This window comes from Paenibacillus sp. J22R232 (assembly GCF_056269165.1).
The window spans coordinates 1-57,671 of record NZ_JBWDNK010000022.1 but is presented as its reverse complement, the minus strand read 5'-3'; the positions used below and the strand labels follow the sequence as shown (position 1 = coordinate 57,671).

Sequence of the window (57,671 nt, the reverse complement as noted above, 5' to 3'; positions counted from 1 at the left end):
GCCGTTCTGGAACAGGCTTACCATCTGAGCGATTAAGACGGTCAGCTTCTTCGGATCATTGCCGAGCGCCTCCATGGCCGCCTTCACGCGCGGAATGTAGCCATGGTGATCGGCTCCCCATATATTGATCATTTGATCGAATCCACGGCCGTACTTGTCCCGGTGATAAGCAATATCCGGCGTCAAATACGTATATGAGCCGTCATTTTTTACGAGCACGCGGTTTTTGTCGTCGCCGAAGGTCATTGTCGAAAGCCAGGTTGCGCCTTCTTCCTCATAAACATGCCCTGTCGCTTTCAATGCTTCAAGGCCTTGCTCGACTTGACCGCTTTCGTAAAGCGCGGTTTCGCTGTACCATACGTCGAAGCCTACGCGGAATCTTCCTAGATCCCGTTTGATCTTGTCGAGTTCACGCTCGAGCCCGAATTGACGGAAGAATGCATACCGCTCTTGATCAGCCAGCTCCAACAGCTTGTCGCCTTCTTGCTCAACCAGCAGCTTCGCAAAACCAATAATATCTTCGCCGTAATATCCGTCCTCCGGCATCTCCGCAGTTTGTCCCAGTGCTTGGCGATAACGCGCCTCAATGGAAATCGCAAGGTTCTCGACCTGTTTTCCGGCGTCGTTGATATAGTATTCCCGCGTCACATCGTAGCCTGCGTAATCCAGTACATTGCATAGCGCGTCGCCTACAGCTGCACCGCGCGCGTGGCCGAGGTGCAGGCTGCCTGTTGGGTTCGCGCTCACGAATTCAACCTGCACGCGTTTGCCGTTGCCAACCAACGTCCGGCCGTAGTTTTCGCCTGCTTCAATAGCCTCAGCTACTACGGGATAAAGGTAGCTGTTATCCATGCGGAAGTTGATAAAGCCCGGTCCTGCAATCTCTGCGGACTGAATGGATGCTTCCTTCGTATTCAAATGCTCGATAATCGCTTCTGCGATTTGGCGAGGATTTTTCTTCGCAAGCTTCGTTAGCTGCATAGCCGCGTTTGTCGCCAAATCCCCATGCGTTTTGTCCTTCGGCACTTCGATAACGAACGCGGGAAGCTCTTCCCGCGACGCAAGCCCTGCCGCTACCGCCGCATCCGCGATAGCTGCCTTAACCTGCTCGTACATGTTTTCCAATACATTTGCGCTCATTTATTTTTATCCTCCTGTATATGGAGCCTGATATGGAAACGGCCCGACTTTTGTTCTCCTACGTGCATCTCGTACTCCCACTCCAGCGTAAAAGGCAGCCGATCCGGCAGCGATTCATCGTTCCTGCCCGGATTGTCAGGCTCCTTCAGCGATAGCTGCAGCGTATCCGTTTCAAGCGTAAACGAGGTCATCGAAGAATGGTATTTCCCCGTTCTTCGGAGACCGGGCACGAACAGCTGCTCCGACTCAATCACGCCGCGCCTCGTAATAGACAGCTCCCCTTGCCGATATTTCACAAGAGTTCGCACCTCGCCGGCGTTCGGATCTCCTTCGACGGCTGGCTCGATGTAACGGATATAGATGGAGCGTTCCTTTCGGAACCAGTCGCCTCCATAAACGTGGATGTGCGAGCTTCCATCCTGTATGCTCTCTAATGTAATTCGCACTTTCCTGTTCTCTGCCATTATCTTGCTCCTGTTATCAGTCTAATCTTATGTAACTACTATATACAGGTAGACTCTTAATTTCAACGCTAGAACACGGTTAAGTTGCGGCATATGGAACAATTGCCCGCCACGCTTCTACCCGATCCTCCAGCGTTCGCATCTTTGGAGTAGGAATCGGACTGGAGGAAGGAAGCTTCAATAGCGAGATTTGCTTGAAGCTCTCATGCCCCCGGTAAAACTTATGAAAGGTGTCATAGGCCTTCGCTCCGTTAAAAGCAAAACAGCGCAGCTCTGGATAATCAGCAATGAGCTCCGGCAATTTCTGCGGCACTTCCGCGCGTATATTTACGTCCAAGCTGCCTTCACGCTCGCAGGACTCAATGACGTCCCAGAGCGCCAAGCGATGCTCCTTTAGAAAAGCAAGACGGTTTTCATACACGGGGTCCATGTCCGAATCGTTGAACAATCGATATATAATCCGCCACATAAAGTTTTGAGGATGCCCGTAAAACTGCTGGTGCTCAAGTGATTTCACGCTTGGTGCCGTCCCTAAGATAAGCACGCGCGCACGTTCATCAATAACGGGCGGGAACGAATAAATGCGCATAATAATCCCCCTTTACGTTCAATTCCACTATGATTCCTGCGATAAAAGCTCATTTAATCCCTGCCTAGTTTACACATTGGGATCTTTCCTTAATCGCATGGGGCCACAATAGGCCGGCGAGCTTTTTCCATATGATATAAAAGCAGCTGTCTTTCTCCGGCATTTCGCCTTCTTCGACATCCGCTGTGGGCCAACGGCCTCCACGGTTAGGCTGGCTTTGCCGCGATTCGATTCTCACGCAACAAGCTTGTGTTCCTCAATTAATTATAACACGCCTGCTCCAGCCGCTCTTTAAGCTCAATCGTTGAGAGAAACACACGGAATGCTTATTCAATGGTTTCGGAGGGAAATGCGTATCTTGTCGAACGAATCAAGGAAGCGCAAAAAACCGCGCGGCTGCTGCCGGCGGTTTAAGATCTTGATCGCTTTTAAGAGGTGAGGTACATAAATTGAAGCTTCTCCCGGTCTGCCGGGGTGAGACCCAGCCCCTGCTCCCAGTACTGCTCGAAGCCGCCATAGCGCGCATCGATCTCATCAAAGGATGCCTGCAAATACGCCGGCCTTGCTTCCATGAGCGCTTGCGCCACTTCAGGCGAGAGCCTGCTCATCATCGGCGCATGGGCCTGGCTGGCGCCCTGCATTTGCTCTTTGAAGCGATCCGCGAACATATTCGTCAGTGCATAGTCATTCAGCACCGTGCTGCGCGGAACGCCTACCGCTTGCAAGATGACAGCAGACACAAAGCCTGTTCTGTCCTTGCCTGCCGCGCAATGGAACAAGGCTGGGGCACCGCCGCCCTCGATCAGCTTTTGCAGAATGGAAGCCGTAATCGCCGTGTTGCTCACCATATGGCGGTTCATATCAACCAGCATCGATACCGTTATGTCAGTCATTGCCGCCATCAGATCCGGATTGGCAGTCGGCATGAAAGACAAGTTTTCATTCCGTTCCGAACCAATTTGCGGGCTCGGGCTAAGCGTGACCTCCGCGGCCGTACGCAAATCACAAATCCATTGAATGCCCAGCTCCCGCAGATAGGGCAGGTCGCTTTGCGACAAGCGCGACAAGTCAGCCGAACGGAACAGCGAGCCCCATTTCACTCTTCTTCCATCCTCCGTTACGTATCCCCCCATATCGCGGAAGTTCAGAGCTCCCTCCAGCGGCAATACGCGGTCCGCAACGGCTATGATGATGCTCTCGCTGAACTTGACATAATAATAGCCTCTCGCATTCGGCTGCGGATCCTGGAACGTCCACTGGCTTCCCTGCGTGACGATCGCAATGAGATGGGATTCTGATTCATTAAATGCAGGAGCCGCGCTTCTGTAAATAGCAACCTTCTCCAGCTTGACCGGCGGATGCCATGAAATATGAATTTGGTTTTGTCCGATACGCTCCATTTTTAATTCGATCGATTGCGCGGTGATTTCCGTCTGTTGAAGATTCATCCTAGCTCTCTCCCTGTCATTGAGAACGTGCCGCGTTAGGCACGCTTTCTCATTTTTAATTTTAGCCGGTTAGACACAATCTCTACGCTGAACACCATTAGGAATATAACGAGGCCAACAAATAACGCTTGGTCAAAATGATAGCTTCGCATCGCATGCGACAGTTCAAATCCGATACCGCCCGCACCTACCGCGCCTAATATCGTCGATTCGGCAAGATCCCCCTCGAAGCGCATGACGCACCAAGCAAGCAACGCCGATAAGGCACAAGGCAGCACCCCTTGCAGCACGATTTGCAGCCAGCTCGCCCCTGTCGCGCGCATGGCCTCAATAACGCCATCGTCTACCTCCTCAAGCGACTGGGCGAACACTTTAATCAATCCGCCGACCGCATGCACCATGATCGCAAGCACCCCGGGCAGAGGCCCCATGCCGACCGCAACAATAAAGATCAGTGCCCATATTAGCGTCGGAATGGCTCTAAGCAGAGACGCGAAGCTGCGAATCAGCCAGCTGATCATTTGGTTAGGCGCGATGTTGTCCACAGCCAGAAAAGCGAGAAAAAAAGCAATGACAATGCCGATAACGGTGCCTAGTATCGCGACTTGAATCGATTCCACGGCAGCCAGCAGCACATGCTTCCATTGCGAAGCATCAGGCGGAAACATAAGGCCCACTGTCTTCGCGAACTTCCCGATTCCCGGCAGCAAGCGGCTGTAATCGAGCTGAAGCTGAACCAGGCTGAAGACAAAAAACAATGCAGCGAATATACCGTACAGTTTGAGCGTCCGATTTCTTTTTGATCGAACACGCATGCTTCGCGCCGGACTTGCCTCCTGCTTGGACAATTCATCCGTCCGTATAACAGTAGCCATTAAATGATCCGCTCCCTAATCCGATTCGTCATAAATTCCGTCGCGAGGACAATGGCAAGAACTAGAAGCACGGCCATGCTTACCTCTTTGTATTGGAACAGCTTCAGCCCCGACTGAATCGTAAAGCCTAATCCGCCACCGCCTACCATGCCTACAATCGTGGACGCCCTAACGTTAATTTCCAGGTTATAGAGCGACCAACCAACAAAGCTTGGCAGAAACTGCGGAAGCACCGCTTGCGTCATTACCTGCGCATAGCTGGCGCCCGTTGCCCGCAGCGCTTCTACCTGTCCCATATCAATTTCCTCTAGCGACTCCGCAAAGCAGCGCACAAGCATCCCAATTGACACGATAATAAGCGATAGTGTGCCGACCAGCTTGCCGAGGCCAAAGGAAGCAACGAGCAGAATCGTCCAAATAATAACCGGGATATTGCGAAACAAAGCCGAGGATGCACGGAGCCCGATTTGCAGAATGGGATGCGGTGACGTCGTCGCTGCGGCAAAAATCGACAGAAAACCGGCTACGACAGCGCCAATGACCATGGCTACGAAGCTCATATAAATGGTATCTAGCGCCGGCTCAATCAACCCAGGGAATGAAGCTGCTTCGGGAGGCATTAAGTCGACGAACAAAAATCTTGCGCCATCGCCAATGCCGCCCCAGAGCGCGCCAGGCGTGAAGTCCGTGCCCACTGCAGACCATACGGTCAGCGCAGCCAAGAACAAGGCCAAGACGATGAGCTGATTCCGTTTGCTGCGCTTTACCATCTGAAGCTGCTCTGCTTTCATGCTTATGCCGTCTCCTTCTGCTGCCTATTCATAGAATCCTCGTGCGCTGCGCTAGCTTTTTTATTCTGGTTATATATGAGATCAATCATATCGTCGGTCAACTGCTCCGGCGTGCCGTCAAACACCTTTGTCCCTTTGTAGATGCCGATAATGCGAGTTGCGTATTTTTTGGCCATATCGACCTGATGCAGATTGCATACGCAAGCGATGCCGTCTTCTTTGCAAAAGGTGTACAAGCTGTTCATGACGATGTCCGACGACGCCGGGTCCAGGCTTGCTATCGGTTCATCTGCCAAAATCAGCTTTGGCTTCTGCGCGAGCGCTCTAGCGATCCCGACCCGCTGCTGCTGTCCGCCGCTAAGCTCGTCAGCCCGCTTATGCACTTGCTCGCCCAGTCCTACCCGCTCCAATAGACGGGTCGCTTCCCTCACATCCGACTTGGCGTACATACCGAGCGCCCCCCGCCAGCTGCTCATATAGCCGAGCCTGCCATGAAGGACATTGGTGAGAACGGACACGCGCTCAACTAAGTTGAAACCTTGGAAAATCATGCCCATTTCCCGGCGGATGCGCTGCAAACTACGATTGCCTGCTCCAATTGTTTCTTTTCCTTGGAACAGCACCTTGCCCGAGGAGGGCTGTACCATCTGGTTCAAGCATCTGAGCAGCGTACTCTTGCCCGCTCCGCTCGGTCCAATCACGACGATGAATTCGCCTGCCTCCACCTGCATATCAATACCGCTTAAGGCAGCCGTTCCGTCGGCGTACACCTTTTTCAAGTTCTCAACCTGAAGCAATGCCATGTCACTTATCCTCCTTCATCCTCGCTCGATCTCTATTTCAGCATTTCCTCTGGCGACATCTCAAGCAGCTTCGCTACCTCGCGAACGCCATCGAATTCCGAATCGTCCGCTGGGAAGAAGCCGGCTACTCCCATCGCTTTGAAATACTCCGGATGCTCTTTGCTATAGCCAAGCGCGAACTCGCGCATTTTCTCAACCAGATCCTCCGGCAAGCCCTCGCGGTAAGATAAGGCTCCGCCACCCGCAACCGGGTCCGATTCCGCAATAACGCGTACGTCATCTTCCTTAATCAAACCGGCATCCGCAATCATTTTGATACACTGGCTGCATGTGGCTGCTCCATCGGCATCGCCATTTGCAATGGCAAGGAGCGATTTGTCATGTCCGCCCGAGAACGATACGCTGCTGAAGTAGGTTTCGATCTCGTCTTTGGTGATGCCCAGTTTCTTCATTAGTGTCGCACGCGGATACAAATGTCCGGTAGTGGAAGCCGGATCAGCGAACAAGAAGCTTTTGCCCTTCAAGTCTTCAACCGTCTGGGCTGGGGAATCCTTCGGCACGACGATGACGCTGGTGCCTTCGGTACCCGGACCGTTGTTCATCGCGGCGAGCAGCTTGGCACCGCTTCTCTCAACCGCAATGATGTAACCGAACGGGCCAAACGTCGTAACGTCTATTTTTTTGGAGCGCATCGCTTCAATCATCATATTGTAGTCCTCGCCCTCGAACGTCTCTACCTTGATGCCGAGATACTCGCCAAGATCCTTGGCGAATTGATCCGCATTGCGGGAGGATTCGCCATCCTCCATTGGAAGACTTCCAATTCGCAGCACTTCCGGCCATTTCGCTAGAGCTGATGCTTCTTCCGCGTTCGTTTTCCCATCCGCACTTACGCTGCCGTTATCCGTGTTATTCGATTTCTGCCCGCACCCTGCAAGCACCAACATTAACGCTGTTATCACAAGAGCCATGTGTACACCTGTTTTCTTTAGCACCGTATAGCCTCCTATTTTCTATTAAACATTCATCTGGTACACAACTAGAATACAAGTTGAGTGTCAATGCAATGTTCGCGTAGTTTTGAGATATTGTTAAATTCGAAATCATATTGCGGTGGGGAAAGCAGGACTGTTAAGATGGGGTTAACCAAATGAAAAGCAATTATGAACGTGAAAGGAAATAACGCCATGACATCGCAATCGCTCATGAATACGGCATACACGACACTGCGCGAGAGAATCGTAGGCGGAAGCCTGATGCCAGGAACGCTATTATCGGAAAACGAACTGGCAGAGGAACTGCAGATGAGCCGAACACCCATCCGGAACGCCATTACCCATTTGGAATCGGAGGGCTTTGTCGTCTCGCTCAAAAACCGCGGCGTGCTGGTAAAGGAAATCAGCGGCAAAGAAATGCTTGATATGTATGAAGCGATGATGTCCCTGCTCGTCTACGCCATTGACGTTAAGACGGAAAGAAACAGCAGCATAGACATGGCGAAGCTGGAGGATTGCTTAGAGCATCAATTCAAAGCGGAGCAAGAAGATGATTATTTCACGTATATCCAAAACAACTTTATGTTCAATCGCATCATCGTATCCTCTATAAATAACCATGCGATGATTGCCATTATGGACATGTACGTAGATAAATTGGCTATGGCCTCCTTTATCAATTACAAATTGACCCCTCATATTAAGCATTATTCGGCCAATAAGCTGAACAAATCGATCTACGACGCCTTGAAGGCGGGGAACGATGCAGAAGCCAAGCTTATGGCGAAGAGTGCATATGTATACGCGCGCAGCCGCATGTTCGACAACGGACGTTTCTAACGACCGCAGCAACCCAAGCGTAAACGGCTGAAGCCGTCCTCTGGCGGCTAAGCTTACGTTTCGCGTAGAAATATAGAGAAAGTTGGCGAAAAGATATACTTTCCTATATTTTAAAAAAAGGCTTCGCCTCCATGCGGAATGTTTACCGCAGGCGGCGAAGCCTTTTTTGAGTATATGGTGTGAAGCGAACGGTTATTTCAAAAAGCCAAGCAGCATCTCGCGGATAACCTTAGCCGCTACGATCTGCGTTTGCTCCGTCGGATCATAGGCAGGCGCTACCTCAACGAGGTCGAAACCGACAATGTTCACGCCGGAACGGGCAATCGCATGTACCGATTCGATCAGCTCTTTCGACGTAATGCCGCCTGCTTCTGCCGTACCTGTACCAGGCGCTGCAGAAGGATCAAGCACATCGATATCGATTGTCAGGTAAACGGGACGGCCATCCAGCTCTGGAAGCACCTTTTTCAAAGGCTCCAACACCTCGAATGGATGGAAATTAATGTTCTCGCGCGCATATTGCCATTCCTCGCGGGAGCCTGAACGGATACCGAACTGGTAAATGTTCTGGCCGCCCATTAGGCCTGCTGCTTTGCGAAGCGGCGTAGAGTGTGACAATGGCTCGCCTTCGTACGATTCGCGCAAATCCGCGTGAGCGTCGAAATGGATGATCGCAAGATCAGGATACTTCTTGTATACCTCTTGGAAAATCGGCCAAGAAACGAGGTGCTCGCCGCCGAGTCCAACCGGGATTTTGCCATCGTCCAAGACGCCGCGTACGAATTCACCGATAATTTCAAGGCTTCGTGCCGCGTTGCCGAAAGGAAGCAGCAGATCGCCGGCGTCGAAATATTCAATGTCCTCCAGGCTGCGGTCTAGGTAAGGGCTGTACTCTTCAAGTCCAATGGACACTTCGCGAATGCGCGGAGGGCCAAAACGCGAGCCTGGGCGGAAGCTGACCGTGAAATCCATCGGCATGCCATAGATAACCGCTTTGGAGGCTTCATAGTTGTCCGAGCTCAGAATGAAGACATTGCCGGAATATTTTTGATCCAATTTCATGAGGGCTTGTCCTCTCTTTCGTATAGCGTAGCCGCTGGTTACTTAATCAGGTCTTCAACGAATTTCGGCAGCACGAATGCTGCTTTGTGAAGGCGCGGCGTGTAGTATTTGGTGTCGATTTCCGGAATTGCCGTCTCGTCAACAGCTGTCGGATCGTATTTCTTGCTTCCCATCGTGAACGTCCAAAGGCCGCTTGGGTAGGTTGGAATATTAGCGCCGTATACGCGAACGATCGGGAATACTTCCTTTACGTCTTTGTTTACGCTTTGGATCAGGTCAGCCTTGAACCAAGGGTTGTCCGTTTGCGCAACGAAAATGCCGTCTTCCTTCAACGATTCGTAGATGCCTTGGTAGAAGCCTTTCGTAAACAGGTTGGCAGCAGGGCCGACTGGCTCCGTGGAATCAACCATGATGACGTCATACGTATTTTTATGGTCATGAATATGCATAAAGCCGTCGTTCACAAGCACTTCAACGCGCGGGTTGTCGAGCTCGCCAGCGATGGATGGCAAGTATTTTTTGGAGTACTCGATTACTTTACCGTCGATGTCGACCAGAACAGCCTTCTTCACCTTCGGGTGCTTCATTACTTCACGAATGACGCCGCCATCGCCGCCGCCTACAACAAGCACGTTCTCCGGGTTCGGGTGCGTGAAAAGAACAGGATGCGCAACCATCTCGTGGTATACGAACTCATCCTTAACTGTAGTCATAACCATGCCGTCAAGCACGAGCATCGTTCCGAACTCTTCCGTTTCGATCATATCCAGCTGTTGAAAATCCGTTTGTTCATTTACATAAGTTTTCGTAATCTTCGCCGTAATGCCGAAGCTATCTGTTTGTTTTTCCGTATACCACAATTCCATGTCGTAAAATCCCTTCTTTCCCTCAATCGTTCAACCTGTATTATATGCAAATTATTCATTCACTACAAGTATTCCTTGGTGCGCTTTTTATTAAGGTTTTCCGAACGTTTCAAATGGTTGTTGGATTAGTAATTGCGGTATGCCCTGCCGTTAAAACGCTGCCGCATGGCAAAAAAACGTTCCCCGCTTAGATGGGGGAACGTTCATGATGTGCACATATGCCTTGCTTAATGGTCATTTCCAACTAGGCTATTGCAACCCAGATAACATGATCCTAGAATAGACGGGCGTATTGATTTGAACGTTGGCCGTTGTTAGCTGCTCTTCCAGCCAAGCTTCATAAGAGGAGTTGGCAAACGGTTGATCGGGTACCAACCCGGCAGCATTCCCAGCTTCTCCTCCATGCTCTTTTAGCTTGGTCACCATATTCGCCATTGTATAGGCAAAATAGACTTTCTCGCTGTACTGCTTAGGTCCATATATGATTTGGCCTTTAGCCAAGCGGCTCTTACGCTGGCTGTTCTCCGCCTCCATGCCGGCAAGGAAAGCGTCGTAGCTAATATTCTCGACGATGCCGGCTTCCTTAGCAACGATCTGCTGTACCTTGATCTCGGTGAACCGATCCAGCGCAAGCTTCCGCAAAGCCTCCATTGGCGTGTGCCCGTGCTGAGCCTCATACCAGAAAGAATCCGAACTGACGTCCCCTGAGGGCGTCGCCCATTCGGCAGCGACTGTGCTGCGCAGCTCCAGCATGCGCGGCATCCACTCTTCAATGGTAATCGGCTCGCTATTGATCCAGGCGACAACTGAAGCGGAGGCTTCCGTCGGAATCTCCATATCGGACGCGGACAGAGTTGTTGTCGCAGCTGCGGCGTTCCCCTTCGTATCTGCTCCCGCATGCTTCGCTGCAGGCTCAGTAGAGCAAGCAGCTAAAAGAAGCGGCAAGATCAACAATAAGAGCAAATACGACAACAAGGCCGAACTGCCGGGATGGCTATACAGTTTGGACAAGTCGGCTTGCGATGCGTCTGCAGCCGGGAGATTGCCCATTCCTGCAGCGAGTCGTTTGCCCGCTTCAGCAATCTTCCTCGGACCGCGTTTGTGAAGATCTTGGCACGAACTTTCCATCAACCGCATGATCCATGTCCCTCCTCTTTGCACTAATCGGCTTGCGAACTAGTTATTGTAGCACGCGTACGTTATCGTAAGATGCCGGCGTGGAATGGCTGCGCAGTCCAATCTTGCCTGTCTGCAGCTCTGACGGATTGCCCGCCCATGTGAGTACCGGCGCACCATTCACGTAGCCCGTTACATTTCCGCCGCTTACCGAAGCCTTCAGCCGAATGAACTGGCCGGCGCTAATCGGCGAGGAGGCACTGGTCAGAAACTGCAGCGTGCCTGCTGTCTTCTTATAAAGATCAACAGTATTGCTCGTATCGTTCAATCGAAGCATATAGAAGTTGTTCGCATCTAGATAGCGGAACAAGATGCCAGCATTGCCGCCCAAGGAATTGATTTTGATATCGGCTTCTACGCTGTAATTACTCCAGGAAATATCGCCTGCGCTCGCAATAAACTCTCCCGATGCTGCAGTCTGTACAAAGGAGAGCGTCCCATCGCTCTGCACGGCCCAGCTGCCGCCGCTTGTCGTCCAGCCGTTCGCGTTCCCGTCTTCGAAGGTGTCCGAGAACAACGTGACGGGAGCCGTTACCGAACCCGCATATTCATGCACGCCGATGTCCGGAGCGCCGTTGTACAACGGATTGCCGAAGAAATCCCGCCCTCCGTTGCTTGTGATAGATCGGCCTTTGTTGATGGCGGGAGACGCCGAGGCTAGCTTGTAGGCATCGGCGGTTGCGATGCTTGATGCGGCCCCTCCGTTGACGAATAGCGGATTGCCAATCACTTTATTGCTATCGTTGGCGCTGCCGGTATTGGCCCCATAGAACAAGTTGCTATCATATTGCACATGCGGGCTGACTTCATAGTTGCCGCTGCCCATATTATAGAAGATGTTGTTGCTGTAATAAGCCATGCCCGAATTGCTGCCCTCAGTCAACAGATTGTACGTACCGTTAGTCCGATAGATGACGTTGTTATATACGTACAGGCTCCCGCCGTTGTCGATCAAATCGAAGGTACCGAACGCATCACCGTCGTTCTGGCTGATATTATAGCGGAAGATGTTGCCGTCTGTATTGTTCATGACAAGCAGCGTGCCGCCTTCATTGTGATGACTGAAATTATATTGATAAATGCTGTTGTACACATCGATATCGAAGTCCCAAGCCTGTCCATCGCCGTTGATGACTCTTGTATTGAACGCTTCATTGTTCTGGAACACGGCCCCCGTCGTCGCATAAGCCCACTGCGCCGCCACGACGTAGATCGGATCCAAATAGCTGACGATAGCCGTGTTGATATCGCAGCTAACTCCGATTTCGTTCGTCGTATTGTATTCGATCAGCGGGGAAATCGCTGCACGCACGAGAATGCCGTCCCTGTGAATGCGCTCAACGTAATTGTCACGAATGACTACGTTCGTAAAGGCGTTGTACTTATGCGTCCAGGAAGCATTCGCGAAGGCATCCGTCATGATCTGAATGCCCGTATCTGCCACGTTCATCACGGTGTTATTCTCAATCAGCACATCATCCCAGGTGCTCTCCGCCATCCAATTGCTTCCCCGCGCATAAAAGTTGATGCCGCCGGTTCTGCGGTTCGTACCGAATATATCGTGAATATCATTGTTGCGGATATAGATATGTCGGAATGCTCCGGCTCCCGTACCTTCCCCGAGCACCAGGATGCCGCTTCGTTTGCGGTCGGTCGCATGCTGCCCGCTCGTAATTTCCAGATTGTTGACTTCCCAGTAGGAGACGTTTTTGAGCCGGACGCCGAACCCGTCGCCACCCACCTCCGTATCGCCAAAGTTAATCAACGGCTTGGGGCCCGTACCGTAGCTGTCTACCACAATAGGATTGCCGCTCGTCCCCGAGCCTTGCAGGTCCAAATACTGATCGTTCCAGATCGAACCCGCTTTGAGTAGGATTCGGTCTCCCGGACTGAACACGGTGCCGTTCACCTTCGGCAGCGTACGCCAGGCATTCAAGCTGCTTGTTCCTGAATTGGCATCATTCCCTGCGGCTGCATCCACGTAATAAGTCGTACCGGCGGCTTCCACCGATAGCGTAAGAATAGGTCCCCCTGGCGCAACGGCTGAGAGAGAGAGGACCACGAGCATCAACGATATTTTAAATAATAGCGCTTTCATAAATTCGCCTCCTAAAGTCAGATGATTTTGACCAAGTAGATAGATTCGTCAAGAACCCAGGATGCTTTGCAGCATCCCTGGATCTCCTTAATCTCCCTTACTGCCCTTTGAATTCGCTCGGGCTTTTGCCGCTATACTTTTTGAATACTTTAGAGAAGTACGCACGGTCCGAAAATCCGATCGTATACGCGACATTCTCAACCGTTTCATGCTCCTTCTTCAGCATGGCTATGGCGAGATTGATCTTGTATTGGTTGACGTAATCCGTGAAATTCACGCCTGCCAGCCGTTTGAAAAACCGGGAAAAGTAGCTTGTATTCAAATGCAAATGCGCGGCCATATCGAAGGAGGTGACCATTCGGTCGGCATGCGCCTCCAAATACGAATCTATGGCCTGCAAGCGAATATCCTTCTCGCTTCCCGCTGGAGGTCCTTCGAACTGCTGCCCGAGAAGATTACGCAGCTCGCGTTTCGTTAACCGCGCCGCTTCGTCTGCTGTAAACGCATGGCTCAGAAGGACGTAGAAGCCGTCTTCGACTTCGGCATTTGTCTCGAAGGCGGATTTGCGAACCATATCTGCCATTCGTTCCTTCACCGAACGCGGGGACAGCTGTTCAGCCGCAGCCTGCTGGGTCAAGCCATTGATCGCCAGATCGAACAAGGACATATTGCCCTCTGAGAAGCCTAGCGACAACAGTGAGCTCTCCTTGTCTCCCCTTCCTTCGGAAGGCTGCCGGAAACGGACTGGCGTCTCGGGTACTTCCGCAAATAGCGCCGGGACGTAGAAACCACTGTCGCAGCGACTCATTAAAGAATGGTACGAAGCGCCAATCTGATGAAAGGGGCAAGCTTCCTTGCTGTATATGCCGCGCAGATGCACCTTCAAATACTGATCTGCCTTCTCTCCAACCTTCGTCAGAAAAGCTCGGAGTGAATCGTTCAAACCGGTTGTCCCCTCGACGTTCGAGATCATGTATAAATCCAATCCTCCGCTAGGCAATGCCGTTATGGCTGCTCCCTCCGATAACTCAGCAGCGATATTGGCTACAGCGAAATGAATAAGCGGCAGATCCTGGTGCCGATAGCGCTCCAGGGCACTTGCTGCGTCGATATGCAGCACGGCATGCTGAAAATACGGAAGCTTCCAGGAGATGCCAAGCCGTTCCCCGAACAGCAGCAGCTCCTTCTCGCTGCTGCCTGCCAGCAATTGCTTGAGAAAGCTTTGCTTCAATGCTTCCTTATGACGGGTCATATCCTGCTGCAGCGTATACCGATCCAACAATTCGCGGCGGCTTCTGATGCGGCGCATCGCTTTGTCCAGACTAGTCGCGAGCTGTTCAGCCGACAGCTCATCCTTGATGATGTAATCATCCGCATCCAGTTGAAAAGCTCGTTTCGAATACTGGAAATCCTCGTAACAGGTCAGAAATAACAATCGCACTTCCGGATTAATGACCCTGAAAGCTTCGGCCAGCTCAAGCCCATCCATGCCCGGCATGCCAATGTCAGTCACCACGATATCGGGCTCCGTGAGTCTGAACAGCTCCAGCGCTTGCTCGCTCGCGGATGCTGAGGCAACGAGCACCAGACCCAGCTTCGACTCGGCCAGCAGCCGGCCGACGTATTCCAGCATTGGAACGTCATCGTCAATGAGCATGATCTTCATCATGGTGCTCCGCCTCCTTTCTGTTCTGCACGGGGATCTGCAGGGTAAAGCTCATTCCTCCGGTCTTGCCTTCTGCAGCCGTCAAGCGCGCACGGTGTCCGTAAAGCACCCGCAACCGCCGTGCGGTGTTGACCAATCCTACGCTTTTCTCCTGCGTTGGCATATTGGACTCCGCGTCCAGCAGTCTTTGATTCAGACTCGTGATTGCCTCTTCCGGCATCCCTCGCCCGTTATCGCGAATCTCAATTTCCGCCATTCGGCCTTCAATACGGGCAAATAACGAAATAACCGGCCATTCGGGACGAGAAGAGAAGCCATGAATGATCGCATTCTCCACAATCGGCTGCAGCAGGAGACGCGGCAGGGATAGATGCGACAGGCTTTCATCCAGCGTGACAACGAAGCGAATGTCGAGCCGGTTGCGAATCTGCATCACCTGGATATAGCTATCCAGTATTTTGACTTCCTCGGCAAGTTCCAGCGGCGCATCTACCCTCACGTATGCGCGCAGCAGCTTCATTAGCGAATCGAGCATCCCGCCATGGGCTTCGTCGCCAGCCATCAGAAGGTTAACCTTGATCGAGTTAAGCGTATTGAGCAGAAAATGGGGCCGAATCTGTGCCGCCAGCGCCTGCAGCTCCAGCAGCCGCTTCTCTTCTTGTTCGTTCTCCATTCGCCGCAGCAGTTCATCCATCTCATCTAGAATCTGATTAAACGCTCCGGACAAGACAGCGACCTCGTCCTTGCCTTTCACGGGAATGCGTACGGACCGGTTGCCGCCGACATACTGTTTCACGCTCGATCTCAGCAGACTGATCGGCTTGTTAATCTGTCCGGCCCAGAGCATGGAGAGAATTAGAAAGCATAGGAAAAACAAGCCAACGAGCGAGATGGAGACTAAAAACTCCTTATTGATCTGCCCGACCACGGAGCTCTGCGGCATGTGGCTCTCGAGCTGCCAGCCTACTCTCGAGAGAACCGTCTTGCTTGTCAGCATGCTGCCTGATGATACCGAATTACTGCCATCATGCCTTGCAATCGGCGTGCCCGCCCGATCGGACAGCGTGATGGAAACCGCCGGATTGCCCGTATCGAGCAGACCGCGGAAGTAGTCTGCGGGGATGCCGATAAACAAAGTAGCCAGCCGCTCGCGATCAAGCGGATCGACAATGAAACGCGCCGCATAATACGTATCCGGCAAGGCTCCGTCCTCACCATCCGCGAACCAATGAAGCTCAGTCGTCTTCTTGGCGTCAAGCTTGCCTAGCTCCTCCTGAAGCCGGGATGGCAGCATAGTAAAGACGGGCCTGCTTTGGCTGGACATGATGACGCGGTCAAGATTGTTGGCGAGAAGAATCTCAACATTGACGTCAAGCGACTGAATGGAGAGGATGCTCGCCATCGCTTTCAGCTTCGCTTGATGCGCATACGTCTCGTAACTCGCAAAGCTCGCCGCGTCCTTCAGGCCGCGCAAACCTTCAAGCACATCGGAATCGTAGGATTGAGCGAAATAGATCGACGCAAAGGAAATGCCGTCGATCGTTTTCTCCATTTGATTGGCAATAACATTCAGCGTCTCCTGATTGGAGAGGGTAATCTTGTCGCTTACATTGCGCCCTACGGAAGAGTAGGACCAGAAGGTGACCGCTATGAACGGCAGCAGGATAAAGATAATGAAAGAGAACTGCAGTCTGCGATAGAAAGAAAATCGACTCATCCAATCCAAGCTGACATCCATCCTCGCGCTGTTTTTTGTTTATTCTCCATTATATCTTACCGCTGCCGCTGCTCGGCCAACTTTTATTTTTGGTTCGCTTGCACGACCTTCTCGACTTCGGCGGCCATTTCCTTCTGGACATCCTCGAAGCTGCGCTCATCCAGCATGAAGCTGGCAAAGCCGTTCTCGACGATCTTCTTAAGCTCGCTTCCATAAGGGACGCTGAAGCTGTCAGGCATCTTGTTTCGCGGATCGAACAACGTCTTCGCCAAGGAGTCGATATCGATTAAATCCTTGTTTTCGCTGAAGAAGGTATTGAGCAGTGCAGTGCCGTCCACGTTTTTGAGGTTCGGAATTTCCTGCGTATATTTGTAAGACTCCATCGTCATCCAGCGCATAAAGTCAAAGGCTGCATCTTTGTTTTCCGACTTAGCGCCCATTGCAAGGCCTCCGCTGGATATATTCGTCATGCCCACATCCGCAGCGCCCACCGAACGCGGCAGCGGCGCGTACACCATTTGGAAGTCATGCGGGAACTTCTCTAGGTTCAGACCGGCCCGAACCGCGTAACTGGGAACGGCCAGCATGCTTGCGTTACCGGCAAAAAATTGCTGCAGCACATGATAATTAGCGGCCAATACGTCGGCATAAGGCTCAACGCTCTTGTCTTCCTTCTCCATTGCACGACGCAGATTAAAGAAGTAATTAAACGAAGGGTCATCGAATACCGGCTTCAGATCGTCGCTCAGCTGCGGATTGGAGCGCTCGGTATAAGCGATAATATTCGGATACTCACCCCAAGTATGGAAATAGGTTCCGTAGTGGTCCTTAGTGGTCAGCTTCTTGGCATAAGTCCGGAAGTCATCCCAGGTCCAGCCCATCTCAGGCAGCGTAAGCCCCGCTTCTTCAAGGTGTTCGCGGTTGAAGACCGTGAACCATTGCGTAACGCTGTTCATCAGGCCGTAGACCTTCTGATCCATTTTGAGAACTTTAAAGTATTCATCCTCGGCCTTAATGCCTTCTGCTTCCAAATAGCTGTCAAGCGGTTCGACCACGCCGCGCGAGGCGCGCTCCATAAGCGTTTCTTCGTTGCCCGTCATAAAGACGTCTATGACCTCGCCGCCTGCGATCAGCACGTCGAGCTTGCTCAAAAATTCTACGCTGTCGCTGTTCTGCACGAGCGACACGTATTCAACCTCCACCTTGTCCTGCGATTTGTTATAAGCCTCGACTGCTTGGAATGTCGGTTCCTCCGGCTTGTTGGCTTTAAAGGTGTAAAATTTGATCTTGGACTTCGCTGACGGCTCAGCCGTTTCGGCCGCCGCTGTCGACGTACCCGCATTAGCGGATGGGCTGGCCGACTGTTCATTGCCATTGTTCCCGCCGCAGGCTACAAGCGTTACCATAATCATCAAACTGATAAGCAAAGCGGATGCTCTCTTCAAATTGAATCCCCCTATTAGATGGTCACTGCAGGCTCATTATATAATGGCCGGAATTGAAGTACCGTGTATCTTATTGCATGTTGTGCGTGGATATTTTTGACTTCATGCTCGCGCCTCGCTCGCAGGCCATCACGCAGCAAGGAGCCGAGTTCGCCCTTTACTCGTCAGCCCTTGACGCCGCCGATGGCAATCCCGTTGATGACTTGCTTCTGCAGCAGCAGGAATAGCGCCAGCAGGGGAACGATCGCAGACAAGGAAGCCATCATCATGACTGAGATTCGGGTGCCGAACTCCTCCTTGAAAAATTGCATCCCGAGCGGGATCGTGAACAGGTCGTTCGAATACAGGAAGATAAGCGGACCTTGGTAGTCGTTCCATGTCCAGATGAACTTAATGATGCCCACGGTCGCCAGAATAGGCTGGCTTAGCGGAAGGACGACACTCCAGAAGACGCGAAAGAATCCAGCGCCATCCAGCTCTGCGGCCTCTAGCATATCGCTATGGATGCTGAGCATGAACTGACGCAGCAGGAACGTGAAGTAACTGGAGAACAGTCCGAGCAAGATGAGCGAGGTATGTGTGTCGTACAGCCCCATCTCTTTAATCATAATATAGCGCGGAACGAGGGTCGCCTGCTCGGGTATCATCATAAATGCCATCATCAGACTAAACAGCAAGCCTTTTCCCTTGAAATTCAGCTTGGCGAGCGCATAGCCAGCCATCGCACAGACCAGAATCGTGCCGAGGGTAGACAAGATGCTGATCTTCAAGGAATTCATGTAAAACAGGCTAAAAGACACATCGCCCATCCAGACCGCCTTGAAGTTCTGGACAAAGTTCCAATGTTCCGGAATCCATTGAATCGGAAACGTCCAGACGTCCTTTTCCGTCTTGGCGGCAGCTGACAGCATCCAGAACAGCGGCAATAGAAAAAAGACGGAGAGCGCGGCAAAGAGCAGCGTTAACAATAGATTGCTTACTTGTATTTTTTTCATCACAGCGGGCCTCCATTAAGTCTCAGTAGGGTCAAGCGTGGACCTTCCGGCTTTGCGTTATCCAAGTAATCGAAGTGACGAGGAGAATAAGAAGGAACAGCACCCACGACATCGCTGAGGCATAACCCATCCTGAAATTTTTGAAGCCTTCCTCGTAAATTTGATAAACGATGACCGTGCTGGAGTGAACGGGACCGCCATTCGTCAGGAATTTAATCATGTCGAACACCTTGAAGGAAGAGATCGTACTCGTAATCGCCAGAAAGAAAGTTGTCGGCGCAAGCAGCGGCAGCGTGATCAATCTGAACTGCTGAGTGCCGTTCGCCCCGTCGATCCTCGCGGCCTCGTACAGCTCATCCGGTATATTGGTCATGCCTGCCAAGAAGATAATGATCTGATAGCCGATCAGCTGCCAAATATAAATAACCATGATCGCAATCAGCGAGAAGCTCGTATCGACCAGCCAGCGCGGCGGGTCTGATAGGCCAAGCTGTATAAGAAGCTGGTTCAGCGGACCCTTCGACGGGTGGTACAGCGCCGACCAAACGGCTGCGATCGCGACTGTGGAACAGATATAAGGCACGAAAAAGGCAACTTTGAAATAGCTCTTGGCATACAGCTTCTTATGAATCAATGCGGCCATAACAACGCCCAGCAGCATCGTTATCGGCACTGTACCGAGCGCGAACAGCAAATTATTCTTCAGGGCACGAAGGAATAGATTATCTCTGAACAGCTCAACAAAATTGTCTAGACCAATATAATGAATGGCGGACAGACCGCCGACGAGATTCCATTCGGTCAGGCTGAGGAACAGGCTGAATCCGAGTGGAAATACGGCCAGCAAAAGCATGCCAATCGCCTCGGGGGCAATGAAAAGCCAGCCGGCAAGCGTCTCACGGCGCTTGCGGTTCCAATATACCTTTTGGGGTACGGATGCCGCTTTTCGAAGCTCGGCTCGTTCGTTTATCATGGAATACTCCCTTCCTATCGTTAAGTACAAACAAAGACATTCATGTTAGCATTTGTGCACCAGCTCAAATTTCTGCTTATGCGATCGTAGACGGGGCTTCTTCAGCCGGAAACGCCGGCAGATAAGCGCCTTCTTCGCGCAGGCGATTTCTTAGGAGCTGTACGTCAACGGCATGAACGTCTCCTTTGTTGCCCGAGGCTGCCAGCGCTGCTGCGAGACCCGCCGCCTCGCCCATCGCGAGGCATACCGGCATGACACGCACGCTGCCGAGCACCTTGCGCTCGCAAGAGATAGAGCGACCGGCTACAAGCACATTGCGCAATCCGCGTGGCGTGAGGCAACGGTAGGGAATGCCATGCGATTCGCCCGGTCCGTAGAGCTCAATGCTGAGCGAATTGCCACTCTTCTGTTCCTTCTCTGTCCCATGCACGTCAATGAAATAGCTATTGCGGCAGATCTCATCCTCGAAGCTTCTGCGCTCGACGTAATCTTCTACCGTGAGAATATAGTCGCCGGTAATGCGGCGTGATTCGCGCGTGCCCATTAACGTTCCCGTACTCATAATATAGGCGTTGCCAAACCCAGCCGGATGCTCCGCAGCCAGCATGTCCCGATAAGCCGCAGCCATGCGGCGGCCTTGAATCAACGCCCGGGACACCGATCTGGAGTCCGTGTTGTCAACGCCCCAGAGATGGCCGGCGTTGAATCCAACCGCGCGTGGCGCGACGAGATTGTTGCACAAATGGGTATCTGGAATGAGCGGATAATTCCCTGATCTGACGGCTTCGTGAATCGGGCTCCGCGGATTGACCGCGTAGAGCATTGGCCCGTTCAAATAGGCATATTCGTCTACATTGCCAAGGATGAAGCAGTGTGTGGCTGGCTGAAGCTCGCCTGTCACCTCGTCTCCCTTGTGATACTCGGCGCCTGCCCACGCCGCAACATCGCCGTCGCCTGTGCAATCGATGTAAACCGCAGCGCGGTATGCCTGCAATCCCCCCTTGTTCAACACGACCAGCGCCGTAATATTGCCATCCGCATCCGTCTCTACTTGCGCGAGCGAAGTCAGGAACAGCACATCTGCACCGGCCCCAGTGACGAGATCGTCATATACAACCTTGAGCTTCTCGGGATCGATTGGAACCCAGTCCATCGCATCCGGCCTGACATGGGGCATCTGAGCCTTCAAGGTCTCGAACACACGCGCCGCGAGACCCCGGTAAACCATCTTTTCTTTGTCCGAGAACGGACACCAGGCAGGAACAAGACCGGAAGTGCCCATGCCGCCGAGACTGCCAGTGCCTTCAATCAGCAGCGTGCGCGCGCCTTCGCGTGCAGCGGCTGCCGCAGCAGTGCAGCCTGCCGGTCCGCCCCCAACGACGATTACGTCATAGAAATCATCTAGCGGTATCTCTGTTTGTTTCATTAAATAGTTCTCCATGTGTACCATCCTCTTTTCGAACTGCGTATTGCCGTTCCCCTGAACCATTCCGTTTTGTATCTTGCTTCATATGTATTGTAGCAACCCGGTTCGTTCAAGACGGTATAGGTTTCATACGCGTTTTCGTGTATTATTTTGACCTTGCCCATGGCATGTCTCTCCTAATTTCCAACATCATCTAACAAATATTTGCGTGAATACGCGCGGCGTATGAATAGGGAGCTCCCCCTTTTTCCATACTAAGGAAAAGCGAAGCATTGCATTGAAGGGAGTCCGCTCCATGACCAAATCATCCAAACGGCAGCGCAAGACATGGCGTCGGCCTGCATTTCCCATGCTATCCGAAAGATTCCTTCCCCAAATCCTGCATATGAGAAAATGGCTTCGATGGTCGGTTGCCGCAGTCTGCCTGCTTATCCTCCTTATGGCTGGCACGCTGATTTACCTTCGCACGCAATCGCTGCCGGTTACTGCCATTAGCCAAACCTCGCAAATTGTTGATCTGCAAGGCAACGTCATCGATACTTTCCATGCGGGCGAAAACCGTCGTTCCGTTCAGCTCTCGGACATTAACCACTATGTCCTTGACGCGACGCTCGCCATTGAGGATAAGCGTTTCTATGAGCATCGGGGTTTCGATATGAAGGGCATGGCGCGTGCGGTTGTCGTCAATGTCCAAAGCCTCTCTAAACGGCAAGGGGCCAGCACGCTCACCCAGCAGCTTGCGCGCAACCTGTATTTGACGCACGAGAGAACGTGGCAGCGCAAAATGAAAGAGGCCATGTATACGGTACAGCTCGAAATGAGCTACTCCAAGGATGAGATTCTTGGCATGTATTTGAATCAAATTTATTACGGGCACGGCTCTTATGGCATTGAAGCAGCGTCCATGATGTACTTCAACAAGCATGCCTCCGAGCTATCGCTGGCGGAAAGCGCCATGCTGGCCGGAATTCCGAAAGGGCCCAAATATTATTCTCCTTATTTGAATATGAAAAACGCCAAGGATCGCCAGCTGACCATTCTGCAAGCGATGCTCGAGGGCGGATCCATTACATCCGAGCAAGCGGATGCCGCTTATGCCGAGGTTCTGGCTTTTCAGCCGCTTGGAACGGGCTCCCATGAAGGGTTTGCACCGTATTTCCGCGATTACATCCGATATATTGCCGTCGACAAGCTTGGTATCAATGAGCAGCTGCTGAACGAAGGCGGCATTACGATCTATACGACGCTGGATCCCGGGGCACAGTCAACCGCCGAGGAGGTTATCGCCAAGGGTATTCCCGAGAGCTCCGAGCAGCAGGCTGCGCTCATCGCGATCGATCCTCGGAACGGATACATTAAAGCCATGGTTGGCGGCAGAGACTACAAGCAGAACCAATATAACCGCGTATTCGCCAAAACAAGGCAGCCCGGCTCTTCCTTTAAGCCTTTTCTTTACCTGACAGCCCTGCAAAGCGGCTATATGTCGCCAATTACCAAATATAAAAGCGAGCCGACGATTTTCACTTACGATGAAGGCCGAAAAACCTATGAGCCGCGCAACTACGGCGATAAATATGTCAATGAGCTGATTGATATGCGCAAGGCGCTGGCAAGCTCCGACAACATTTATGCCGTCAATACGATTATGACCGTAGGTGCTGACAAGGTCATTGAAACGGCAAGAAAGCTCGGCATTGACAGCCCCATGCAGCCCGTGCCTTCCCTTGCATTAGGTACGTTCCCTGTCAGCCCCTTCGAGATGGCCTCAGCCTTTGGGACATTTGCCAGCGGCGGCCTGCGGATTGAGCCTACTGCGATTATTCGGATCGAGGACCGCAAAGGACAGGTATTATATGAAGCGAAATCGCAGACCGAGCAAGCCATCACGCCTGCCGAGGCTTATGTCATGACCAGCTTGCTCGAGAGCGTGTTTGACGAGGGAGGTACCGCGCATCGCGTATCTTCTATTATTAAGCGCCCAGTCGCAGGCAAGACAGGTACTACGTCTACGGATGCGTGGCTGGTTGGCTATACGCCTGAGCTTGCTACAGCCGTATGGGTCGGTTACGACAAGGATCGCAAGCTTACCGTTGCAGAGGCGTACCGCGCAGCACCGATCTTCGCCAAATTTACGGAGCAGGCGCTAGCCAGCGTCCCGCCGAAAATCTTTCCGATCCCTGACGGTGTCGTGAATTTATTCATCGAGCCCGCAAGCGGCAAGCTTGCCATCGGCGACTGTCCGAATAAGCGGCTGGAGAGCTTTTTAGCCGGAACGGAGCCTACCGAGGTTTGCGGTAAGCCCGCCTCGGCAAACGGGAGCGGCGGCGATGGAGACGGCGGCAAAGGAGCCGGAGGACATTCCTGGTGGACTGATTTGAAACGGTGGTGGACAGACTAATGAAGCAGAAGCCTTTTGTCCGATGGCTAGGTTTCTGCCTGCTGCCGATCATGCCGCCTGCCGTGACCTTAACACAATTTTGTCCGATTTATGATCAAAAAGTGAATTTTCTTTGAACAAAAGCATAGTGTTGTGGTATAGTAAACATAAGAAAACACTTACAATTGACCGGGAGTGTTCAATATGACAACAAAAACAGCAACTATTAGCCAAGTTCAACATTCAAAATCAGATGTCAAGCGTCTTGTCAAGGCAATGACCGCCATTGCATGGGTCGTTCTAGCTGTTGGCGTTCTGCTTAGCCTCGTTAATCTAAACCATTTCAGCGATCGGAATGTTGGGCTCATGGTCGGCATCGGGTTCCTAATCGGCAGCGTTCATATTTATGTAATTGGTACAGCGATCGGACTCGTTCATGCTCGCCTAAACCAAGAACAATCGTCGAATCATTCGGACATGGAGTAACATTAAGAAACAATTGAAGATGGCTTCATTAAATAGACAGCTCCGCTCGGCTAATGCCAAGCGGAGCTGTCTATTTATATGAAAGGGCAGGACAAGCTTATCCATTACTTTCCTTATCCCCAACTTTTATGTCCGGCATGAGACAAATCCCCGCCTTTTGGGTAATGATAGGTAAGAGAATACTTGGATTGGAACGCCCTAAATCTAACAGTTGTCTAAGCCGTGAACTTTGTATTACAGAATAAAGACGAATTATTGACGTAATTGTTAACCCCGCAGTTATTGGCTTGAAGATCTGTTATTGTAGTCGTAAGCAGTAATTTTGAGGAGTTGAACTGATGATGAGACCGTTTCTTCGTGTGCTGACACCCGTATTTATTATGCTAATGGCCGTATTGCTTTCCGGCTGCGGCGAGCAGTTTATTGTGCTCGATCCCAAGGGGCCAATCGGCGAGTCTCAAAAAGATTTGATTTATTTCTCAACCATATTATGCGCGGTCATCATTGTGCCCGTACTCATCCTGACAGCAGTTATCGTCTGGCGCTACCGCGATAAGCCCGGCAGCAAGGCTTCCTATAAGCCGAACTGGGAACACAGCACGAAGCTTGAGATTACTTGGTGGAGTATTCCGATTGTAGCGATTCTCATTCTTGCGATCGTTACCGTTAAATACACGTACGCGCTCGAGCCTTCCAAACCGATCGAATCGGCCAAGGCACCTATTACGATTCAAGTAACGTCTCTGGATTGGAAATGGTTGTTTAAATATCCGGAAGAGGATATCGCGACCATCAATTATATTAAAATACCGGAAGACGTGCCGATTAAGTTCCAGCTTACCTCCGACACGGCAATGAACTCCTTCTGGGTACCACAGCTTGGCGGCCAAATCTATTCCATGTCCGGAATGGCGATGACGCTTTTCCTGCAAGCGGATGAGCAAGGCAGCTATTACGGCTCAGGCGCCAACTTCACGGGCAAGGATTTCGCGAAAATGACGTTTAAAGTCGACGCCACTTCCGAGGAAGACTATAAAGCGTGGGTCGATGAGGTGAAAGCAACTTCTCCTGCCCTTACCATGGAAGGCTTCGAGAAATTGACGGAGCCAAGCACATCTGACGTACAGCTGTTCTCCAGCTTCCCTGAAGGCTTGTTCCAAAAAGTAGTTATGCAATATGTGAATGGCGGCGGCGGAGCTCACCAGCATCATGGCAGCAGCGAGACAGAAGCCACCGGAACGACGGATACAGAGGCCGCTCCGGCGGACACCACTGAGTCCCATGACCACAATGCCAGTAATACGGATTCAAATACCCATGCGGGCCATTAACCCGCTAACAAGCGAATGCTTAAGAAGCGAGTTTGTTCCACAAACTTTTAGGAGGACCCCTCATGTTAGACAAAATTAAAGAATTCGCATCCGAATTTTTCGTCACTGGCGATCCGCTTATTCTAGGGGCTCAAGTGTCCATCGGCTTGTCGCTCGTCGCGATCATATTCGTGCTTACGTTCTTCAAAAAATGGCGCTGGCTCTGGACCGAATGGCTAACCAGCGTCGATCATAAGAAAATCGGTATCATGTATATCATCGCATCTATTCTAATGCTGTTCCGCGGCGGCGTGGATGCGCTGCTCATGCGGGTTCAGCTTGCCGCCCCAGAGGTGGAGTTCCTGCAGCCTGAGCATTATAACCAGATATTCACCACGCACGGCGTTATCATGATTTTGTTCATGGCGATGCCGCTCATGTTCGGTTTGTTCAATATCGTCGTACCGCTCCAGATCGGGGCACGCGACGTCGCCTTTCCGTTCCTGAACTCCTTAAGCTTCTGGATGTTCTTCTTCGGAGCCATGCTGTTCAACGTTTCATTCATTATCGGCGGATCGCCGGATGCAGGCTGGCTGGCTTACCCGCCGCTCTCCGAGCTTTCGGGCAGTCCAGGTCTCGGTCAGGATTTCTATATTTGGGGTATCCAAATCTCGGGTATCGGCTCCTTGGCAACGGGTATTAACTTTGTCGTCACGATTCTCAAAATGCGCGCGCCAGGCATGAAGCTCATGCAAATGCCGATGTTCGTATGGTCCGTGCTTTCATCTTGCATTACGATCATGTTCGCCTTCCCGATCTTGACCGTAACGCTTTTCCTGCTATTCATTGACCGCTACCTCGGCGCGCATTTCTTTACGCTCGACGGCGGAGGGAATCCGATGATGTACATCAACCTCATCTGGATGTGGGGACATCCCGAGGTATATATTGTCATCCTGCCAGCGTTCGGTATATTCTCCGAGATCGTATCGGCTTTCTCTAAGAAAAAATTGTTCGGCTACAAATCGATGGTATTCGCCCTCATGTCCATCAGCTTCTTTTCCTTCTTTACTTGGGCGCATCACTTCTTCACCATGGGCTCCGGGGCTAACGTTAATGCGTTCTTCGCTTTGACGACGATGCTCATTGCCATCCCTACCGGGGTCAAAATATTCAACTGGCTGTTCACGATGTACCGCGGCAGAATTACGTTTACGACGCCGATGATGTGGACGATTGCCTTTATACCGTGCTTTGTCGTGGGCGGTATGACCGGCGTGCTATTATCCGTGGCGCCAGCAGACTTCCAGTTCCATAACAGCTACTTCCTAATCGCGCATTTCCATCAGGTGCTGATCGGCGGCGTCGTGTTCGGATACTTCGCGGGCCTATACTACTGGTGGCCAAAAATGTTCGGTTTCCGCCTTCACGAAGGCCTTGGCAAATGGGCTTTCTGGTTCTGGAACATCGGCTTCTACGTCTGCTTCATGCCGCAGTACGCACTTGGTCTAATGGGTATGACACGCCGCTTCAACGCCTATGACTTCGATATGGGCTGGCAGCCGCTTAACGTCGTATCTACCGTCGGCGCATTCTTGATGGGTATCGCGTTTATTTTCCAAGTGTGGCAGATCGCCCATAGCATTCGTTTCTTCAAAAAAGAAAAAGATGGCGACGCATGGGATGGCCGCACGCTTGAATGGTCTATTCCGTCACCTGCGCCGCTCTATAACTTCGCCCGCTTGCCGCAGGTCACAAGCCAAGACGAGTGGTGGGAAGAGAAGCAGCGCATTGCAAACGGCCAGCCTGCCAAGCCATTGGCACCGCTTGAGCCGATTCATATGCCGAAAAACTCCGGTATCCCGTTCATCATGTCGCTCTGCTGGTTTACGGCTGGCTTCGGCTTCGTATGGGATTGGCTGTGGATGGCCATACCAGGCCTGATCGGCGTAGCCATATGCATGCTCGCCCGTTCGTTCTCCTACGATACCGATTATTATATTCCGGTGGATGAGATTGAACGTACGGAAGCCGCATTAAGGGGGACAAAATAATGGCACATGCAGTATCCAACCCGGCAGGAGCACATGGCGGACACGGCAACGGCCACCATGAGGAGCATCACGATCAAGAATCGATGAAAATGTTCGGCTTCTGGCTGTTTCTCATAACAGACGTTATTCTATTCGGTACCTTATTCGCTACCTTCGTCGTCCTCCGTCTCAATACAGACGGAGGCCCGACAGGCGCAGAGCTGCTTGAGATGAACGGGATTATTATCTCGACCTTCATCCTGCTAACCAGCAGCTTCACGAGCGGAATTGCGGTGCTTGAGATGAACAAAGGCAATAAGCGCGGTCTAATTCTGTGGCTTGCCATCACCGCTTTGCTCGGTGCTTCCTTTATTTTTCTTGAGGTTAACGAGTTCATCCATTTGGTGCACGAAGGTGCGAATATCGGCACCAGTGCTTACTGGTCCGCGTTCTTTGTTCTAGTTGGTACGCACGGACTTCACGTTTCGGTCGGCCTTGTGTGGATGATTGCGCTTATGCTTCAGCTTAGCCGCCGCGGAATAACACCCGTTACGAAGCGCAAGGTCGGCATTATCAGCTTGTACTGGCATTTCTTGGACGTCGTTTGGATTTTCGTATTCACAATCGTTTATTTGATGGGGGTGATGTAGGATGTCGAACCATAACTCGCATGGTCATGATGCGCAGCACGAAGCCCATGGCGGCTCGATGAAGTCCTATGTCATCGGCTTCCTGTTCTCCATCATTCTGACGATTATCCCGCTCGTCGTCGTCATGAACGATATGCTCGGCAAAACAGCTACTACCGTGCTCATTCTCATCATGGCCATTTTGCAGTTCGCCGTTCAGCTTATCTTCTTCATGCATATCCGCGATGAAGAGAAGCCTCGCTTTAACCTAATGGCGCTCATTTTCGGACTCGTGATTCTGCTCACGATCGTAGCCGGCTCCATTTGGATTATGACCTACAATGCAGTTGGCTAACGCTAACTACGCTTGATCAAGACCGTACCGAAGTCATCGCGACCGGTACGGTCTTTTTTTGTGCAGGGATAATAGTCCTCCCCTCGTTCTTTGTTGGCTATAGCCAAACTCTCCCTAGCGTCTTCCGCAGTAGGTGTGCAACAATCTTCCTATAAACGAGTGAAATAAAATGATGAGGTGATCAAGATAGCCATTTCTCTTCGCCCCTTGCAGCTCCCAGGCGACTACGAGCAGCTGGCCCAGTTATTGAACCAAGCGTGGTCGGAGCCGACCACGGCGCAGCGCCTGCTAGAAGATGACCAGAAGCTATACGAGGTAGGACACACGTGGAAGGATGAGAATGGATTGCTTGGCGGGTATGACCGCGAGCGCCAGGCAGCCGTGAATGAACACGGAGAAATCGTTGGTTTTGCGTGGTCCTGGCGAGCGCCATGGACAGAACCAAGCTATTTATGCAATACGCTCATTGTAGACGAGGCTTACCGCAATCGCGGCATAGGCGGCTTGCTTCTTCGGCATATCATACAATGGGCAACGAAGCTCGGTGCAGCCGCGCTGCTCGCCGAAGTGTGGGACGACCATGCGGAGGCTAGACAATTCGCAACCAAACGCGGCTTCGCGATTGAACGCCATGCCTTCCAATCGCTGTTTCAGCTTGATTCAGAAGAAAGCCTGCACGCCGCTCTTATGCCGGATCAGCCCGATCTGCGCTTTCTCACGCTCGCCGATGAGCCGGGCAACGAAAGCGAGCAAAAGCTTTATGCGCTGTACAAGGAATCGTTAGTGGATATCCCGGGATTTATAGGCGAGGTACCCGCCTTTGAAGAATGGCTCAAATGGTACCTGCGCGTCGACGGCTACGCTCCCGAACGAGTCATAATAGCAGCGGACGGCCATACATTTGTCGGCGTGACCAACGTGCTGCATAATCTTCAAACGAATGGCATGTATCACGAATATACAGGTGTAAGCCGCGAATATAGAGGCAGAAAAATCGCTTTGGCATTGAAGATAAAAGCGATTGAGCTTGCCCGCCAGCATGGGGCTTCCTACATTCGTACCGATAACGATTCGCTGAATGCGCCCATCCTATCCATTAATCGCAAGCTAGGCTATGTGCCTCTGCGAGGCTCTTACCGCCTCCTCGCTCCTCTTGAGACCGTAATAGCAAGTCTGAATCAGCAAAACCCACTTCATAAGAGCGTAAAATGACCAGTCCTGCAACAGAGGGTGTAATGAACAATCCTACAAAACGGTCAGTTTTCACACACCTACACGAATAAGAGATTGAAGGCCAGTTTCTCAATGACCGGTAAAGCAAAAAGACCTTGTGGAGAACAAAAATTCCCCAAGGTCTTTTTGCGAGCTATTCAAGCCAGCGCTAACGTCCTTTTTCCACTACCTCAACGCCTTTCGGCACAATCAGCGTCAGCCTAGTATCAACCGAATCTGAGATGAGCCCGCCATCACGCCGATCGACCGCACCGACCATGACATACATGGTTGTGCCAACGATCTCGGTCTGCATGATCTTGCTGTCCAGCCGTTCCATCTTCTCCGAAGAGCGATAGCGAACTTGGCCAATGAGCTGCAGCTCCCGAGCAGCCGTCTGGTCCAATTCAATCCCATCCCATGCTTGCACGACGATCTTATTGATGCTCGCAGGCACCTTTACCGTTTTGGTCTCGACGAAAGCCGTACGCTGCGTCATATTCAGTCCTCTTTGCAGCTCGTCGAATAATCCGGTAGACATGAGAAGGGCAAGCCCTAAGCTCACCGTTCCGATTGCACCGACAAAAAACACGCTCATCCAATCGTAGCGAACGACCGTACGATTGCTATTCGAAAATTTCAAATAAAGCAGCAGCTCAGCTCCGAGCATAATAAATACAACGGGTGCAACCCACATGAGCACCTCGAATGCCTCCATGTCCTGCCAAAGCGATACGGCGAGCGCCGTGCCGATGAGCATCAGCGTTACCCCCATGGATAGGGAACCTACGCGCCATGTCCTCGCGTTTACCGGCTCATGAACGGCTGCTTGAGCTGCATGCGGAGGGATTACCGAGTTCAATGCGACTCCTCCTCACGCCTTGGAATTCGCGACTTTGGCAGCTCAGGCGGCTTACCTCTGAATACATCGGCAGATGATCGATTGCCGAACGCTAGTCGCAAGCCCACAATAATCATAATAAACGCAACGACAGCGGTCGGAATCATGTATTTCACTTGCATATATTGATTGTACAGCTGACTCGAGAAATGAGACGTAACCTCGGCAGCGACACGGTCCATTAAATAATAAACGCCGAATCCGAGCAGCCCGATCCCAAACCATCTTTGATAAGGAACCAGCTGCGTAAGGACAGGCTCGTCAGTAAGCTCCTCCCGCTCATAACGCGAAGCCTGCTGCAGGGCATCAAAGAACGCATAACACCAGAACAGCGGGAGCAGGAAGAAAAACAGCGACAGCCGCAGATTGTCCATAATGAAGATGGTCAGTAAAAACCCGCCCATCAGCTGCAGCCCTCGTTTTTGCAAGCCCAAATAAAGATGTCCCGCTCCTGGGAAAATAGATAATGCGATCGCCAGCACCTTGCTCTTGCGTCCGGAGGCGATATACGATTCCATATCCTCGAATATAGCCCGATCCATAAGAAGCTCGCCGCGATGCTTGGCATTCAGCTGGCTTATCGCATCGAACATGCTGTAGATCCAAATCACGGGCAAAGCAAGCAGAAATACAAGCAGCTCTCCCCTATGAATAATCGCGCTCAGAAATACAATGATCGCAAACCATCCGATAAACGAAATAAGTATCGTAATTCCGCGCTGCATCAGGCCCATGTTCATATGGCCCAGTCCTGGTATGAAGGAGAACAGGATCGTTCTTGTTTTCTCCCGCTGCTGCTCAAGCGCAAGCGGTACGAAGCCGGGACCGAAATGATCGCCAGGGTGCTCGAATGGATGCTGAACTACATGCGGCGATACACCTTTGCCAACAAGCAGCGTAAACAGCATATCGACCATGTTCACGATCCATGTGATGAGCGCCACAAACACCAAGAAAAACATAAATCCGTCGTCCATACTGGCGCCGGTAATGGCAATAAGCAGCATCAGGCCGAGTGAGCCAAAAAAACCTCCGCCGTACAGCACTGCGCGTACGGGACGATTGATATATCCATGCCCGACACCAGGCAGAAAAGCGAGAAAAAATGCCAATAATGGGCTTTTGATCATGCTGTATCATTCCTTTCTATTATGGTTTATGGTTTAAAACGAGACGCCTTCAAGCTGTCCAGCCATGAACCGGTTTGGTCAACGATCCGATCCGACCATGATTCCGAATATTTGCTGTCGCCCGCTTCGGGCTTCGGCTCCACAATCTGCTGACGATTCTCGTTCAGATCATGTTGAACCAGTTTCTGCGAGAAGGAGGCGAATGTTCCGCTTATAAGCAGCAGCAGCGTAATGGAGGCTGCAATCGTATAGTGCGTGATCGGATGCTGCAGCCAGGTGCGCAGGCGCGGCGCCTTTTCCAGCTTGGCTTCGGATGAATCCTGGTTAGAAGCAACGGCTTCTTCCTGCCGAAGCTCTTCCATTAGCTGCCCTACCACACGCTGCTCGAGCAAAGCCATGTCAGGAAGGATTAAGCGAGGAACGCTATTCTCGGCGAATGAGGCTGAAAGCTCCTCTTCCTCCGACCATGCAATGGCATCCATCAAAAGCTGCAAGCACAAATCGCAGCCGGCCAAATGCTGCTCTGCCTCTGACCGATCTACACCCGTCAACTTGTCCTTCACGTACAGAATCATTTGATCCTGCGCGATATGCTCATTTCTCATTCGAAATCCTCCTTCCGCCAGTGGCGCCTCATCCAGCTTCTAGCCCGGTACAGCCTTGACTCTACGCTTTTAAGCTCCAGTCCCGTTTCAGCAGCTATCTGCTCGTACGACTTATCTTCCATATAATAAGCCATGACGACCTCGCGATAATTATTCGGCATCTCGCCTACCCGGTCTCGGATATGCTTCCGATCCGCTTGTTCGATCGCCACCACCTCGGCAGCGGGCATAACCGCGTTATCCTCCTGCTGTTTTTCCGATAGGGTGTCGCTGTCCCCAAGCTCTTCCGGCCTTCGCGCCCTGCTTCGTTTGAAATCAATCGACCGGTTAACGGCAATGCGCGTTATCCATGTTTTCAATCCATCTAATCGGCAATCCGGAAGGGAGCGATAGATTTGCAGCAGCACTTCCTGCGTAACGTCCTCCGCATCATGCGGAGAATGAAGCACTGCGAAGACTGTTCTATATATATAAGGACCATAGGCTTGCACAAAAGGGCCATAATGCTCGGGCCCGCCCCTCTGCACCGCCTTGATCCAATCTTCATCTTGAATGTCGCTCCCCTCCTTCCCAATCCAATAGACGCCAGCCAGTCCCTCTTCCCCTGCACTGCCGTCAAAAATAATTTCATTCATTGCGCAAAAGCGTCCGCTCACGCAAAAACCTCATCATTCGCAAGGCGTGCCCCTACGAACGATGAGGTTCTTATCCTTTATTACCACTAGCGCATCTTGCTTCTTGCCGCTGCTGCGCTTTCCTACCCGCCAAGCGACTGCTTAAGCTCTTCGGGAGAGCGGTCCCACCATTCTTGGTTGTGCTCGACCAGAAGCTTCCGCAGCGCCGCTCTCTCTGCCTCGCCAAGCTCAGTCAGGTTATAGCGACGTTTGATGGAATGATCCAGCTTATTAACATGGTCGGCTAAAATTTTCCATCCGCGGCGCGCCTCGGAATCAATCAGCATCTCGCATGCCGTTGCGCCGGCGTAATATGACCCTTCCTCGTTGCGGTCAACGGCTACCCAGACGATCCAGCACTGGCGCCCGTTCGGCGTATCCTCTTTGTTTGGCGTGAACTTGATGCCGCGCTCTACCTTGCTTTTGGCATGCATGGCCCCGACATCGATATAAGCGACTCCGTCATCGATAATGACACAGGATACGGCGCTTAGATCGATCGTGCCTGCACCAAAGCCTTTATGTTGTTTGCTGCTCACTACGTTGAGCGACAGTGATTTCTTTTCCTTTTTTTCCGGCTGAGCCGGCTGTCCTTGTTCTTCCGTCATGCGTATTCACACCTTCCCCATACAATAATTCCATTTTAGCTAATAATCATCGAAAAGCAAACATATACATGCTGTAGATGCTTGTCAACGGGAGGGAAACGTTCAATGACTCCACGCTATTTCAAACGAATTTTACTCGTAATACTCGCAGTCGTCATGCTCGGCTTATCGGTGCACTACGGCTTCGGGAATGCTTGGCAATCCCAATATACTTATGCTTTTGCCCCCGCCGCCAAAGCCAAGCAAGCACCTGCTCCTGCGCCAAAATCGGCCAAGCCGCCTACCGTGCAGGAACCAAACACCGTCATGACGCCAAAGCCGCAGGAGCTCAGCAATCGTGTTGTTGAGTACCATATTAGCGTGCACTTGGTCGATGATGCCAAGGGATTGAACGGGGACCAAACCGTCACTTGGAATAACCCCGGGAAAAAAGCGGTGTCCGAGCTCTACTTCCATCTATATCCGAATGCCTTCCAGTCCGATCAATCCACGTTCATGAAGGAATCGGGAGGCAAGCTGAGGCAGGATGAGGCAACGTTGAACAGCAAGGGCTACATGAAGCTGCTTACGCTCGAGACGCTCGATGGCGAGAGCCTGCTGCCTCGCCTGCAATACGTTCAGCCTGATGACGGCAACGATAATGATTTTACCTTGGCCAAAATACGGCTGCCTGAGCCCGTAGCCCCGGGCAAATCCGTTACGCTTCGCATGGGCTTTGAAGTAAAGCTGCCCGAAGTGTTCGCCAGAATGGGCTATTCCGGAGATTTTGTCATGGCGGGGCAATGGTTCCCCAAAATTGCAGTCTATGAGCCGACCGGCACACGCGGACGAACGGCTGAAGGCTGGAATGTTCACCAGTATCATGGAAACTCCGAATTTTACAGCGACTTCGGCATTTACAGCGTAAGGATTAAAGTGCCGGAAGCTTACACCGTGGCCGCGACCGGATTTCAGACCAAGCCCATCGAGATCAAGGATCAAATGAAGGTCTATCAATTTTATGCGGATGATGTGCATGACTTTGCATGGTCGGCCTCGCCCGATTTTGTCTATGAAGAGACGGCCTATTCCGATACGGGCATACCTGGCGTACGCATAAAGCTCTATCTTGATCCGTCGCATGCCGCCTTGAAGGACCGCTACATGCATGCTGCCAAATCAGCTCTCTCGAGCTACGCCAAATGGTATGGCGAATATCCCTACAGCACGCTGTCGATTGTCGTACCGCCTAAAGGCGCAAACGGCGCCGGCGGAATGGAATATCCTACCCTCATCACGGCCTTCGCTGCGGAGAAGCAGAATCCGGGCTACGACCTGGAACGTACAGTCGTTCATGAGATCGGCCACCAATATTGGTACGGCATGGTCGCCTCCAATGAATTCGAAGAAGCCTGGCTGGATGAGGGGTTTACGTCCTATGCCGAGGATAAGGTAATGGAGACGGCTTACGGCGTAGAATCCAATCTGCGCGTGGAGGCCAGCTACATGACCGATCCCGCCCCTCTGAAGCAGCCTTCGTGGGCTTACGGCAGCCACTCGCAATATGCCGAAAACGTCTATATGCGGGCCAAGCTTGTGCTTATCGGCATCGAGAATCAGGTCGGCTCCCGAACGATGCAGAAAATTCTGCGCACCTACTTCCAGAAGTATAAATTCAAGCACCCTACCTCCTCCGATTTCCAGCGGATCGTGGAGCAGGTGACCAAGACCAAATGGCATGAATATTTCAGCCAATACGTATATGACGATCAGATGGCTGACTTCTCCATTGAATCCATTCATGTCCGTCCTGTCACGCAGGATGGCGCCAACATGTACGAGTCTATCGTCCTTGTCAAAAAGAACGGCGGCACCAATGGCGACATAAAAATTCTCATGCGCTTTAAAGACGGCTCCGAGGTCACGAAGCTATGGCATGCAGAAGAATCGCATATGCAATACAAGCTCCTGCACTCCGCTCCGCTCGAATGGGCGATGGTTGACCCCAAATACAGCAACGTGCTCGATAACAAGCTCATCAACAACTATATGCAGGCCCAACTGCCCGAAGACACGCGAACGAGATGGAGCCTCGGCACGGTCAAGCTGATTGAAGGCCTGCTCGGGTCGCTGAGCTGGTAAGTAACTGCGTTCAAGGAGCGATAAACGATGAAGATACATGTGAAGCAAGGCTGGCAACTGGCAGTCAAGCATTTCTACCTAGTCATTTTATTATTTCTGTACCAGCTGCTCTGGGGATTTTTTCTCTACCGCTTTATCGATTCGGTCGTGTCGCCTTTGCTGCGAAGATTTCCGGGCTCTTATCCGTCCGACACGGCAGCCGAGGTCTTCATGACCGAAGCGCAGTTCCAGCTGTTCAAGACCGATATTATCTCTCCTTACGTATGGATGCTAGGAGGCCTTTTGGCGGCAAGAATGCTGCTCACCCCACTATTCAACGCCGGGCTTTTCTACTCGTTCAATCAAGCGCGCTCAGACGGCAGCACGCGCTTTCTGGAGGGCATCAAAAAAACGTGGAAGCCGGTCGTCCTGCTATACTGGATAGAAGCCGTACTATCCCTTGCGCCTGCTTGGTATGTACTGCCGCGTTCGTTAGACGCTCTCCTTGAGAGCAGCTCCACGACTGAGCTGCTGCAGGCCGTTCTTCCAGGGGCCGCATTGTGGCTGCTCTGGGGCACCGTGCTGCATTTGGTGTTCCTCGCCATGCAGTTCGGCGCCGCATCGGGAGAAGGCGTGTTCCGTTCCCTGTGGCGCGCGCTCCGCAACTTCCTCTCCTATGCGGCCATTTCGCTCATCATGTGGGGAATCGGCGCTGCTGCCGGGCTCGTGGTAACGAGCTTATCCATGCTATGGGCTGGGCTGTTCGCGCTCATTCTGCATCAGGGCTACCACCTCGTTCGCACGCTAATGAAGGTGTGGACGATAGCCGCTCAGTACGATTGCCTTCAAACCAAACAGCTTTAGCGCGAATAGGCCTTCAACTCCACGAATGATGTGGGGATGAAGGCTTTTTATTTGAAATTGCAGCGCAACTAAATGATGTCATTTCTGTATAAATAGGTGTATGAAATTAAAAGTTGGAGGATAGACGCAAATGATGCGTAAAAAATTGGTAATCCTATCTATGGCCCTGCTCCTTGCCGGCGGTTCAATCGTTGCGGCAGACAAATTAATGCAGAAAGTTACGCTGCTTTACAATAATAAGCAATCGCCGGAAGACGGTCTTCTTGTCGACGACAAAGTGTATATCAACATTCGCTCGTTATCCGACTCCTTGCAGGCTTTTATCCAGTGGAAAGGCAGCGAAAAGAAGCTGGTCATCCAAAAACCGAATGTCCACATGTTTATGATGAACGAAAAAAGAACCATGTTCGGGCAAGTTGAAAAGGGAAGCATCCAGAAGTTCTTGGTACAAGCGCAAATCGACAATCTGAATGTAGCGATAACGGAATTCAAGGTCACGCTTACTGATCCTAACGATAAAGAAATAACGATCGACAGGCGCAGCCAAGCGGATGATGATTTCAAGGAATTTGTCGAGAAGGATACCTTCTGGTTCAGCTCCAAGCTTGTCTCATATGATTTCAAATACGCCGGAAGATACAAGCTCCGCTTCTGGATGGAACAGAAGAATGCCGAGCCTCAGCTGATATCAGAGAAAATCATCACGGCCAAATAGAACGCCTTACTCAAGCGAAAACTTACGAATCACAACAAAACCTCTGTTCATTCAGAGGTTTTTTGTATGAAAATTTTCTAATCTTTTTCTCGCAAATCATTCATTTACCGCCAATTGCGGGACTTTAGACTTGTCTACGCCATTCACAGCCGGAGGACAAATCGGTATATTTTACAAGGTATTCACATAATTAATGAAATTGAGTTAACTCGTTTAGTAAGAAAGAACTACTAATGATCGTTTATCTTACACAAAAAACGGTTAAACGAAGGAAATAGTCAAAAGGTTACATGAGAATTATTAGAATTTGCAATTAAAGGCAGGAGATCAATGAAAATAATCGAATAATTCTCAAGAGCAATAAAAAACGGCCTAATTCCCTATCGGGAAACGGGGGAACCACTCTGGGTGAATTGATTCCGACGTCTGATTTATCGCAGCGCCTGAGGAATCATAGGGAACCTTCAACCGAACCCCACAGCTAACCTCGTCGGCATTGGAAGGAGTTTCACAATTGAAAAAGATTACCGCAATACTCCTGGGTCTCGTTCTCGTGCTCGCTTTCCAAGCGGGAAGCGCTTTCGCAGACTCAAAACTGAACGGATTCATCAATGACGTTATTGGTAGTCCGTACAAAAGCGGCGGAACAACGTCGAGAGGTTTTGATTGCTCCGGTTTTACGAGCTATGTGTTCGATAAAATGGGCATCGATCTTCCACGCACATCCGGTTCGCAAGCAAAATCAGGCACGAAGGTCGCTAAGGCTGACCTAATTCCGGGAGATCTTGTGTTCTTCGACACAGTCGGTGGCAATAACAGCACCGTATCCCATGTTGGCATTTACATCGGAGACGGCAAGTTTGCACATTCTTCCTCCAGCCGAGGCGTTGTGACAGACAAACTTAGCTCCTCTTATTATGAAGACCGTTATGTGACAGCACGTCGTGTCATGGACGCGGATTCTTTCCAATCGTATGCCGACGCACAATAGAGCAACCTATCCCCTCTCTTAGAGAGCTGCAAAGGTAGACTCAATCAGCAAAGCCGCAGTTTTTTGTCCTCTGACGACAAATGACTTGCGGCTTTGCTGTTTCATTTCAAGCTGATTGCAGTAAGCATGCTGCCGCATTCAGGGAAGGAGAAATACCCGATGTATCTGTTTATTCACCGCAAGGATCTGCGTACCTCGGATTTGCGCGCTTTCGATTATATAAAAAGAAAACATACGCAAGGCATACATTTGCTGATCATAGACCCCATCCTCATCGGAGAGGGCCGGCTGACAAGCCATAGCGGCCGCAACTTTATGGCGCAAGCCGCTTCCTTGCTCTACAGCTATTCCAGCGCCGGGAAAGAGCTTCACGTGCTCTACGGCGATCCTGCTGCGATAACGGAGTCGCTCCTGCTTGCCCATCCTATCGAGGAGGTTATCGTCCATACGGACTATACCCCGTATTCTAGGCAGCGAGACGACCGGATCGGACAAACTGTTCGCCGCTTAGAGCGCCGATGGATGCCTATTGCCGACGCGCCGCTTGCCGATCTTGAAGCCTTCCCTGCATACGCAACGAGATCGGAACCATATAAGGTATTTACGCCATTCTACCGAAAGTGGAGCAGCTTTATGCTGGAGTCCTACAGCCCCATAGGCAGCACCACAATCAACGACCTCTCCACCTTGCAGGAAATAGACCAAAGCGCTTGCCATGCATTCGCACTTCCGGAAGCCGTATCCTGCGCGCTTGGAGGCACGAATGTGGAGGGCTCACCCAAATCGCTTGCTAGGCTGGATCGCTTTGTAAGGGAACGCCTTGCTTCTTACGCGGATGTCCGCGACGCGTATGCCCAAGATCAAACTAGCGGACTTGCGCGCTTTCTGAATACAGGAGCCATATCAGCACGCCATGCCTATGAGCTTACGCAAGGCTTGCAGGGATCCGAAGCTTGGATACGCCAGCTTGCATGGCGTGATTTCTACCTGTACCAGGCGATGTATCATGAAGATTTTTTCAAATATGAGCAGCTTGCTGATCTGAGCCCGCTAACAGGCACGAATTTCAAGGCGTGGTCGACGGCTGCAACCGGCATCCCAATCATAGACGCAGCCTTGACGCAATTGAACCGGACGGGTGAAATGCCGAACCGCTTGCGAATGGTCACCGCTATGTTTTTGACTAAAAACCTGCTCTGTCCCTTTACTCTCGGCGAGCAATATTTCCGGCTCCACCTAAGCGACTACGATAACACCCTTAACCGCGGGGGCTGGCTATGGTGCTCCTCGCTCGGCTACGACGCCGCACCTTATTTCCGCATTATGAATCCCGCGATCCAATCCCGGACGCATGATCCGAGCGGAAGCTATATTCGGCGCTGGCTTCCTCATCTGGACCATTTATCCGATAAAGAGATTCACCTGCCGCAAAGCGGCGCAATCGTGGACTTGAAGGCTTCGCGCGCCAGGGCGATTGAAGTGTATAAAACGATACTGAAATAAACAGCTAGCATTTCGTCCAAATATTGGACAAGCAAGTAAACCATTTCATGTATTTACTAATAAATAAACCTCCGTATTTGCTTTGAAACAGCAAATGCGGAGGTTTTTCAACTTTTTTAGCGGGTCATTCCATTTCACCCTTCGGCGTTTATTTCCCGCGTCTGCTTCCTGCCCAGAATGAGCATGACCGACAGCAGCAGAAGCATGCCAACCACTAAAGAGGTGATGTACCATAAAGTAGATTGCACATCGTATTGGTCCATGAACCAGCCTGTTACACGCGGAAATATCGCGCCGCCAAGGCCGCCGCAAGCTACAAGCAGGCTCGTCGTTCGTTCGGTCATCCCCGGAATGAGCTCGTTCGCGTACACGAGGGCGATTCCGAAGATGCCGGAGAAAAACAATCCGCTAAGCGCAACGAGAGCCAGCATCCAGCTCAGCTCGCCCAATAAAGCCATGAGAACAAAGATAACGGATGCGCCTGCCGTAGCGATCAACAAATATTTGGAGTAGCCCATTCGGTCAGCCAGCACTCCTGCGAACAGCCTTCCAAGCACCATAGTGCCCCAGAATAGGCTGAGTGCCGCTGCAGCACTGGACTCACCCACATCCGAGCGTACGATCAAGATAGAAGGCAGATAGTTGGAGAAGCTCATTTCCATGCCTACATATATCATAAAGAACAACGCGGATAGCAGCAGAAAAGGAAGAGCCTTACGCGGATAGCCGAAAAAGAACGATGCGCCTGCCGTACGCGCATTTTTGTTCATTTGCTTGTCCGCATGGTCTGCATTCTCTTCCTTATTTTGCGGAATATAGCCTAATTGATCGTCTATTTCTCCAAATGACATCGTCAGCCATAGAACAAAGGTAATGCCTGACATAGCGGCCAGTATCGGAAACGATACCTGCCATATGCTTTGCTGAATCAGATACGCGGCTGCGATGGGAATCAATAGCGCGCCGACGCCGAAGAAGGTTTCGAGGCGACTCATCGCCGATGCCTTGCCATTCTTCGCCATATCGATAATCATAGCGCCAACTACCGCCTCGGTCATGCCGAAGCCAAGCCCAGCGAGCGGTGCAATCGCAAGCATCCATCCCCACGGAAGCAGAAGGCTGTAAGCTGCTTCACTGAGCGTAAGCACGCCCATCGCGATAAGCACCGCGCCGCGTTTGCCAACTCTCGCCGTAATGGATGGCGCAAGCAAAACGCCGACCAAAAACCCGAGAAATTGGTTCATGATCCATTGACCGCCATCTTTATATTCGAGATGATAATGCGCGATAAGCTGCTCTAATATAGATCCCCCCACAACATGGGCAACCCCGATAATCAGGTAGGACAGGCAACCAAGCCAAATTAACTTCTTCATATTCTTGTTTCTCCTTATGCACGCACGATCTTCTTGCGCCTATCTGATATAATAAACCTATTTAAAGCCTTTTACCCATTAAAAAAGGCCGTTCAGCCAAACGGAGGTGCCGGGCCCGTGACAAATATACAAAGCTCCAACCATTATAATCGAGAAATACTCGATATGACCATACATCCGCTCGAGATCTCTCATGCGGTGGAAATATGCGGCTGGCGTTATGAGTCTCCTTTTGATTGCTATAATTGGCCGGCTTGGGAGCAAATGAAAAAAGACGAAATCGAATTTGGCGATTCCGTCCTTCGTGCTTCTCAGTATGCGGCGGTGTTGGATAATCGGCTTAAGCTGATTGGCTTTGCGCAGTTATTTCCTATTGCCGGCGTCACCCGCCTTGGGCTTGGGCTTCGTCCTGACCTCTGCGGCCGCGGACTAGGACCAGCCTTTACCAAGCTGATTGTATCGGAAGCAAAGCGCCGCGCCCCGCTCGATGAAATTGATTTGGAGGTCATCGCTTGGAATACGCGTGCCATTCGCGCCTATCAGCAAGCAGGCTTCCAGATCACGGACACTTACTCGCGCCCTACCCCAGCTGGCTTCGCTGAATGCCACTGCATGGTTTACGGAATTACGGAACCTTAAATTCGCTGGGCTCCTCGCTCCGAATCCTTTAAGTCCATAAATAATATAAGGCCAGGCGCAACCAGCACGGACACCGTCCGAATCCAAGCATGGGAGTCGAGATCCGCGTAAGCTCGCGATACGATTGCCCTTCTCGTTTCATTTAGCTGCACCAAGTTAGGCACAAAATAAGGGCGCCAGCTCCAGTTCGCCCCTCTGTACTGCTCCTCACGATGCCAATCTTGATCCGAGTCGCGCCCATAATTCGCCGAAAGCTGGATACCTTCCTCATTGCACAAATAGACCCGAATGCAGTGTCCGTACAGCTTTGGAAGCAGCTCCTCTATCCATTCATCCTTCTGCCCCCGGTATTCCGCTTCCTTCACGAGCTCGACAAGCTGCTCGGCAAGCTGCTCCGATTGCCTCTGCCAATAGCGCTCCGATCCCAGATAATGCATCAGATGCCGTTCAAGCTCAGTCTCGATTACCGCCGAGAAGCACGCAGGGTCACGGAATTCAGGCTCAGCCCTGGCAAACATAAAACCTTGTACATACCTTGCCCCAGCTTGTATCGAACGAGCCAAATCTTCTCGCGTTTCTACACCCTCCACCAGCAGCGATGCTCCAATCTGCTCAGCGAGATCCGAGAAAGAGCGCAGCACGCCGAAATACCCGTCATGCGTCGCGCTCTTTTTGATCATATGGATATCGATTTTGAGCAAATTCGGTTGAATATGAGCAATGCGATCCGTACTGCTGAATCCGCTACCAACATCATCGATGGCAATCAAGCAGCCTCTTTGGCGGTATATATCGACAACGGTGCGCAGCCTCTCCATGGATCCGTGAAAGCTTTCCTCCGTTATCTCGATTACGATTCGCTTCGGATCGATATCGTACTTATCAAGCAAAGACAGCGTATAAAGCTCGCCGTCATCCTCGTAGCGATAGATCCAAGACGGCTTTAAATTAATGAAAAGCATTGGCGGCTCTTCCATGGAAGATAGCTTTGAGAATGCTTGCTCGCGGAGCAACCGGTCCACAAGAATGTGGTCCTCCTCCGCAATCTCCTCATTGCAGAAAAAAGGACCCAAGCTGCGTACCGAATCATCCTTTACCGCTCGGCCAAGCACCTCATAGCCCATAATTCGCCGTGTATCCATTGCAATGATGGGCTGATAAAATGCGGCTAGCGTTTCACCGTCTAACCCAAGCGCCTTCGGCAGCAGCGATGATGAGCACTCATTCATAGCGATCTCCTCTATGTTATATCTACGTTAAATTATCTGTCATGCTTCGTTGTATAACATTGTAATAGAGTCGACAATAAATGTAAAGATCCGACAGTAATCATCATTCATACGCCGAGTGGCTGTCGAATATTATATCAATCTAATAATCTGCGTAACTTTATCATCCTGCGATACCTCAATTACGTGATGCTTATTATTGTAGGTAATCACGCCAGTGCCCACTTCAATGACCGGGTTTTCGCCTAAACCAAAAAATACGTCATCGGCTAATGCTTCCATAACCTCATGTCGATCCTCGTCAGGCAGCGCTGCCCATTCATCCGCTTCCATCTCAAAAAAAGTATAGCTGCTCTCTATTTCGGCTACCGCTGCTGTCAAATCCTTCAATATATCTGCATATTCCCTTGCATGTCTTACGCCCATTTGTGTTTACCACCTTTATCAAAGTTCATTTTTGAGTGTATCTCTCTACTATTCTACCGCATTTTAGAAATTTTAACGTGTATGTCATCAAAACGTTTCATTTACTCTAACTTCAGAATGCCCATTTGACGATAATATAAGAAGTAGAGAAATGTCGAAAATGATTTGGACGGGGTGTATGATGAAAAATTCAACAATTATCGGTCTTGTACTAGGGTTAGTCGCTGTGCTCGGAGGGATGGTTTTAAAGGGAGCGCATCTATCGTCTCTTTTAAATCCAGCTGCCTATATGATTATTATATTGGGAACCGTGGCATCGGTTATGATCGCCTTCCCAATGTCCGAGCTCTCCAAGGTCGGTAAGCTGTTCAAAATGGTTTTCTCCGAGCAAAAGCTGCCGCAGCGTGATGAGCTTATCCAACGATTCATGGAATGGGCATCCATTACCCGCCGAGAAGGCTTGCTCGCTCTTGAAGCTAAAGTCGATGAAATTGAAGATACATTCCTTCGGAACGGCATGCGCATGATTATTGACGGCAACGATCAGGACTTCGTTCGCGACGTATTGCTTGAGGATATTGCCGCAACGGAAGACCGCCACAAAGCAGGGGCGCTTATCTTCACGCAAGCCGGCACATACGCGCCAACGCTCGGGGTACTCGGAGCGGTTGTCGGGCTAATCGCGGCACTGGCCGATATGAGCGATATGGCTAAGCTCGCTCATGCGATCGCGGGTGCATTCATCGCGACGCTGCTCGGTATTTTTACAGGTTATGTGCTATGGCATCCCATTGCGAACAAATTGAAGCGCATGTCGAAACAAGAAATTCAAATTCGCCTGATGATGGTAGAAGGTCTTCTCTCCATACAATCCGGCGTTTCAACCATTGCTATCAATCAGAAGCTATCTGTATTCCTTACGCCTACGGAAAGAATCAAGATGAGGGAGAAGGAGGAAGGCGCCGTTGAGCAGAAAGCATAGGCATGAAGAACATGAGGAGCATGTAGACGAATCCTGGCTCATTCCTTACGCCGATTTGCTCACCCTGCTGCTTGCGCTCTTTATCGTGTTGTACTCCATGAACTCAGTCGATGTAAAGAAGTTCGAAGAAATGTCCGAAGCGTTCAGCGTTGCCCTTAGTACGGGGAGCGGTATTCTAACGGAATCCGCTATCGTCAAATCGGGTGACGACGACGGCAAGAAACAAGACGAGGCCGGCGGCGTAATCGACTCGAAGGATGAAAGCAAAGAAGAAAGCGAAGACAAAGACCAGACCGCTGAAGAAAAAGCCCGCGAGGCAATCATGGAACAAGAGCAGAAGGATCTGGAAGATCTGAAAAAGAAGATTGACGCCTATATTGAGAAAAACGGTCTCACGACCGATTTGGAAACACAGCTCAATCTCTCCCAGCTCATGATTACGATTAGCGACAATGCTTTATTTGCTCCGGCACAAGCTACGGTTAAGACGGAATCGAGAGAGTTAGCCGTCGCGATCGGCAAAATGCTTCAACAATATCCGGATTATGAAGTTATTGTATCCGGTCATACCGATACGACTCCTATTTCGACCGTGTTTTTCAAATCGAACTGGGATTTAAGCTCCATGCGTGCTATTCGCTTTATGGATATCCTGCTTGAGAACAAGCAGCTAAAGCCTGAGCGCTTCAGCGCGATCGGCTATGGCGAGTATCGCCCCGTAGCCGATAACAAGACGGCGACAGGCAAATCCAAAAACCGTCGCGTAGAAGTATCGATTATGCATTCCTATTCCAATGAGGCGAGCGCTCAGAAGCTAGCCGTTACCAAGTAATAGAACAAAAGCCTTGAATCCACTCCCAATCAAGAGTGACATTCAAGGCTTTTGTATGTAATGGCCACCTTTAGACCGGTTTATAATTCAGCGTTTCGAATAAAGCGGACTTCTCGGCGTCCGTCAAATCTCTCCACTTCCCAACATGCAGACCGGCTAGCTGGATGTTCATGATGCGCTGCCGCTGCAATCTTCTCACATGATAGCCAAAAGCCTCGCACATTCTGCGAATCTGACGATTGCGGCCTTCCGTTAGAGTAATGCGGAACACACGGTCCGTCACTCTTGTAACCACGCAAGGCAGCGTCATACTGCCTAGAATATGAACGCCGCTCGCCATTCCTTTCAAGAAGGCATCCGTTACCGGCTTGTCAACGGTCACCAAATACTCCTTCTCATGCTTGCCTTCCGACCTCAGGATTGGATTCACGATATCACCGTCATTCGTGAGAAGAATTAAGCCCTCTGAGTCCTTATCCAGCCTTCCAATCGGGAATATACGCTCCGAATGCCCGACGAAATCCACAATGTTTCCTTTAATGTGAAGCTCAGTCGTGCTAGTAATGCCCACTGGCTTGTTGAGCGCGATATAGACATGGTTTTTTTGCTCACCGATCTTCTGTCCGTCAACGCGTACATCGTCGCCCAGCTCTGCTTGGCTTCCCAGCTGTGCCGTAGCTCCGTTAATCGTAACGCGGCCGCTGTCAACCAGCTTATCTGCCTCGCGTCTAGAACAGTATCCCGTTTCACTTATGAACTTGTTGATTCTCAAAACTGATTCACCCCGTTGTATGTACTGCCAAATCGGCAATTTGGTCCGATGGAAAATACCGCATGGCTGCTTGCCTATTGTCTAGAGGTCTTGCCGCGTCTCTGTCCAATGCTTCTTCTGCTGCCTTTACCATTGCCCGCGCAACATCCTCGCCTTTAATGGGACGATACTTGCGCAATGGACCGACCATTGCAAATGCAAGCCCTTTGGAGGCAATCGCCCCGAAGGCTTCCCCAGGCCGTACGTCATGTCGCTCGCCTAGCAGCAGGGAAGGCTGAAAAACATGAATGTTCGGCAAGCGCAGCCCTGCAAGCGCATCTTGCAGTTCGCCCTTCACACGGCTATAAAAGATACGCGAGCCTGAATCTGCCCCCATTGCCGTAACGACAGAGAACACAGGAGCACCGATGCGCTCAGCATACTCTGCCAGCTTAAGCGGATACTCGTAATCGACCCTTCGGAAAGCCTCCTTCGTTTTGGCTATCTTTATGGTCGTACCTAGCGTACAAAATACTACATCCGCCTCTACCTGCGCTAATGCTTCATCCATACTCGCAAGGTCAGCCACGATCATGTGTAGTTTTGCTTTTTCGCTTGCATCGACTGACCGGTCCATATCGAATACTCGCCTAGAGAGCACCGTTACCTTCCTGACCAGAGGATTGCGAAGCAGCTGAACAAGCAAAGCATTCCCAATCAAACCGGTAGCTCCTGCTAACACGACACGGTAGCCGGTCAGTTCTTTCCCAGGGGTCCTGCTTTGCGAATCCCTTAATGATTCAAGCTTCAATGAAACCCCTCCTTCGCCGTCTACATGAAGTCCGAATCATACTCATGCTTCCAGTATACCGTTCTCTCTCGATTCTTTCAAAGCCGGCAGCATTAAATTAATCGTCGTTCCCACATTGACCTGGCTTTTAATCTCCATTGTTCCTCTATGGCTATTAATGATACGCTGGGTAACCATGATTCCCAGACCGGTCCCCGTCTCTTTGCCCGTAAAAAAAGGATCTCCAATCTTCGAAATCATTTCCTCCGGTATTCCCATGCCTTCATCCGTAATCGCTATCGTGATGTGCTCGCGCTTATGCGTAATGTGGATATGAATCTTCCCGCCGCTTGGCATGGCTTCAATTGCATTCTTAATGAGGTTGATGAAAACCTGCTTCAGCTGGTTCTCTTCACAAGAAATCAAGCATCCCTCTTCGGTCAGTGAGACACGGAACTCAATATTGTGAAGAAGCGCTTCGCTATTCATTAAGGCAATGACATCCTGCAGCACGTCTCTCAAATCCTTGGTTACGAATCTTGTTGCCTGCGGCTTGGCCAAAATCAGAAATTCCCCGACAATTAAATTGATGCGGTCGAGCTCCGATAGCATCAGTGCGACATGCGAGAGCGCAAGCTTCTTGCTCTCCTGCTGCAATTGAAGAAATCCGCGGAGCGTCGTCAGTGGATTGCGTATCTCGTGGGCTACGCCTGCTGCAAGCTGTCCGACCGTCGTCAGCTTCTCCGACCTGCGCAGCAGCTCCTCCATTTTATTGCGGCTTCTCATATCTCTTGATATGCTGGCAAAAGCTCTTATGGTTCCGTCCGAATCCCGGATTGGCGATATGGTTACGCTGACGGGAATCATCTCGCCAAGCTTGGTCATTCGCATCGTTTCCTGTGCGGGCAGCACCTTTCCCGATAGGATTTGATTCAACATTTGCCTAAGCTCCGCTTCATGCGAGATCGGAAGAATCGGATGAACGAGCCCAATGGCTTCCTCTTCTTCATAGCCGAATAGCAGCTCGAATGCTCGGTTAACCTGTATCACTTTTCCATCTAAATCAACTAAGTGGATCGCGTCGCTCGTATGGTTAATAAATGACTCCAAATGCTCCTTCATGCGCCTATTTTCTTCAAACGCCCTGCGCAGCTTATTCATATAGATGCTAAGATTCTGCGACATGGCATTGACCTTAAGGGCGAGCAAGCCGAATTCGTCCTTCCGTTTTATCCGAATCGGCTGTTGGAATCTGGCCGAGGATACCTCGTTCACCTTCCATAAGATATCCTTCAGCGGCCTGATCATGACGCCAACCAATGAATAGCTAATGACGAATACAAGTAACATCATAATCCCGGTAAACATCAAGGAATCGCTGCGTTTCTTGCTGATAAGCTGTTTAATGCCCACTCCGTCATAAACAACGCTTATCATATAATTTCCCGTAGGTTTTGTATAATAAAAGCTTCTATAGTATGTCTTCCCGTTAATTACCATTTTTCTTAGCTCGAAGCCGCTTTTCCTTGCTTTGGATATAATGGACTGATCGCCTAACGCATCTACATATGTATATGAACCATAGGGAACGGACAGGGTGTCTTGCTCAAATACCGTTATTTCCTTTATATTTGGATTTATTGTTTTCACTATTTCAAAAACATGTTCGGGTGTTGATGGGTTCCCTTCTTGAAATATCGTCCCGAGTCCAGGCTTCTGCTCAAATGCAGAAAATGAATTGGCAATATGCATGGATGTATCCTGCATCGTTTGACGCGCTTGCTCCCTCATACCCTGCATCATGGAGTACTCGCTTAAAATGTGGTGTATGATAAAAAAGGTAAATACAATAAGCGTAATCAAGACGGAAAATTTCATCTTAATCGACAATGACCGACACATCCTTTTACACTAAAACGTGTTTATTAACAACTTATACACACTATCAACAGTTATTGTACACATCCCTGAATAAAATGTGAGTATTTATGTGCATATCGTCATACTTATCCACAATGTTATCCACTACATGTTAACAACAGAATATTTGTTCGTTGTATAATGATTAATTTGTAAAGGAGCTTTCAATCATGCTGAGAGAACAAGAGGACGAAAAATGGATGCAAGAAGCGATTATAGAAGCAAAAAAAGCCGAGCAAATTGGTGAGGTTCCTATCGGAGCGATAATTGTCAGAAACAATGAAATCATAGGGAGAGGCTACAATTTGCGAGAAACGCAGTTTGATCCAACCGCGCATGCCGAAATGGTAGCTATCCGCGACGCCTGCGATCGCATCGGCGCTTGGAGATTGTTGGATTGTACATTATATGTCACGCTGGAGCCTTGTCCAATGTGCGCGGGCGCCATCGTCCAGTCCCGTGTCAAACGTGTGGTATACGGTACTGCCGATCCAAAAGCAGGATGCGCGGGCACGCTTATGAATTTACTGCAAGAGCCCCGTTTCAACCATGAAACGGAGCTCACCAGTGGTATTCTGCAGCCTGAATGCGCGTTATTGCTCAAACAATTCTTCCGCCGACTTCGGGAAAAGTAATATGGCCTATTAGTCGTTGCGGCTTATCGTAATGTGGGTTAGCTCATCTCTTTGTATATACTGTAACGCAACAATAAGCTGATCGGCCTCTTCGCTAATTGCTAGAACATCCGGATCTGTCAAGCTGCCGCGTGCTTCGGCTATTTCATGAAGCTTTAGCCGCAGCGACTGCAATTGTTTAAGCAAGTGTTTTTTGTCCATAGCTCGCTTCGGGGCACGCTCCTTATTTAGCACTCGTGTGGTAATGCTTCTATTATACTCGTAGCATAATAAGGAGTTTGTAAAATCCTGTCGACGAAGGTAGACAATTTTCGGGCATTATTCGACAAAATGAAGTTATTTATTCCAAATTATAGGTCTTTATAACTAATTAAATCAATCATTTTCTGGAAATTAAATCATTTGTAGTTAGCGCCTAGTTATATATGCACATCGATTTATTGATATTGATAATCATAATCAATTGATATATAATTAACCTAATTACTTTTTTATAGCGGAGTGTATGCCAAATGAGTTCTGCCGATAAGCTTCAAACCTTTTTGACGCTCGTTGAATGCCGCTCGTTTACCGAAACAGCAAAGCGGTTGTATACATCCCAGCCTACGGTAAGCAACCATATTCAACAGCTGGAAAATCAGTATGGTGCTGCTTTGTTTCATCGATCCGGTAAAAGTGTCGTTCTCACGAATAAGGGTAAAATCCTATACGATTATGCCCAAAGAATTATGTCTCTCTACCAGGAAGCAGCTTCCGAGCTTCAGAATGATACGCAGCAAGGCTTACATATATACATTTGCAAGGATTTAAATACCTATTTACTGTCCGATATGATCAAACGTTTTATCGACAAATACCCCGACAAATCGATGCCCTTGCACGTCGTCGAAAATGTCGAAATACAGAAGAAGCTTCAGCAAAAGAAAACAAACCTGGCCATTATGCCGCTGACTGAATCGAGCGACTATAACGAGTACGGTTACGATAGCGAAACCTTGTTCGCAGAAGACTTGCTGCTGGTCGCATCGCCTGAGCATCCATGGAGCAAACGCAAAATGCTATATCTAAGGGACCTGAGCCATCAGAAGCTGCTCGTTCCTAAAAATGAGCAGCTGCAAGCTGTGATTACTAAAGCGCTAAACCGGAGTCAAATCCCAATTGAAATCATCTATATGAAGAACTTCGACGAGATTAATGAAGAGCTTAAACGTAGCCATGCCCTTGCCTTTTTGCCTTATTATGCGGTCAATATGAGCATTTCGAGCGGCGAGTTGATTACCCGGCCGGTAGCAGGCATGCAAATTAAACGAAGCAATGGCTTCGTCATTCGGAAAAACACCGTTTTGACCGAGCTTGAGCAGGCCTTCTATTCCTTTGCTAAAGAAGCTTTTTAGTCCCTATCCCCCATGATTGCTTCCTTCTCTGGGAACGATTCGTCCCCCACGGGTTCTATGCACAACTCGAATACAGAAGCAAACAGAGCAGGTACATCCCTTGTACCTGCTCTTGCCTTTCGAATGTCTAGTTTTGATGACAAACCCGCCATCCTGCCGCTATTTATGAGGATAAATCCATTTGTATTATAAGAATGTATGAAGTAAAATTATTAAAAACTGAATATATATACGGATGTCGGGATGTGCCTTTGTGAATAACAAGGCAGTAATCGTCGGAGAGATTGATATCTCCTCACTATGGAAGACATTGCAGCATTCATACGCTTTTTGAAGGACTATTCGAGCAAGCAGAGCGCGCCTCCCGTTCTTATTCGGTGCCATGACTCCTATCTCGAGGTCATCGATGAGTATCTGGAGGAGCCGAGAGAGCATTACCTTATCCCGCAAAACGCACCTGGCATATATTCGGATATGATGAATAAAGAAATACTACAGCGGTTGTCGCTCAAAAACGGTGTTTGCGTTACGGAAACGGTCCGTGTGAACGAAGATGGCTTTTTCCAGAGAGAATTGATTATGCCATAAAGTATCCACGTATCGTAAAGCCGACCGACTCGCCTTCCTTTGTTGCCAAGTTCAGAAGAAAGCTCTTCAAAGCAAACAACCGCGCCGAGCTTGAACAAGCCTTGGATATGCCATCTGGGATTGGAAGGACCCTAAGCCAGCTTTCTCATATGCTGCTATCTTCGGTGGCAAGCTAACGAAAAAGCTCCTTAGGCGGTAGTCGAAGCAAGACAGGTACAGGTGACTAGAATGGAGCTGAACGTATGTTATTGAATACCTTACTTACTGATCTGGAATACACGCTCGTGAAAGGTGATTTACATAGAGAAGCCTCTGCTATTGCCTATGACTCCCGAGAGGCTTCAAAAGATACCGTATTCGTTGCGGTTTCTGGCTTCTCGGTAGACGGACACCAATACATCGATAAGGCGATTGCGCTTGGTGCAACAACCATTATTCTAGAAAAGGATATTGCTGTTCCAGAGGACGTAACCGTTCTTAAGGTTGCGAACACGCGCGAGGCGTTGGCCCGAGTATCTGCCAACTTCTATCATCGTCCTACGGAGCAAATGAATCTCCTAGGCATCACCGGGACAAATGGGAAAACATCAACAACTTATTTTCTCCAATCCATATTTGAACAAACGGGTACCTCACTCGGTGTCATCGGTACCATCGGGACAGTGATTGGTGATAAAGTGTTCCAGAACAAAAACACAACGCCTGAATCACTGAATCTCCAGCAGATCTTCGCGGAAATGATTCAGTCCGACATGAAACACTGCGTTATGGAGGTTTCTTCGCATGCGCTTAATTTGAACCGGGTAGCCCACTCCAGCTTCAATACGGGTATCTTCACGAACCTTACGCCGGACCATCTCGAGCTGCACCATACGATGGAGGAATATTTCGAGGCTAAGGCAAAGCTATTTGACATGACAACGGACTATAATATTATTAACGCTGACGATTCTTACGGCCGTAGGCTAATCGATCGCTTGCGAGACAAAGAGCCAAAGCTGCTTACCTACGGCATCGAACAGGAAGCAGATATTCACGCGTCTGATATACACTATTTTGCAGACTACACCGTTTATACCGTTCATACGCCAAGAGGCAGCGCGACCGTTAAAGTGAATCTCCCAGGTACCATTTACGTATACAATAGCTTGGCCGCAGTCGCAACCGCGTATGCCAACCAGTTTAGTCTTCAGCAAATCGCCCAAGGCATAGCAGCCGTAGAAGGCATCAAAGGCCGCTTGGAAGTCGTTTATCAGGATGAAGACAGCAAGATCATTGTCGACTTTGCACATACCGAGGATAGCTTGGAGAAGGCTTTGACGACGATCAGACCATTTGCCAAGGGCAGGATTATACTCGTATTCGGCGTATATGCTTCTGACGGAGAGTCCGGTACAGAGAAACGCAGGGCGATGGCCAAGGTTGCCGCTGCAAATGCTGACTTTTCCGTCATTACTTCAGATAACCCGAAATTGCAGGACAATAATCTTATTATTCGTGAGATCGTTGAGGCCATGGAGGCTTGCAAGGGGGACTACGAAGCGGTCGTCGATCGCCGGGATGCCATTGCTTTTGCCATTAACATCAGCCAAAAAGGCGATGTGATCCTGATTGCGGGCAAGGGCCATGAAACTACGCAAATTATCGGAAAGACCGAGTATCCTTTTAACGAAGCGGAGATTGTTAGGGAAATGAAGTTAAGAGCCAAGTGACCCAGCCACATTCAATACGAGCCTTTTAAAGGACCAGGTATCCTGTGGTCAGGATTACCACTTTTAACGGCTATGAGGAAATGGGAAGCCATGTTATGATGCTCGGTACTTCAATATTTTCAGTTATATAATTCATTAAAAGTAGGTTGAACAATGGAAGCTAAAAGCTTAGGCGTCATAGGCGGGATGGGACCGAAAGCAACATCCGTATTTTTCGACATGATTATCGAGCAGACCGAGGCGGACAAGGACCAAGACCATATCGACATGGTCATCCTGAATCATGCTACATTACCCGATCGAACTGGTGTTATTCTAGGCAAGAACGGCGAGCTGTTTCTTAAGGCGGTTGCCAAGGATTTGAAGCTGCTGGAATCATCCGGTGTATCCAATATCGCCATTCCTTGTAACACCTCGCATTATTTTTATGACGACATGCAGCGGATGACTGGCGTTAACATCATCAATATGGTAGACGAAACCTTAAAGGAAATTCACAACAGATTCGGAGAACACTGCAAGGTAGGCATACTGGCTACCAACGGTACGGTGAGCAGCGGTGTTTATCGAAAAGGCTGCGGACAATATAACATGCAGTTGCATGAGCCCGATGCCGCGGTACAAGAACATGTTATGGATATCATCTACAACAAAGTGAAGCGCAATTTGCCAGTTGAACCCGCTGAATTCGAGGGCATTATCAACCATTTGCTCATTCACGACGAATGCCAATGCGTTATTATTGCCTGCACCGAGCTTTCTTGCATCCCCATTCAAGGCGAGGTTGCAAAAAACTGCGTGGATGCGATGTCTGTGCTTGTTCAGAAGTCCATTGAGCTATCCGACAAACGTTCTATCTCTTCTAAATAAATAAATAAATTGGAACAAAAAAATCCGGAGAACGTTCTCCGGATTTTTTTTGCATTATCGGATGAGGCGATTGCATCACTTACAGAACATTAAGCTCAACGTCTATGTTGCCGCGGGTCGCTCTCGAATACGGACACACCTGATGCGCTGCCTCAGCAAGCTCCTTCGCAACCTCCGGTTCTACGCCTACGATTGAAATATCGAGCTTTGCTTGGAGCTGATAATTCCCGTCTTCTATCTTTCCTAACGTTACGTGAGCGGTTACTTCGGTTTTTTCTACTTTGATTTTTTTCATGCGGGCCACGACATTAAGCGCGCTCTCGAAGCAGGCTGCGTAACCGCCGGCAAATAGCTGCTCCGGGTTTGTAGCGCCCCCTGGGCCCCCAAGTTCCTTCGGCGCTCTCACCTCTACATTCAATATGTCGTCGCTCGATACGATCTTACCGTCTCTTCCACCCGTTGCCGTTGCTGTTGCTGTGTATAATTTCTGCATGATAAATTCCTCCATTGTAATAGTGTTGTGAATCGGGACTTCATAGTCGGTCCGTGTACATGGCTTGTGCTGGCAACAAGAAAATGCATCCTGATTTCTTATTACCCAAATGTAGCTATTCTATTCCATTAGCGAAACGCGACTGCCTTTCTTTTTTAAATTGTATATAATTTAATTTTATAAAATTAATATACACTTATTGATGTTCGTTGTCAACAAATAAGCAAGCTCCCCTTCATTGTTGCTGAAGGGAGCTTGCTTGTTTGTAAACATTTATTATTTAACGAAATTTTACTGCAACGCCTTTTCGTTCTTTTTCTTGCCTAAACGATGATTCAAATAGGAGCGGTTCGCTAATATCCGTTCATCCGTAGGCCTGAACTGTGCTGCTTTCTCGTTATGCTCATGTGCCTTCTCATACTCGCCTATGCGGTCAAAGCAAACGCAAAGCTGAAGATGGGGCAGCCATGTGGAACAGGCGAGATTCTCAAAACCCCAGTTCTGCTCCGGCTTCTCAACGCTGAGTGCCAGCTTATACCAGTAAACCGCCAATTTAGGCTCATTTTGTTGAAGGAAATGATAACCGAGTCGACAGCAAAATTCCGGCCGCGGCTTATCATAATGAAAGGAGCGGAAGATGGAGTCAAGCGCATTCCTAGCTTCATTGAGCTCGCCATAACAATCGGCCAGTCTGCTGCAGGCGGCTATGTTATCCTCAATCCAGCCTTTTCCCGTTGCCAGAAATTTATCGTAATACCGTACGGCTGCTTCGTATCTCCCATGATCCTTAAGCTCATTGGCATAATAAAATAAGTCGCGTGGAGAAAAGATTTCTCCTTTGGCCAGACGCTGCTCATAAATGTTTACATTACGGTCGCTGTCATGGTGAATACTGCTGTGCGTTACGGCGACATCGCTGTGGAAAATATCCCCGTACACTTCTAGATATTCGTGAACCGGCCCGATCCACTGAAAGGCCCGCTCCCGCTTCACAATTCGATTGCGTCTTAGCTTCGAGGTGACATTGCCGAATTCATCGAATGCCAGATGGTATTCCATCGATACAGAGTCAACGGCGGGGTTCAGCTTTTTCTTTAATGCTTTTAGCTTTCTTCGGTCAGACTCCTTCAATATATCATCGGCATCCAGCCACATGACATGCGATTTCGTCGCCAAGGAAAAAGCATAGTTGCGAGCAGCGGCAAAATCATTGATCCACGTAAAGTGTTCAATACGATCCGTAAACTCACTCGCAACCTGTATTGTCGAATCCGTAGAACCTGTATCTACAATAATGATTTCGTCGACGATGTCCTTCACGGATGAAAGACATCGCCCGAGCGTTTCTTCTTCATTTTTGACAATGAGGCACAAGCTGATCGAGATCAATTTAACCACGCTCCCGCGAGTTGATTGCATTGATTCATCATATTCTCGTGCTACAATCCTGTTACTGTCTTGCCATTAGCTTAAGCGGATGATTGTCAATGCTGCGCCTGCGCTTCCTCCAAGCAGTGTTGCGGCACCGAGCAACCCAAACATTTGAAGCGTAATCGTGTTGCCTGCGGCTAAGGTTACAACAACATCGTTATTGAAGTTCGATAAGCTCAGAACCGGCGCAATCGTGGATGCGGTATTCGCTGCGCCGTTGATAAGCAGTCTCGTACTGAGAAGCAGTGCGGCTGTCGTGTTGATTTGATAGCTTATAAAATATCTGCCCGCATTGGCAACCGTGAAGGTATCATTGGCTCCATTGACTGTAATACCCGTACCCAAGTTCTGTGCGCTTGGGAGCGCTACGTTTGTTCCACCAAGAACGACCGCAATAATGGCCCCAGTCGTATTCGCCGCAAACCCTGACTGATCCGTAAGAGAAGTACCTGTCGCACCCGTTGAACCTGTGCTGCCTGTTGCTCCTGTTGCACCTGTTAATCCCGTAGCTCCAGTCGTACCCGTTACTCCTGCTCCTGTCGCACCTGTAACCCCAGTCGCTCCCGTCTCACCTGTTGCTCCTGTTGACCCCGTAGCTCCAGTCGTACCCGTTACTCCTGCTCCTGTCGCTCCAGTAACCCCAGTCGCTCCCGTTTCACCCGTTGCTCCTGTTGCACCAGTAGCTCCAGTCGTGCCCGTTACTCCTGCTCCTGTCGCTCCAGTAACCCCAGTCGCTCCCGTTTCACCCGTTGCTCCTGTTGTCCCCGTAGCTCCAGTCGTTCCGGTCACTCCTGCTCCTGTCGCACCCGTAACCCCAGTCGCTCCCGTTTCTCCTGATGCTCCTGTTACACCTGTTGCTCCAGTCGTGCCCGTTACTCCTGCTCCTGTCGCTCCAGTAACCCCAGTCGCTCCCGTTTCACCTGTTGCTCCTGTTGACCCCGTAGCTCCAGTCGACCCAGTTACTCCTGCTCCTGTCGCTCCAGTAACCCCAGTCGCTCCCGTTTCGCCCGTTGCTCCTGTTGTCCCCGTAGCTCCAGTCGACCCAGTTACTCCTGCTCCTGTCGCACCTGTAACCCCAGTCGCTCCCGTTTCTCCTGTTGCTCCTGTTGACCCCGTAGCTCCAGTCGTACCGGTTACTCCTGCTCCTGTCGCTCCAGTAACCCCAGTCGCTCCCGTTTCACCTGTTGCTCCTGTTGACCCCGTAGCTCCAGTCGTTCCCGTTACTCCTGCTCCTGTCGCACCTGTAACCCCAGTCGCTCCCGTTTCGCCTGTTGCTCCTGTTGCTCCTGTTAATCCCGTAGCTCCAGTCGTTCCCGTTACTCCTGCTCCTGTCGCTCCAGTGACTCCGTCTGCACCCGTTGCTCCTGTTGCTCCACTTGCCGCGAGCTGCGTATAATCCGGCGATGTGTCCGGCGTGCCTGTCGGTGGCGCTGTGTTTACGATATAGGTGCTGCCGTTATATGTTACCACTTGACCTACTGGGTACGTTGGTGCCGCTAGCGGATCAAACGCAACGATGCCGCTTAAACCTACTCCTGTCGCCCCGGTTACCCCAGTTCCCGTTGCACCTGTTGCTCCAGTTACACCAGTTAAACCCTGTATGCCTGTCGCTCCAGTAGCTCCTGTTGACCCCGTAGCTCCAGTCGTTCCCGTTACTCCTGCTCCTGTCGCTCCAGTGACTCCGTCTGCACCCGTTGCTCCTGTTGCTCCACTTGCCGCGAGCTGCGTATAATCCGGCGAT

54 protein-coding genes and 1 riboswitch (1 of these 55 running past the window's edge) are annotated in these 57,671 nt (G+C 50.4%); of the genes, 21 read left to right on the top strand and 33 right to left on the bottom strand.

Going from position 1 to position 57,671, the window contains the following annotated elements; all coding sequences use genetic code 11:
- The 8 genes from argS to AC0YN3_RS30720 all read right to left on the bottom strand — a co-directional run.
- Positions 1–1,140: the 5' portion of an arginine--tRNA ligase gene (gene argS, locus AC0YN3_RS30755; protein WP_475778704.1), read on the bottom strand. Its footprint begins 540 nt before the window's first position; the window shows 1,140 of its 1,680 coding nt (coding positions 1–1,140); its start codon is at positions 1,138–1,140; its stop codon lies beyond the left edge, outside the window.
- Complete coding sequence (locus tag AC0YN3_RS30750) at positions 1,137–1,604, bottom strand: YwiB family protein (protein ID WP_475778703.1); 468 nt, start codon at positions 1,602–1,604, stop codon at positions 1,137–1,139. The genes argS and AC0YN3_RS30750 overlap by 4 nt, the downstream gene beginning before the upstream one ends.
- 79 nt (positions 1,605–1,683) lie before the next feature.
- The gene (locus AC0YN3_RS30745; protein ID WP_475778702.1) at positions 1,684–2,193 is read right to left on the bottom strand and encodes a DNA-deoxyinosine glycosylase; all 510 of its coding nucleotides are present in this window, start codon (positions 2,191–2,193) and stop codon (positions 1,684–1,686) included.
- A gap of 428 nt (positions 2,194–2,621) precedes the next feature.
- Entirely contained in the window at positions 2,622–3,641 is a 1,020-nt protein-coding gene (locus AC0YN3_RS30740; RefSeq protein ID WP_475778701.1) for a tyrosine-protein phosphatase, read from the bottom strand.
- A 35-nt stretch (positions 3,642–3,676) separates the two neighbouring features.
- Positions 3,677–4,516: a phosphonate ABC transporter, permease protein PhnE gene (gene phnE / locus AC0YN3_RS30735; RefSeq protein ID WP_475778700.1), complete on the bottom strand. Its 840-nt coding sequence runs from the start codon at positions 4,514–4,516 to the stop codon at positions 3,677–3,679.
- Positions 4,516–5,307 carry a phosphonate ABC transporter, permease protein PhnE gene (gene phnE / locus AC0YN3_RS30730; RefSeq protein ID WP_475778699.1) on the bottom strand — a complete coding sequence of 264 codons (792 nt, stop codon included), beginning with the start codon at positions 5,305–5,307 and terminating at the stop codon, positions 4,516–4,518. The genes phnE (AC0YN3_RS30735) and phnE (AC0YN3_RS30730) overlap by 1 nt, the downstream gene beginning before the upstream one ends.
- A 2-nt stretch (positions 5,308–5,309) precedes the next feature.
- Positions 5,310–6,110 carry a phosphonate ABC transporter ATP-binding protein gene (phnC, locus tag AC0YN3_RS30725; RefSeq protein WP_475778698.1) on the bottom strand — a complete coding sequence of 267 codons (801 nt, stop codon included), beginning with the start codon at positions 6,108–6,110 and terminating at the stop codon, positions 5,310–5,312.
- A 32-nt stretch (positions 6,111–6,142) separates the two neighbouring features.
- Complete coding sequence (locus tag AC0YN3_RS30720) at positions 6,143–7,105, bottom strand: phosphate/phosphite/phosphonate ABC transporter substrate-binding protein (RefSeq protein WP_475778697.1); 963 nt, start codon at positions 7,103–7,105, stop codon at positions 6,143–6,145.
- Between the two features lie 192 nt (positions 7,106–7,297).
- Between AC0YN3_RS30720 and AC0YN3_RS30715 the strand changes: the two genes are divergently transcribed.
- Positions 7,298–7,945: a GntR family transcriptional regulator gene (locus tag AC0YN3_RS30715; RefSeq protein WP_475778696.1), complete on the top strand. Its 648-nt coding sequence runs from the start codon at positions 7,298–7,300 to the stop codon at positions 7,943–7,945.
- Between the two features lie 192 nt (positions 7,946–8,137).
- Here AC0YN3_RS30715 and speB read toward each other — a convergent pair whose 3' ends face one another.
- The 10 genes from speB to AC0YN3_RS30665 form a co-directional block, all read right to left on the bottom strand.
- Positions 8,138–9,007 carry an agmatinase gene (gene speB / locus AC0YN3_RS30710; RefSeq protein WP_475778695.1) on the bottom strand — a complete coding sequence of 290 codons (870 nt, stop codon included), beginning with the start codon at positions 9,005–9,007 and terminating at the stop codon, positions 8,138–8,140.
- A 38-nt stretch (positions 9,008–9,045) separates the two neighbouring features.
- Positions 9,046–9,873: a polyamine aminopropyltransferase gene (gene speE / locus AC0YN3_RS30705; protein ID WP_183571079.1), complete on the bottom strand. Its 828-nt coding sequence runs from the start codon at positions 9,871–9,873 to the stop codon at positions 9,046–9,048.
- A gap of 249 nt (positions 9,874–10,122) precedes the next feature.
- Positions 10,123–11,010: a hypothetical protein gene (locus AC0YN3_RS30700; RefSeq protein WP_475778694.1), complete on the bottom strand. Its 888-nt coding sequence runs from the start codon at positions 11,008–11,010 to the stop codon at positions 10,123–10,125.
- Positions 11,011–11,053: 43 nt separating this feature from the next.
- A complete protein-coding gene (locus AC0YN3_RS30695; RefSeq protein ID WP_475778693.1) occupies positions 11,054–13,147 on the bottom strand; it encodes a 3-keto-disaccharide hydrolase in 2,094 nt (697 codons plus the stop codon).
- A gap of 97 nt (positions 13,148–13,244) precedes the next feature.
- On the bottom strand, positions 13,245–14,816 hold the full coding sequence (locus AC0YN3_RS30690; protein WP_475778692.1) for a response regulator transcription factor: 1,572 nt from the start codon (positions 14,814–14,816) through the stop codon (positions 13,245–13,247).
- A complete protein-coding gene (locus tag AC0YN3_RS30685) occupies positions 14,794–16,530 on the bottom strand; it encodes a sensor histidine kinase (protein ID WP_475778720.1) in 1,737 nt (578 codons plus the stop codon). The genes AC0YN3_RS30690 and AC0YN3_RS30685 overlap by 23 nt, the downstream gene beginning before the upstream one ends.
- A gap of 83 nt (positions 16,531–16,613) precedes the next feature.
- Entirely contained in the window at positions 16,614–17,975 is a 1,362-nt protein-coding gene (locus AC0YN3_RS30680; RefSeq protein ID WP_475778691.1) for an ABC transporter substrate-binding protein, read from the bottom strand.
- Between the two features lie 164 nt (positions 17,976–18,139).
- The gene (locus AC0YN3_RS30675; protein WP_475778690.1) at positions 18,140–18,970 is read right to left on the bottom strand and encodes a carbohydrate ABC transporter permease; all 831 of its coding nucleotides are present in this window, start codon (positions 18,968–18,970) and stop codon (positions 18,140–18,142) included.
- A gap of 31 nt (positions 18,971–19,001) precedes the next feature.
- Positions 19,002–19,943: a carbohydrate ABC transporter permease gene (locus tag AC0YN3_RS30670; RefSeq protein ID WP_475778689.1), complete on the bottom strand. Its 942-nt coding sequence runs from the start codon at positions 19,941–19,943 to the stop codon at positions 19,002–19,004.
- A gap of 76 nt (positions 19,944–20,019) precedes the next feature.
- The gene (locus AC0YN3_RS30665; protein WP_475778688.1) at positions 20,020–21,369 is read right to left on the bottom strand and encodes an FAD-dependent oxidoreductase; all 1,350 of its coding nucleotides are present in this window, start codon (positions 21,367–21,369) and stop codon (positions 20,020–20,022) included.
- A 295-nt stretch (positions 21,370–21,664) separates the two neighbouring features.
- Between AC0YN3_RS30665 and AC0YN3_RS30660 the strand changes: the two genes are divergently transcribed.
- The 7 genes from AC0YN3_RS30660 (at position 21,665) to AC0YN3_RS30630 (ending at position 29,771) form a co-directional block, all read left to right on the top strand.
- Entirely contained in the window at positions 21,665–23,767 is a 2,103-nt protein-coding gene (locus AC0YN3_RS30660; RefSeq protein ID WP_475778687.1) for a transglycosylase domain-containing protein, read from the top strand.
- Positions 23,768–23,950: 183 nt separating this feature from the next.
- Entirely contained in the window at positions 23,951–24,232 is a 282-nt protein-coding gene (locus AC0YN3_RS30655) for a hypothetical protein (RefSeq protein WP_475778686.1), read from the top strand.
- A 341-nt stretch (positions 24,233–24,573) separates the two neighbouring features.
- The gene (gene cyoA / locus AC0YN3_RS30650) at positions 24,574–25,563 is read left to right on the top strand and encodes a ubiquinol oxidase subunit II (protein WP_475778719.1); all 990 of its coding nucleotides are present in this window, start codon (positions 24,574–24,576) and stop codon (positions 25,561–25,563) included.
- A gap of 62 nt (positions 25,564–25,625) precedes the next feature.
- Positions 25,626–27,596, top strand: coding sequence for a cbb3-type cytochrome c oxidase subunit I (locus tag AC0YN3_RS30645; protein ID WP_183571087.1), 1,971 nt, complete (start codon positions 25,626–25,628; stop codon positions 27,594–27,596).
- On the top strand, positions 27,596–28,225 hold the full coding sequence (gene cyoC, locus AC0YN3_RS30640) for a cytochrome o ubiquinol oxidase subunit III (RefSeq protein ID WP_183571088.1): 630 nt from the start codon (positions 27,596–27,598) through the stop codon (positions 28,223–28,225). Before AC0YN3_RS30645 ends, cyoC begins: the two co-directional genes overlap by 1 nt.
- A gap of 1 nt (position 28,226) precedes the next feature.
- On the top strand, positions 28,227–28,559 hold the full coding sequence (gene cyoD / locus AC0YN3_RS30635) for a cytochrome o ubiquinol oxidase subunit IV (protein WP_183571090.1): 333 nt from the start codon (positions 28,227–28,229) through the stop codon (positions 28,557–28,559).
- Positions 28,560–28,736: 177 nt separating this feature from the next.
- The gene (locus AC0YN3_RS30630) at positions 28,737–29,771 is read left to right on the top strand and encodes a GNAT family N-acetyltransferase (protein WP_475778685.1); all 1,035 of its coding nucleotides are present in this window, start codon (positions 28,737–28,739) and stop codon (positions 29,769–29,771) included.
- 169 nt (positions 29,772–29,940) lie between these two features.
- On the opposite strand, the gene AC0YN3_RS30625 is transcribed toward AC0YN3_RS30630, so the two are convergent.
- The 5 genes from AC0YN3_RS30625 to AC0YN3_RS30605 form a co-directional block, all read right to left on the bottom strand.
- The gene (locus AC0YN3_RS30625) at positions 29,941–30,633 is read right to left on the bottom strand and encodes a hypothetical protein (protein ID WP_475778684.1); all 693 of its coding nucleotides are present in this window, start codon (positions 30,631–30,633) and stop codon (positions 29,941–29,943) included.
- Positions 30,630–31,802, bottom strand: a complete 1,173-nt coding sequence (locus tag AC0YN3_RS30620) for a hypothetical protein (protein ID WP_475778683.1) — start codon at positions 31,800–31,802, stop codon at positions 30,630–30,632. Before AC0YN3_RS30620 ends, AC0YN3_RS30625 begins: the two co-directional genes overlap by 4 nt.
- Positions 31,803–31,828: 26 nt before the next feature.
- Positions 31,829–32,407, bottom strand: a complete 579-nt coding sequence (locus tag AC0YN3_RS30615; RefSeq protein WP_475778682.1) for a hypothetical protein — start codon at positions 32,405–32,407, stop codon at positions 31,829–31,831.
- Complete coding sequence (locus AC0YN3_RS30610) at positions 32,404–33,063, bottom strand: RNA polymerase sigma factor (protein WP_475778681.1); 660 nt, start codon at positions 33,061–33,063, stop codon at positions 32,404–32,406. Before AC0YN3_RS30610 ends, AC0YN3_RS30615 begins: the two co-directional genes overlap by 4 nt.
- A 101-nt stretch (positions 33,064–33,164) precedes the next feature.
- The gene (locus AC0YN3_RS30605) at positions 33,165–33,689 is read right to left on the bottom strand and encodes a YwhD family protein (protein WP_475778680.1); all 525 of its coding nucleotides are present in this window, start codon (positions 33,687–33,689) and stop codon (positions 33,165–33,167) included.
- A 105-nt stretch (positions 33,690–33,794) separates the two neighbouring features.
- Here AC0YN3_RS30605 and AC0YN3_RS30600 point away from each other — a divergent pair, with 105 nt between their 5' ends.
- The 5 genes from AC0YN3_RS30600 to AC0YN3_RS30580 all read left to right on the top strand — a co-directional run bounded on the left by AC0YN3_RS30600 (position 33,795) and on the right by AC0YN3_RS30580 (position 39,862).
- Complete coding sequence (locus AC0YN3_RS30600) at positions 33,795–35,810, top strand: M1 family metallopeptidase (protein WP_475778679.1); 2,016 nt, start codon at positions 33,795–33,797, stop codon at positions 35,808–35,810.
- A 27-nt stretch (positions 35,811–35,837) separates the two neighbouring features.
- Positions 35,838–36,653 (top strand): hypothetical protein, encoded by an 816-nt coding sequence (locus tag AC0YN3_RS30595; protein WP_475778678.1) that lies wholly within the window; start codon positions 35,838–35,840, stop codon positions 36,651–36,653.
- Between the two features lie 130 nt (positions 36,654–36,783).
- Entirely contained in the window at positions 36,784–37,368 is a 585-nt protein-coding gene (locus AC0YN3_RS30590) for a hypothetical protein (RefSeq protein ID WP_475778677.1), read from the top strand.
- A gap of 359 nt (positions 37,369–37,727) precedes the next feature.
- Positions 37,728–37,879, top strand: a riboswitch (cyclic di-AMP (ydaO/yuaA leader).
- A 3-nt stretch (positions 37,880–37,882) separates the two neighbouring features.
- Positions 37,883–38,359 (top strand): C40 family peptidase, encoded by a 477-nt coding sequence (locus AC0YN3_RS30585; RefSeq protein ID WP_475778676.1) that lies wholly within the window; start codon positions 37,883–37,885, stop codon positions 38,357–38,359.
- 159 nt (positions 38,360–38,518) lie between these two features.
- Complete coding sequence (locus tag AC0YN3_RS30580; protein WP_475778675.1) at positions 38,519–39,862, top strand: FAD-binding domain-containing protein; 1,344 nt, start codon at positions 38,519–38,521, stop codon at positions 39,860–39,862.
- A 134-nt stretch (positions 39,863–39,996) separates the two neighbouring features.
- On the opposite strand, the gene AC0YN3_RS30575 is transcribed toward AC0YN3_RS30580, so the two are convergent.
- Positions 39,997–41,238: an MFS transporter gene (locus AC0YN3_RS30575; protein ID WP_475778674.1), complete on the bottom strand. Its 1,242-nt coding sequence runs from the start codon at positions 41,236–41,238 to the stop codon at positions 39,997–39,999.
- 117 nt (positions 41,239–41,355) lie between these two features.
- Between AC0YN3_RS30575 and AC0YN3_RS30570 the strand changes: the two genes are divergently transcribed.
- On the top strand, positions 41,356–41,877 hold the full coding sequence (locus AC0YN3_RS30570) for a GNAT family N-acetyltransferase (protein ID WP_475778673.1): 522 nt from the start codon (positions 41,356–41,358) through the stop codon (positions 41,875–41,877).
- Here AC0YN3_RS30570 and AC0YN3_RS30565 read toward each other — a convergent pair.
- Together AC0YN3_RS30565 and AC0YN3_RS30560 are read right to left on the bottom strand one after the other, a co-directional pair.
- Positions 41,874–43,106, bottom strand: coding sequence for an EAL domain-containing protein (locus tag AC0YN3_RS30565; RefSeq protein WP_475778672.1), 1,233 nt, complete (start codon positions 43,104–43,106; stop codon positions 41,874–41,876). The genes AC0YN3_RS30570 and AC0YN3_RS30565 overlap by 4 nt on opposite strands.
- Before the next feature lie 132 nt (positions 43,107–43,238).
- Positions 43,239–43,532, bottom strand: coding sequence for a hypothetical protein (locus tag AC0YN3_RS30560; protein ID WP_475778671.1), 294 nt, complete (start codon positions 43,530–43,532; stop codon positions 43,239–43,241).
- Positions 43,533–43,713: 181 nt separating this feature from the next.
- Here AC0YN3_RS30560 and motA point away from each other — a divergent pair, with 181 nt between their 5' ends.
- Positions 43,714–44,514 carry a flagellar motor stator protein MotA gene (gene motA, locus AC0YN3_RS30555; RefSeq protein ID WP_475778718.1) on the top strand — a complete coding sequence of 267 codons (801 nt, stop codon included), beginning with the start codon at positions 43,714–43,716 and terminating at the stop codon, positions 44,512–44,514.
- Positions 44,498–45,346 carry a flagellar motor protein MotB gene (locus AC0YN3_RS30550; protein ID WP_475778670.1) on the top strand — a complete coding sequence of 283 codons (849 nt, stop codon included), beginning with the start codon at positions 44,498–44,500 and terminating at the stop codon, positions 45,344–45,346. The genes motA and AC0YN3_RS30550 overlap by 17 nt, the downstream gene beginning before the upstream one ends.
- Positions 45,347–45,416: 70 nt before the next feature.
- On the opposite strand, the gene rluF is transcribed toward AC0YN3_RS30550, so the two are convergent.
- Genes rluF through AC0YN3_RS30535 form a run of 3 tightly spaced genes read right to left on the bottom strand, consistent with a single transcriptional unit; the run spans position 45,417 to position 48,777 of the window.
- Positions 45,417–46,118, bottom strand: a complete 702-nt coding sequence (rluF, locus tag AC0YN3_RS30545) for a 23S rRNA pseudouridine(2604) synthase RluF (RefSeq protein ID WP_475778669.1) — start codon at positions 46,116–46,118, stop codon at positions 45,417–45,419.
- A gap of 7 nt (positions 46,119–46,125) precedes the next feature.
- Complete coding sequence (locus tag AC0YN3_RS30540; RefSeq protein WP_475778668.1) at positions 46,126–46,908, bottom strand: NAD-dependent epimerase/dehydratase family protein; 783 nt, start codon at positions 46,906–46,908, stop codon at positions 46,126–46,128.
- A gap of 42 nt (positions 46,909–46,950) precedes the next feature.
- Complete coding sequence (locus AC0YN3_RS30535; RefSeq protein WP_475778667.1) at positions 46,951–48,777, bottom strand: ATP-binding protein; 1,827 nt, start codon at positions 48,775–48,777, stop codon at positions 46,951–46,953.
- Between the two features lie 200 nt (positions 48,778–48,977).
- Between AC0YN3_RS30535 and tadA the strand changes: the two genes are divergently transcribed.
- Positions 48,978–49,442 carry a tRNA adenosine(34) deaminase TadA gene (tadA, locus tag AC0YN3_RS30530; RefSeq protein WP_475778666.1) on the top strand — a complete coding sequence of 155 codons (465 nt, stop codon included), beginning with the start codon at positions 48,978–48,980 and terminating at the stop codon, positions 49,440–49,442.
- Positions 49,443–49,451: 9 nt separating this feature from the next.
- On the opposite strand, the gene AC0YN3_RS30525 is transcribed toward tadA, so the two are convergent.
- Complete coding sequence (locus tag AC0YN3_RS30525) at positions 49,452–49,628, bottom strand: aspartyl-phosphate phosphatase Spo0E family protein (RefSeq protein WP_246432046.1); 177 nt, start codon at positions 49,626–49,628, stop codon at positions 49,452–49,454.
- Between the two features lie 326 nt (positions 49,629–49,954).
- On the opposite strand from AC0YN3_RS30525, the gene AC0YN3_RS30520 reads away from it, so the two are divergent.
- The 4 genes from AC0YN3_RS30520 (at position 49,955) to AC0YN3_RS30505 (ending at position 54,006) form a co-directional block, all read left to right on the top strand.
- Positions 49,955–50,836, top strand: coding sequence for a LysR family transcriptional regulator (locus AC0YN3_RS30520; protein WP_475778665.1), 882 nt, complete (start codon positions 49,955–49,957; stop codon positions 50,834–50,836).
- A gap of 300 nt (positions 50,837–51,136) precedes the next feature.
- Positions 51,137–51,424, top strand: a complete 288-nt coding sequence (locus AC0YN3_RS30515; RefSeq protein ID WP_475778664.1) for a hypothetical protein — start codon at positions 51,137–51,139, stop codon at positions 51,422–51,424.
- A gap of 242 nt (positions 51,425–51,666) precedes the next feature.
- On the top strand, positions 51,667–53,136 hold the full coding sequence (locus AC0YN3_RS30510; RefSeq protein WP_475778663.1) for a UDP-N-acetylmuramoyl-L-alanyl-D-glutamate--2,6-diaminopimelate ligase: 1,470 nt from the start codon (positions 51,667–51,669) through the stop codon (positions 53,134–53,136).
- 153 nt (positions 53,137–53,289) lie between these two features.
- The gene (locus AC0YN3_RS30505) at positions 53,290–54,006 is read left to right on the top strand and encodes an aspartate/glutamate racemase family protein (protein WP_475778662.1); all 717 of its coding nucleotides are present in this window, start codon (positions 53,290–53,292) and stop codon (positions 54,004–54,006) included.
- Between the two features lie 79 nt (positions 54,007–54,085).
- Here the strand turns inward: AC0YN3_RS30505 and AC0YN3_RS30500 are convergent, their stop codons facing one another.
- The 3 genes from AC0YN3_RS30500 to AC0YN3_RS30490 form a co-directional block, all read right to left on the bottom strand.
- On the bottom strand, positions 54,086–54,499 hold the full coding sequence (locus AC0YN3_RS30500; protein ID WP_475778661.1) for an organic hydroperoxide resistance protein: 414 nt from the start codon (positions 54,497–54,499) through the stop codon (positions 54,086–54,088).
- Between the two features lie 291 nt (positions 54,500–54,790).
- Positions 54,791–55,888: a glycosyltransferase gene (locus AC0YN3_RS30495; protein WP_475778717.1), complete on the bottom strand. Its 1,098-nt coding sequence runs from the start codon at positions 55,886–55,888 to the stop codon at positions 54,791–54,793.
- 75 nt (positions 55,889–55,963) lie between these two features.
- The coding region (locus AC0YN3_RS30490; protein WP_475778660.1) for a BclA C-terminal domain-containing protein at positions 55,964–57,671 on the bottom strand (1,708 nt) is incomplete at its 5' end.

Coding starts and splice junctions, on each gene's coding strand:
- AC0YN3_RS30750 (WP_475778703.1), bottom strand. CDS start 1,604: ATGGCAGAGAACAGGAAAGTGCGAATTACATTAGAGAGCATACAGGAT.
- AC0YN3_RS30745 (WP_475778702.1), bottom strand. CDS start 2,193: ATGCGCATTTATTCGTTCCCGCCCGTTATTGATGAACGTGCGCGCGTG.
- AC0YN3_RS30740 (WP_475778701.1), bottom strand. CDS start 3,641: ATGAATCTTCAACAGACGGAAATCACCGCGCAATCGATCGAATTAAAA.
- phnE (WP_475778700.1), bottom strand. CDS start 4,516: ATGGCTACTGTTATACGGACGGATGAATTGTCCAAGCAGGAGGCAAGT.
- phnE (WP_475778699.1), bottom strand. CDS start 5,307: ATGAAAGCAGAGCAGCTTCAGATGGTAAAGCGCAGCAAACGGAATCAG.
- phnC (WP_475778698.1), bottom strand. CDS start 6,110: ATGGCATTGCTTCAGGTTGAGAACTTGAAAAAGGTGTACGCCGACGGA.
- AC0YN3_RS30715 (WP_475778696.1), top strand. CDS start 7,298: ATGACATCGCAATCGCTCATGAATACGGCATACACGACACTGCGCGAG.
- speB (WP_475778695.1), bottom strand. CDS start 9,007: ATGAAATTGGATCAAAAATATTCCGGCAATGTCTTCATTCTGAGCTCG.
- speE (WP_183571079.1), bottom strand. CDS start 9,873: ATGGAATTGTGGTATACGGAAAAACAAACAGATAGCTTCGGCATTACG.
- AC0YN3_RS30700 (WP_475778694.1), bottom strand. CDS start 11,010: ATGCGGTTGATGGAAAGTTCGTGCCAAGATCTTCACAAACGCGGTCCG.
- AC0YN3_RS30695 (WP_475778693.1), bottom strand. CDS start 13,147: ATGAAAGCGCTATTATTTAAAATATCGTTGATGCTCGTGGTCCTCTCT.
- AC0YN3_RS30690 (WP_475778692.1), bottom strand. CDS start 14,816: ATGATGAAGATCATGCTCATTGACGATGACGTTCCAATGCTGGAATAC.
- AC0YN3_RS30685 (WP_475778720.1), bottom strand. CDS start 16,530: ATGAGTCGATTTTCTTTCTATCGCAGACTGCAGTTCTCTTTCATTATC.
- AC0YN3_RS30675 (WP_475778690.1), bottom strand. CDS start 18,970: ATGAAAAAAATACAAGTAAGCAATCTATTGTTAACGCTGCTCTTTGCC.
- AC0YN3_RS30670 (WP_475778689.1), bottom strand. CDS start 19,943: ATGATAAACGAACGAGCCGAGCTTCGAAAAGCGGCATCCGTACCCCAA.
- AC0YN3_RS30665 (WP_475778688.1), bottom strand. CDS start 21,369: ATGAAACAAACAGAGATACCGCTAGATGATTTCTATGACGTAATCGTC.
- AC0YN3_RS30660 (WP_475778687.1), top strand. CDS start 21,665: ATGACCAAATCATCCAAACGGCAGCGCAAGACATGGCGTCGGCCTGCA.
- AC0YN3_RS30655 (WP_475778686.1), top strand. CDS start 23,951: ATGACAACAAAAACAGCAACTATTAGCCAAGTTCAACATTCAAAATCA.
- cyoA (WP_475778719.1), top strand. CDS start 24,574: ATGAGACCGTTTCTTCGTGTGCTGACACCCGTATTTATTATGCTAATG.
- AC0YN3_RS30645 (WP_183571087.1), top strand. CDS start 25,626: ATGTTAGACAAAATTAAAGAATTCGCATCCGAATTTTTCGTCACTGGC.
- cyoC (WP_183571088.1), top strand. CDS start 27,596: ATGGCACATGCAGTATCCAACCCGGCAGGAGCACATGGCGGACACGGC.
- cyoD (WP_183571090.1), top strand. CDS start 28,227: ATGTCGAACCATAACTCGCATGGTCATGATGCGCAGCACGAAGCCCAT.
- AC0YN3_RS30620 (WP_475778683.1), bottom strand. CDS start 31,802: ATGATCAAAAGCCCATTATTGGCATTTTTTCTCGCTTTTCTGCCTGGT.
- AC0YN3_RS30615 (WP_475778682.1), bottom strand. CDS start 32,407: ATGAGAAATGAGCATATCGCGCAGGATCAAATGATTCTGTACGTGAAG.
- AC0YN3_RS30605 (WP_475778680.1), bottom strand. CDS start 33,689: ATGACGGAAGAACAAGGACAGCCGGCTCAGCCGGAAAAAAAGGAAAAG.
- AC0YN3_RS30600 (WP_475778679.1), top strand. CDS start 33,795: ATGACTCCACGCTATTTCAAACGAATTTTACTCGTAATACTCGCAGTC.
- AC0YN3_RS30595 (WP_475778678.1), top strand. CDS start 35,838: ATGAAGATACATGTGAAGCAAGGCTGGCAACTGGCAGTCAAGCATTTC.
- AC0YN3_RS30590 (WP_475778677.1), top strand. CDS start 36,784: ATGATGCGTAAAAAATTGGTAATCCTATCTATGGCCCTGCTCCTTGCC.
- AC0YN3_RS30580 (WP_475778675.1), top strand. CDS start 38,519: ATGTATCTGTTTATTCACCGCAAGGATCTGCGTACCTCGGATTTGCGC.
- AC0YN3_RS30575 (WP_475778674.1), bottom strand. CDS start 41,238: ATGAAGAAGTTAATTTGGCTTGGTTGCCTGTCCTACCTGATTATCGGG.
- AC0YN3_RS30565 (WP_475778672.1), bottom strand. CDS start 43,106: ATGAATGAGTGCTCATCATCGCTGCTGCCGAAGGCGCTTGGGTTAGAC.
- AC0YN3_RS30560 (WP_475778671.1), bottom strand. CDS start 43,532: ATGGGCGTAAGACATGCAAGGGAATATGCAGATATATTGAAGGATTTG.
- motA (WP_475778718.1), top strand. CDS start 43,714: ATGAAAAATTCAACAATTATCGGTCTTGTACTAGGGTTAGTCGCTGTG.
- tadA (WP_475778666.1), top strand. CDS start 48,978: ATGCTGAGAGAACAAGAGGACGAAAAATGGATGCAAGAAGCGATTATA.
- AC0YN3_RS30520 (WP_475778665.1), top strand. CDS start 49,955: ATGAGTTCTGCCGATAAGCTTCAAACCTTTTTGACGCTCGTTGAATGC.
- AC0YN3_RS30515 (WP_475778664.1), top strand. CDS start 51,137: ATGGAAGACATTGCAGCATTCATACGCTTTTTGAAGGACTATTCGAGC.
- AC0YN3_RS30510 (WP_475778663.1), top strand. CDS start 51,667: ATGTTATTGAATACCTTACTTACTGATCTGGAATACACGCTCGTGAAA.
- AC0YN3_RS30505 (WP_475778662.1), top strand. CDS start 53,290: ATGGAAGCTAAAAGCTTAGGCGTCATAGGCGGGATGGGACCGAAAGCA.
- AC0YN3_RS30500 (WP_475778661.1), bottom strand. CDS start 54,499: ATGCAGAAATTATACACAGCAACAGCAACGGCAACGGGTGGAAGAGAC.